The organism is Geomonas sp. Red32 (assembly GCF_023652955.1).
Classification (GTDB): Bacteria; Desulfobacterota; Desulfuromonadia; order Geobacterales; family Geobacteraceae; genus Geomonas.
On record NZ_JAKLOY010000001.1, the window covers coordinates 1,202,678 to 1,260,348 of the forward strand.

The following is a 57,671-nucleotide window of genomic DNA, read 5'->3' on the forward strand; positions in this document are numbered from 1 at the left end:
TTCCCGGTACCCCTTCATCAATGCCTCCAGCTGGGCCATCCTTCGTGGCCGCTCTCCCGAAAGCATCATCCAGAGATCCTGCACCGCCGGCGCCATGCGGGCGTCGTCGAAGTCCACGAAGTGGGGATTGTCGTCCCGCCAGAGGATGTTCCCGGCGTGGCAGTCGCCATGGGTCCGCAGGTAGCGGATCTCCCCGGCTGCGGCGAAGGCCGCCTCGATGGCGGAGAGGAGCTGGGCGGTGACCGCGAGATAGCTTTCCCGGTATTCGGCGGGGATGAAGCGTTCCGAGATGAGCGCGACGCTCTGGTGCCCGAAGCTGTCGCTGTCGAGCCGGGGACGTTCCTCGAAGGGGCGGACGGCACCTACGTTGTGCATGCGGGCGAGCAGGCGTCCGAGGATAAGCAGGTTGTCGAGGTTGTCGAATTCGGGGGCGTGTCCTCCCTGCCGGGGGTAGAGGGCGAACCGGAAGCCATGGAAATGAAAGACGCTCTCCCCCTTCCCGTTGCGGACCGGCGCCACCACCGGGAGCTCGTGCTCGACCAGTTCGGCGCAGAGGTCGTGCTCCTCGGCGATCTGCCGGTCGCTCCACCGCCCGGGGCGGTAGAACTTGGCGATCAGCGGCGATCCCTCCTCGATTCCCACCTGGTAAACGCGGTTTTCGTAACTGTTCAGGGCCAGGGTGCGGCAGTCGCTTCGAAGGCCCTGGCTTTCGACGGCGTCGATGATGAAGTCGGGGGTGAGGGTGTGAAAAGGGTGCTGGCTGTGGGACATAGCGCTCTCCTGGTTCCGGGATGGCGCATCATACCATCAATGGCTCCGGGAACAAAGGAGAAGCAGGGATGATGTCTCCCGGTCAGGGGATGGGCGATGCGCCCCCGTGGAGAGGAAGGACCCCCGCGTTTCGTAACGCCGCGAGGACGTTTTCCGCCTCCTCTTCCGGCGGCTCGTGGGAGGTCCGCACCACGATGGTCGCGTGGCGCCGGTAGAGGGGAAGCCGCTCCCGGTGCAGAGCCTCGATCCCCCCCTCCGGCATCCCCACGATCCCGCGAGGGGCTTCTCCATCGACGTGGCGCCGGATGACGTCGGCGGGGGCGTCGAGAAAGACCAGGGTGGCGAGGGAGGCGAGGTGTTCCATGGCGGCCTCGGAGTAGACCACGCTCCCCCCGGTGGCGATCACGGTGGGACGGGGGGGAGCCAGTTCGAGCACGGCCCGTTCCTCGACCCGCCTGAACTCCACCGCTCCCAGCCCGTTCACGAGTTCCTGCAACGGCTTGCCGTGGGCTGCCTCGATGAGCTTGTCGGTGTCGACGAAATCCCACCCCAAACGGGAGGCGACGATCCTCCCCACGATGCTCTTCCCGGAACCGGGCATGCCGATCAAGGTCAGGTTGGGACGGGGGGGGAACACCGGGGCCGGTGCGCCCGGGGGATGACGGTGGTCGCGGTGGGGCATGATTGGATCTCCGGGATAACCTTTCCCATTAAGAATGCAACGGGAGGGGGAAGGACGCAAGTGGACTCCACCTCAAAGGGAAGCGCGGAGCTCCTTCAGGAGTTCGTGTTGACGCTGGTTGATGTACACCGACAGCAGGTGCTCGGAGTGCTGAGTGTGGCCGAAGCCCAGCACGAGCTTGTAGGGAGGGGTCTCCCCGGCGATGCGTATCACCGTGGACGGGATCTCGACGTCGAGGGTTTCGTTGGTGAGGGGGGCCAAAAGATGGAGCTGCAGCTCGGCTGGGTCTCCCGGCGTCAGCGGCGGGCGGGTAAGGGTTAAGAGGCAGCACCCCTCCAGGGAAATATCGTGGGCCAGCCCGTGGATCTTGCAGCCGGCAGCCGTGGCGACCATGTTGACCGGCCGCTTGAAACGGACCCGGACGGCGCTGCGGCGGTTGACGTAGAGCTCGCAGTAGCTGAAGTTGTGCAGCCGGACGGTGCAGCGGCGGATGTCGATGCTCTCCAGCTGGGCGAGGACCGGGGTTTCGACCAGGGGGGACTGGATGTACGCCTCGCTGCAGTGGGAGATGGCCGCCAGCTGGAGCTCGCAGGTCTCCAGCTCGATGTGGTTCCCCTTGACCTCCCACAGCGAGGCCGGGTGGGAGATCGGCATCTCCTTGTAGATATTGGTCAGCACGATGCGGGGATCGCCGTCTCCCGCCATGAGACAGGCGAAGCGGTCGATAAACGCCTGCTGCTCGTCGGCGTTGGGGGGCGCGGGAAGGGTACGGTTCTGATCGCTGTCCATGGCGGTCGTCCATTGGCTGCGAAAGGCAGTGAAACGATGACTGCCCGATGGGCAAAACGGGCTCCAGGCGGCGTGGCGCGGGAATCGGCGTGCGTCAGCAACGGAAAAGCATTAGCAAAGATTAATCTAGAAAGGGCTGTCGTGCAACCGCTCAGTACCAGGGGTACCCCTGGGCCCGGCGGCGGACGAAGTGTTCGACGAGAAAGAAGGGGCGGATGAAGATCACCTTCTTGCGGCGGAGGTCGAAAAGATCGATGGCGAAGTGATAGAGGCAGCCGGCCAGAAGGTAGAGGACAGGGGGATACCAGAGGGCGAGGAGGGCGAGCAGGATGAAGAAGTCGATGGTGTGGAAGAGGCAAAGCCCCACGTAGGGGATCCGGGTCTGGATAGGCTGCAGATCCCTGAAGTAGGCGAACATCCCGGAGACGCTCAGGGAGCGCCTGCGCTGCACGTATAAAAGGTAGTGGTCGACGTCGATCAGCACCGAGCCTACCGCGAAGAGGGCGAGCTCGTGGCCGGTGAGAAGGGGAGCGAGAGGCACCGCCGCCACCGCGGTCAGCGCCAGATGCTGGGTGAGCGTCATCCCCTTCTCCTACAGAAGCGTTGCCTTCAGGAGGGATTGCAGCTCGCGGTTGTCGCCGGACTCGTTTTTGACGATGGCCTTGCGCTCCTTGCGGCTCAGGAAGGCCGAGATGTGCTCGTTGGCAAGCTCCGAGCTCCCGGCGATCGAGGTGGAGAGGATGCAGAGGATCTGGACCGGGAGACCATTGCGGTAGCCGTCCACCAGCTTGCCGATCTCGGCCCGGCGCTGGTCGTAGCTCCAGCTCTCGTACAGTTCGTCGCCGAGGTTGTTGAGCTTGCTGCCTATGCTGCTTAGTTTGTCGAGCATGATCCCTCCGTGTTCGATGGTGCGGCGCCGGGGAGCGGCCGGTAGCAGGCCGCGGCCTGGGCGTTACTTCTTGTGTTCGTGGCGGAAGATGTGTTCCCGGCAGTAGCCGTACTGGCCGTTACATTGCGGGCAGTAGCGGAAATCCATGTCGGGATGCGTCCGGTCGGTGATCCCGCAGACCGTGCAGCGGTGATGATAGTCGCGCTCGCGGCGGGGAAGGGCGGCCTTGCTGAGGAAACTCCTCCGGCGGTAGCCGGTGGAGTTGACGATATCCCTGGCGAAGAAAATGAGGTAATTGCCGGTGGCAGCCAGCACCGAGACCCTGGCGGCCCAGCCGCCGAAAAGGAGGAGGTAGCCGTACCCGGCCCAGGTCAGTATGGCCAGCCACTTGATCCTGACCGGCAGCACGAAGAAGAGGAGGATCTGGTAATCCGGGAAAAGGGTGGCGAAGGCCAGAAACACCGACCCGGCCAAAAAGGTGTTCCCGACCGGCAGGTGGGGCACCAGGAACGAGGCCGCGATGGTGATCAGGCAGCCGAGGAGGAGGAATGCGTTGTAGCGGAAGGCTCCCCAGTGGGCCTCGAGGGCGGAGCCGAGCAGGTAGAAGAAGTACCACGCGAAGAGGGCGAAGAGCAGGCTCTGGCGGGGCGGGTCGAACGGGAGGGCGGCGATCCGCCACCACTCTCCCGCCATCAGCCGGTCGGCGGAGAGCAGGGTGGCGGAAGGGTCGAGCTTGCCGGTCATGTACATCACGTAGAAAAGCGACTGACCGGCGATCAGGTAGATCGTGAGGTTCGGTATTGCGAAGCGCCCGAGCTTGCGCTCCAGTGAATCGAGTACTCTCATCTATTGTCCATGGTTATCGCCGAAGCGGCACGCTTTGGCTGGGTGCCGGCCGCGGCAGGGGGATTCTTGGGGGGAGAGGTGGCCTCCGCTTTCGCGGGTACGGGGGCGTCCGCCGGAAGCGACTTGAGGATGGCGGCACACTCCTCGTCGGAAATGAGCTTGATGGCGTTCAGCTCCTTGATGTCTTCCCTTCTCGCGTACTGCATGGCGAAGGCGAAGTCCTCGGTATCCCAGGTCCTCGGATCGGGATAGGCCATCCGCACCATGGTCTGGGCCGAGTTCGGATTCTTGGTCAGGTATTCCTTCCACTCGTCCCTCTGCGCCACCGACATGTAGTTGAACCAGATGTGGTGGGCGAGCTCATGCACCAGCAGGTCGCGCAGTTCCCGGTCGTTGTACTCACGGTAGAGGTTGCGGTAGATCTGCTTGGTGTCGGGGCGGTAGGCGCCGAGGTGGTATTTCACCTCGCTCGGCATCATGACCTCCTCGAAGGAAGAGCCGCCGAGCCTGAGCGTGAAGCGGTCCTTGTCGAAATGCTCGAACAGGGTCATGAGGGTGGTGTCGGTGCGGGAAAGTTCCTTCGGCTTGTTCCCCAGCCCCCAGCATACCGGGATGTAGGTGGTGTTGCAGCCGGCCAGGATGCCGGCCAATAGGAGTAGAAGCAGCGCCTTGATAGCCAGTCGGCTGCCGATGAATCGCATACATACGGACAGATAGGCCATGTCGGGTTTCCTCCCACTGATCACCGCCCTTGGCTGACGGGGCGGGAAGTGTTCACGATGCTCCCGGAGTCCTGATCAGGACCCTCCAGGAGATCCACCACAGAAAAGACAATGGGGAGATGCCAAGTAAAAATAACAGGATATACTTACCGGCTGAAAAAGCATCGGCCAATTTAGCACACTCCCCACCTGTCGTGCAACAAACTGTAAACGTAACGGCACTTTTACCTGTAAAAAACCTTTCTCATGAGCGGATTGAGATTGATTATTTCCTGCCGCTCCCCTAGAATGCGCCGGAACAGCAAAGGGTATCAATGACTTCCATCTTACTCATCACCGACATCGAACGTGTACAGCGGGTATTCCAGTCCCTGGAAAAGGACGGAGTCCTGCAACTGCGAACCTCCGCCACTCTCTCCCTTTCCGCCGAGGAAATCGGGGACCCGGCTCCGCAACTCATCTTCGCCCAAAGCCGGATTTCCGGCTTCTCCAGCGATATCGCACTGCGCCATCTCAAGAAGATCCTCCCCCCCAGGGCCAAGGTGGTCATCCTCGCCGTCGATCAGGACGACGTGGAGCTGGCCCAGAAACAGGCCAAGCGGTACCTCGACCTGGCCGATGACGACCAGGCGCTGGCGGAGGGGATCAAAGGAATCGTCTCGGGTAAACGTTCCAAGCCGCCGGCAAAGGACGCCGGCAAAGGTGAGGGGACCCCGGCGAAGAGAAACGCGAAGGCGAAGGATGAGCCTGCCGCTGCAGTAGGCAGGGGGGCTGGCGAGGAAGGTGGCCTCGCGAGCGAAGCGGCCGGCGAAGAGCTGACGGCAGCGCCTTTTTCCACCGTACCGGCGCCTCCGGTGGCCGAGGAGCCTGGGGCCGTACGTCCCGAGGCGCAGCCACCGGTGCCGCAACTGGTGCCGCAGCAGGTTTCCGCACTGCAACCTCCCGCGGCGGCTCCCGCCCATGCGAAGGTCCCGCCCCCCGCGGCGGCTCCCTACATTCCGACCCGGGAGTGGTTTACCGCTGACACCGCCGCCAAGACCGGGGAGGTGAGCGCCGCCGAGGAGAAGAGTGCCCCCGCCGAGGAGGCCCCGGCTGGCGAGGAGGAGACCTTCGCCGAAATGATGCGCCGCGCATCGTCCCGCCAGGGCGCGGAGGGTGAGAGCGGACAGGTAGAGAGCAGGCAGGTAGAGAGCAGGCAAGCATCGGCGGCAACACCGTCGCGGCCGGGGGAGGAAGCGGAGAGCCCCGCCCGCCCCATTTACGTCGACGAATATCTCCAGAGTCTGGACGCGCAGGAGAAGGCTTCCTCGAAGAAGAAACGGGCGGCATGGAGTATCCCGCTGGCGGTCGCCCTTATCTTCATCCCGCTGGTCCTTTACATCGTGGGACCGTTCGGACCCCGTTCCGCTTCGGTGAAGAAGCCCGCTGCCGGAGTCGCCCCGGCCGCGCCGGGAACCAAGCCTGCGCCGTCCGGAGCGAAACCGGGTCAGCCCGCATCTCCCGCGGCGGCATCCAACGCGCTCCCCGCTCCGCCGGTTTCCGGGGGCGCCGCTCCCGCACCTGCCGCTCCCAAGGCTGGCGCCGCTCAGGCACCCAAGTCGGCCACCGCTCCTGCCGGGACGCTTCCCGCCGGATCGGCTAAGCCTGCCGCTCCGGTGGTGCCCCCTGCCGCGCCGCCCGCAGCAAAGGCACCGCCTGCAGTCAAGGCACCGCCTGCACCGCAGGGAGCCGTATCCAAGCCCGCGAAAGTCCAGCCGGCCCCCGCCGCTCAACATCCGGCGGCGCCCCAGCAGGTAGCGCGTCCGGCGGCCACGGCCAAGGTCAAAGGGGTCACCTCCCTCCCCCCCTTCCTCGCGGGAGTAACCATCGACCCCGCCTACAGCAAGAGCCACCCCGGGTGGCAGCGGCTGATAGGAACCAGGGCGGAGTACAAGCTGTACAAAGAGGGGAGCCTCTATAAGGCCCTCCAGGTGCTCGCGCCGAGCGGCCAAACCATCTCGGACCAGATTTACCAGCGGGCGCTGCTCGAGTTCGGCGGCATCGACCACTACCAGGTGAAGTCGACCGAGACCAAGGGGGGCTTCCTCGTCGAGCACGGAGTCGGGCCGGGCGGTCTTGGGCTCACCATCTATCGAAAAAAGAGTGATCACGCCCTCAAGGGGCTGGTGGTTTTTTACCCCTGAGGCGGGTCCGGTCCTGGCAAGGAGTCATAGTACGTGATGAAACATCGAAATGAAGCACCGGCATCGGAAAAGAGGCAGCTGTTGAACGGGGTGAAACAGGGGGCCGTCCTCCTCCCCGCCCTCTTCTGCCTGCTGGGACCATCGCTGGCGCTGGCTGAAAAGGCACCTTACGACATCGACATCAAGGAGCTGGAGCGGGAAAAAGCGCCGGCGCCGAAGGTGGAGAAGAAGAAACCCGTCCGCCATAAGAAGGAAGGAAAGGCGAAAGAGCAGACCGCCGAGCGCGGTGAGACCTCCGAGAACCGTGAGCCGTCCGAGCATCCCGGTTATTGCCGCTACACCATCCGGCGGGGGGATTACATCTTCAAGATCCTGATGGGGCACGTCGGGATGTCCAACGAGCAGGCCGAGCGGCTGATCCCCGAAATCGTCAGGATCAACCATGTCGCCAACATTCACGACCTGAAGGTGGGGAGCGAGCTGCTGATCCCGTGCGGGAAGCAGGAGGCGGCGCGGCTGGCGGCCAAGACCCCGGCTGGGAAGGAAGAGAGCCAGCCGAAGGCCCCCTCTTCCGGAGAGCGGGCATCGACAGCGGCTGCCGGACAGGCGCCAGTCCAGCCTCCGGCCGCCGCCAAGCAGGAAGCAGGCGAGAAGAGCAGGCCGTCAGGGAAGGAAACTGCTGCTCCCCGGCAGGCTCATCCGGCAGCCGTTGCCCCGGCAGCTCCCACTCATCCGACCTCTGCGGCCCCGTCTCATGCTCCGGCGGCCCCGGCTCGCCACGCTGCTCCGGCAGCCCCGGCTAGCCACGCTGCTCCGGCAGTTCCGGCAGTTCCGGCAGTTCCGGCTCCGGCTCCGGCTCCGGCTCCGGCTCCGGCTCCGGCTCCGGCTGCTCCAGTTCCCGCTGTTCAAGCCCCCGCCGCTCCAGCCCCCGCCCCTTCGGCGGTGCAGGCGCCGCCCAAGCCGCAGGTGATTACCGGGCCGGTCTGGTACTGTTCGGTCGCGGATCACGATGCCGGGCGCACCATCGACTCGGTACTCAACGCACTTTCCATCAAGTGGGCGAAAAACAAGATCATCGATTCGGGAAGCGCCTATTCTCCCCCTTTCAGCATCATGGTGGACCGCTACTTCGAGTTCAAGGGGGGGCGTTACATCGTGAACCTGGGGACGCCGGACGCCTACACCGAGACGCTCACGAGGCTGCTGAAGGCAGCGGGGTACCACGTGCTGAGGGTCGATGCCAGGGGGGATTTCAGGGGGGATTTCAGGGGAATCGTAAGGGATCTGCTGCAGATGCTCGGCATCGCGCCGGACTTCGGAGTGCATCCGCTGGAGGGAGGGGGGGCGCCGGCCGGTTTCCTCGTCCAGTCTGAGGATGCGGCCGGAAGGAAGGTCCTGATCGGCGACCAGCCGGCGGCTGCCAAGCAGCAGTGGGTACTCCCGCCGGGATGCAGCCAGCGCTGATGGTGATGGAGGGATCCGGCTAGGGCATCACGCCGGCGTTTTGGAGTTGGGGCAATTCGGCCTCGGGCGACGATTCGTTGTTCTTCAGGCCGCTGGAGAGTTCCGGCGGCGCAGCGGCAGCCGGAGGGGGAAGAGCGTGCTTGAGGGATGATTCGTTCATCGTCGGGGGCTCCTGGAGCACCTCTTTCGGCACCGGGACGTACGGTTTCCCCTTGGCGACGAACTCGCGCTTCTTCCCTTGGGCCGCCGCCTCCACCCAGCCGTCCACCTTCTCCTTGACCAGCGCCTCGACGTTCTCCTTGAGCGGACCGTAGGCCGCCTCCTGCTCAACCGGTTTCACCTTCTGCAACTGGGCGAAAACCTTCCTGGCGTAGACGTCCCGTTTCTGGGGGGTCTGGCTGTTGTAGCAGCCGATAGCCTTCCAGTTGTAGCCGTATTTGCTGATGCACATCGCGAGGATCCAGGCGCCGGTCTTGGTGTTGAAGCAGGCGTCGCCGAGGTTGTTCCAGCGCTTCTTGCCGAGCACCGAGGCCCAGCTGGAGTTGATCTGCATCAGACCGAAGTCGAAGGTGCCGTTGGCGTTGCGATTGACGGCGGTGGGATTGAAGTTGGACTCCACCTTGGCAATGGCGCGCAGGATCTGGGGATTGATACCGTACTCGGCGCCCGCTTCGTCGAAGCAGAAGCAGTAGCCCTGGGTGGTGATCCCTACGGTGAGCAGGGTGGCGAGTATGGCGGTTCGAATGGCCGGCATTATATTTCCTCTCTCGAAGCCTCCGCGGCGGTTGCCGGGCTGCGGCGGACAGAATTCGGTCTATCATACCTATTTCGGGTGCCGCTGTCACCCCCGCAAAATCGCATAGTTCCAAAAAGGGCAGGAGATTGCCATGAAAATGAACCTCGACCAGCTGGAAATCAGGGTGCTCGGCAGCCTCATCGAGAAGGAGCTCTCTACCCCGGAGAACTACCCGTTGAGCCTGAATGCGCTGGTGGCGGCCTGCAACCAGAAGTCCAACCGGGAGCCGGCCATGTCGCTCACCGAGGCGGAGGTGTTGGCTGCTCTGGAGCGGCTCGGGGCCCGGGGGCTCGCGCGGCTGACCACGGTTGGGGGGCGGGTCCCCCGCTACTGCCACTCGGTAACGGACAAGCTGGGCCTGGCCGAAGGGCCCCGCGCGCTGTTGGCGGAGCTGATGCTGAGGGGCCCGCAGACCCCGGGCGAGTTGAGAAGCCGCTGCGACCGGATGGCATCCTTTGCCGACGTGGCCGCCATGGAGAGCGCCATGGGCGCGCTCTTGCAAGCCGGTCCGCCGCTGGTGGTCAGGCTTCCGCGGCAGCCGGGGCGCAAGGAACCGCGCTACGCACAGCTCTTTGCCGGAATGCCGGAGATCGCCGAGGAGAGCGAGACGGACGACCAGGGCTGGCAAAGCGAAGAGGGAACCGCTGACCTTGAAGGGGGCGCCCCGGCCCGGGCCGCGAGAAGTGGAGGCGGCGGAGCAGCCGCCGCGCGGTTGGCCGCGTTGGAGTCGGAGGTGGGCGAGCTGCGGGGGGAGGTAGCGGGCCTGCGGCGGGAGATCGAGGAACTGATCGACTCCCTGTCGTAGCGGAAGTTAAAACGGCTGGAAAATAGAGGGGACTAGCTCCGTAAGGTGCCAGTCCCCTTTCTGTTTCCCGTCCCCGTCCCCAGTAGCGGGCGTAGGCTAGTTGGTGAACATCATCTTCCGTTCGAGGTCCATCGAGTGGGAGAGGCGCTTGGCCTCCTCGATGGTGATCAGGTCCTGTTCGTGGAGCTGGATCAGGTGCTGGTCGAGGGTCTGCATCTGGTACTGACTCCGGCTGTTCTCCATGTGGGCCTCGATCTCGTCCAGCCTTCCCTCCCTGATGCAGCTCTGGATGGTGGAGGTGCCGCGCATGATCTCAAGCACGGGGAGGATGAACTCGCCGGTCTTGTTCATGATCAGGCGGATCGAGATGGTGGCGACCAGGATGTCGGCCAGCCGGTGGCGGACGATCTCCTGCGCTTCGGGGGGGAAGTGGCCGATGATGCGGTTGATGGTCGAGACCGCCCCCTGGGTGTGCAGCGTGGAAAGGACCAGATGCCCGGTCTCGGCGGCCATCAGGCAGGCCTCGATGGTGGCCCGGTCCCGCATCTCGCCGACCATGATCAGGTCCGGGTCCATGCGGAGCGCGGCCTTGAGAGCCGAGCTGAAGCTGTCGGTGTCGATGCCGACCTCGCGCTGGATGATGCAGCTCTTTTGCGAGGTGAAGAGGAACTCGATCGGGTCCTCGATGGTGATGCAGTTGTAGGAGAAGGTCTCGTTGATGTGGCGGAGCATCGAGGCGAGGGTGGTGGACTTGCCGTTGCCGGTGGGTCCGGTGACCAGCACGAGCCCGTTGGGGGCCTTGACCACTTCGCCCAGCACCGGCGGGAGGCGGAGCTCGTCGAAGTTCCCGATATTGGCGGGGATCACCCTCATGATGATGCCGAAGCAGCCGCGCTGGCGGAAGATGCTGACCCTGAAGCGGGCGCCGCTGGGGAGCGAGAAGGAGGTGTCGAATTCCTTCTGGTCTTGCTCCCACTTACGGTTGTTGTGGGCCAGGATCTGGTGGGCGATGAACTCGGTATCTTCGGCCAGAAGGGCCGGGAGCTTGGAGCGGATGATCTGTCCCTTGCCCCGGAAGAAGGGAGGGTTGTCGACCTCGAAGTGGACGTCGGAGACCTTCTTGTTGAAGGCGATTTCCAGGATCTGCACGAAAACCTTGGCGTCGATGGCCATGAACTACCCTCCTCTGGTGCTACCGCTTCCATCTACATTGCAAATGACTGGGGGATCCTTCCCATCGTGGAGGGTGGAGCCACCGCTATTTCTGTGCGCAGCGCTTGCGGTACAGGGCGTTGTCGATCACCACTCCCGCGTGCTGGGCGAGTACTTCCAGAAGCTCCAGCTGGGGCTCGCCCCCCGCGCGGTCGCCGAAGTCGGCGTAGATGAGGGCGATGACCCGGCCGAAACTTTTCACCGGCAGGAGCAGGGCCTTCATGCTGGCTGGCAGCCCGATCGCGCCGCGGATGGTCTCCCTAAGCGAAGCGTCGGCGTCCCCGTAGTAGCACTGGCCTTCCAGGGTCTGCTGCAAAAGGGAGTGGGGAGCGACTGGCAGCCTCAGGCGGAGCGGGGTGACCTCGCCGGGCGCCGTGACGCCGATACCACGCTCGGCAACGAGCTCCGAGCGCACAGCCACGAAGGTCACGGCGCGGGAGAAGAATCCCCCCACCGATTTCAACAGGGTAAAGGTCACCTCGGAAGGCTCGCGCAGATCGGCGAAGGAGGAGAAGAGCTCCTTGACCCGCGGCAGGCTTCCCTGGGTTCCCTCCTTGAGCGCCGGTGCCCCCTTCCTGAGCACGGCATCGAGGGCGCGCGAGCACTCGATGGTGTCGGAGATGAAGGTTTCTCTCCGCTCGGCACGGCTCGCCTTGGGGACCACCGCCTCGGCGCCGGACTGAAGGGCGTGGGCGCTCAGCTCGAGATCCCACGGGGCGCACAGCACCAGGACCCTCAGCGCGGCGAATTTCCCTACCTTCTCCTGGACGAGTGCCACGGTTTCCCTGGCGGCCGCCGGTCTTCCGGCTGCCTCGGCCCCGTCGACGACCAGCACGGGACGGCGCCCCTTCGAGTGGAGCTGGTCGATAATGGCGTCGAGCCCGGCGGCGTCGCGGGTGGCGCAGACGAACCCGGCACCGCTGACCGCGGAAACGCACTCGCGGACCACGGGGTCGGCGGAGAAGAGCACCACCGCCGCCTCGGCGGGGAGCGGTTCGGGGCGGTCGGCCAGGCTTTCCAGATAACGGAAGAGCTGTTGTTGCTCTTCGGCGGCGATGCCGGTCAATACCCCCTGCAGCCGCTTCTTCGGGGTTTCCTCCTCCACCTCGTCCAGTGCCGAGAAGGCCTTGGGGATCTTCCTCTCCAGGCCGTCCAGCTCGTCCAGCCCGAGGTCGGCGGCCGACAGTTCGGCATCGGCGGGTTCGGCGGCCATCGCCAGTCCCGGGCCGAGCGGGCGGAAGAGGGAGCCGTCCTCGAGGGTGCCGTCGCGCTTGCGCTCGTCGTAGATCCTCAGTGCGTCCATCAGCACGCTCTGGGTGTTGAGATGGATGTCCTTCTTGAGCTGCTCGGGGAAGTAGCGGTATTCGTCGCTGGCGATGGTCTTCTCGACGTCGAGCGAGAAGGTCCCCCTGATCCAGGTGAGCACCTCCACGATCGTCATCTCGATCAGCACTTCCAGCCCGTGGTAGGCCTGGTCGGGGTGGATTCTCCCCCCCTCGATCAGGGTCTGGATGATCGGCTTGCGGCCGGAGCCGGCCTTTTGCTGCTCGTGGAGCGCGCTCTCCAGCTCTTCCGCGGTGATGACCCCCATGTCCATCAGGATCTGGCCGATGCGGACGCTGTTGTTCACGTGGTTGGCGCTGACGATGTAGCCGTCCTTGAAGACCAGCTGGCTCTCCCCTTTGAGGCTCCTCAGGGTCAGGGTGCCGGACTTGGCGGTGGCGTGCAGAAGCTGGATGACGTCCGCGATCGGGAAATGTTGTAAATCGCCGTCAAAAGACATACGGAAACCTTCCGGTTATCGGTGGTGGAAAAGCGGCAGATGCGGAATCGGAGCCGGATTCTAGCATGAGACTTTGTTTAAGTAAACGGAGAAATCTCGGAAATCCTCAAGCCAAAACGGGGCGTTACGTGACGGTGCCCGGCGGTGGCGTTCGGGGAAGGGGGGCGGGAGCGGGCGCCCCGGAGGAGACCCGCTCCCGCCCGGCTAGAACTGGATGTTGAGGGTGGTCTGCACCCTGGCCTCTTTCGGGTAGTTTTTCTCCTTGAATTTCGCGGTTTCCAGGCCGTAGGCGCCGTCGATGTCGAAGTAGAACCACTTGATCCCGAGCGAAAGACCGGCGGTGGCGACCGGGCCCACGTCGTTGTTGGCGAGGTTCTTGTACATACCGCCCCTGAGCTTCAGCCAGGTGAAGGGATGGAGCTCGAGGCCGCCGCCCAGGTTGCGGCTGGTGTAGTCGGCGCTCGGCAGGACGGTGTCGTTCTTGGTGAGGTCGAGGTCGGCGGCGATGGTCAGCCAGGAGAGAGGATCAAGCGAGATACCGGCCCTCACCTGCGGTTTGAGGACGACGCCCGAGTTGTCCACCGGGTTTCCGTTGGCGTCGGTGGCGACGAGGTTGCCGTGCTGGTCCTTTAGGGGCGGTGCCGAGAACTTCGGAGAGGTGAGGTTCTTGCCGACCAGGCCGAAGTTGAACCAGTCGCTGTATTTATAGAACATCCCGAGGTCGAAGGTGACTGCGGTGCTCTCGGTGTAGTTCTTGGTGAGGTTGCTGGTGATGTTGCCGGAGCTGACGCTGCTCCCCTGGTTGACGAGCAAAAGCTCGGAGGAGTAGACCCGCCCCACGATCGGCTTCACCGAGGCGCCGATGCCGAGTTTGCCGTAGCCCCCCAGGTCGATAGGGTGCCCGTAGGCGATCGGGAACTCCACGTAGGCGAGGTTCCTCAGGACAACCGCGGTGCGGTTGTTGTCAATTGAGCCACCGGAGCCGGTAAAAGCGTTGAGAAGGTCGGTGATGCCAGCTGCTGCGTTGTTTGGGGGGGTGGGGGAGATGGTCGATCCCGATTGGGTATTGCCATAAAGAGTCTTGTCAGCAGTGGCCAGGAAATCTTGAGCCCCAGTTGCGCTGAAGCCGGCCGCTTCCAGTTGTGACAAGAGGTTGCTACGCTGCGTCGCATCGGTGAAAAACTGGTAGCTGTACGCTCCGTTTTGGGAGGCGCCGGCGGTGGCGGTGGTAATCTGGCTAATGGACGCCGGCGTCGTGACTCCGTTAACGGTGGTTGCTGGCAGGACGTTCTTTAGGTCGATGTCAGGACGAGCAAACCCCTCCATGTTGCCGAAGGCACCGAAAGCAAAATGTTTGATCTGCATCGCAAACTCGGTGTTAGCCTCAAGCGACACGGTACCCTTCTTGTCCTCGATATCCTTGAAAACCGCCAGCATGGCAATCACATCACCCAGTGCCTCTGGATGTGCGTTTATGTCTTTGAACTTATCGAAGGTCGAGAGGCCGTTGGCGCCCTTCTCGGTGAACTTCTCGATCTTGTCCACGTTGTCGGCCAGCCCTTTCGAAACCCTCAAGCCCGCGCTTACCTCGACCGGCATGCTGAAGGAGGTCTCGTTGAAGGCGAGCCCGGCCGGGTTCCAGTAGGCGGCCAGGGCGTTGGTGGTGCGGGCCACGCCGGCGCCGCCGATGCCGAGGTTTCCGATCGGCTGGAAGGTCGCCGCCTGGGCGGTTCCCGCCAGGGACAGTGCGCACAGTGCCAAGGGTATTGCGAGTTTTCTCATCGGTTACAGTCCTCCCTCATGTTAATGAAACGGCGCCGTTCCTGGCGCGGGATCTTAGCCTACAAGCTGCCGGTATACAATGGAAAAGTGGCGGTTTTTACGGCGCCGGAGTAGGGAAATCAATGATCCGGTGGCGGCCGCCATCTTCATGGGTAAACATTGTCCCTTGAATTCATTGGTCATTCTGGGATAATCTTGCTCTTCGGACGCTTTTACCGATTGTTTAGCCCTACATGTCCGATTTGTCGTAATTTTGGCCCCGGCCCCGCCGCCCGGCCTTTTGCGCATTAGACGGACAGACGTCACGGAGACCCCCGCCAATGGAGATTTACAAAGCCCCGTCCCGCAGGATCAAGAAGACTCGCTCGTACGGGAAGCTTCTCGGGACCATCCTGGGAAGCTGTTGCATCATCGGGATGCTCGCCTTCATCGGCTATCTTTTCTATCTATTCAACGCCCTCCCCAAGGTCGACCGGCTGGCCGATTACCGCCCCCCCATCCTTTCCCAGGTCTTCGGGGCCGACGGAAGCCTGGTCGGCGAGTTCTACCTCGAACGGCGGACTGTGGTCCCGGTGGACAAGGTCCCCCGGCGTCTGATCCAGGCCTTCGTCTCGGCCGAGGATTCCAACTTCTACCAGCACAAGGGGATCGACTACCTCGGCATCCTCAGGGCCGTGTTCAAGAACATCATCTCCCTCCGGAAGAAGGAGGGTGCCTCGACCATCACCCAGCAGGTCGCCAAGTCGATGCTCCTCACCCCGGAGAAGAAGTTCTCCAGAAAGCTCAAGGAGGCCATCCTCGCCAAAAGAATGGAGGAGCGGCTCTCCAAGGACGAGATCCTCTACATCTACCTGAACCAGATCTACCTCGGGGCGGGCGCCTACGGGGTGGAGCTCGCGGCGGAGACCTACTTCGGCAAGGAGGTCGACAAGCTGAACCTGGCCGAGATGGCCATGCTCGCCGGGCTCCCCAAGGCCCCCAACGCCTACTCCCCGATCAAGCACTTCGACAAGGCCAAGGAGCGCCAGTCCTACGTCCTGGAGCGGATGGTCAAGGAGGGGTACATCACCCGGGCGGAGGCCGATTACGCCAAGGCGGCCCCGATCGTCATCCATGCGCTCAAGAAGGTGAACGCGGAGCAGTCGGCCTACTTCCTCGAGCAGGTGCGGCAGCAGCTCGAGGAGAAGTACGGGGAGGAGCGCCTCTACAAGGACGGCCTGCGTATCTACACGACCATGAACGCCGAGATGCAGAAGGGGGCCTACGACAGCGTGGTTAACGGGCTGAAGGCACTCGACAAGCGGCAGGGGTTCCGGGGGGCGGCGCGCTACCTCGGGGAGCAGGAGGTCGATCCCTTCTGCAAGAAGGTCGAGGACGGGATCGACTACGTGACGCTCAAGCAGGGCTCCACCTACCAGGGGGTGGTGATCGGGATCGATCCGGCCAAGCAGGAGCTCAAGGTGCGGGTCGGCGACCGCACCGGCACGCTCATCAGGAAGAACATGGAGTGGGCCGGCAAGGTCGAGCTGGTCAGCGCCTGGGGGAAACCGCAGGCCAAGAGGGCGATCGGGCTCGGCGCGGTGCTCGAGCTGCAGGTCAAGGAGCCGGACCAGAATAAGAGCGGGGCGGTCTTCGCCCTCGACCAGGTCCCCGAGACCCAGGCGGCCCTGGTGGCCATGGACCCGATGACCGGCGCGGTGCGGGCCATGGTGGGCGGGTACGACTTCAAGAAGAGCCAGTTCAACCGCGCCATGCAGGCCAGGAGGAACCCCGGTTCCGCCTTCAAGCCGGTCATCTACGCGGCGGCCCTCGACAAAGGGCTCACCCCGGCCACCGTCATCGACGACTCCCAGGTCGAGTACGACAGCGGCGGGGACAAGGCTTGGAAGCCGAAGAACTACGACAACGTCTACCGCGGACCGGTCACCATGCGGGAGGCGCTCACCAACTCCATCAACGTGGTGAGCGTGAAGATCCTCGAACAGATCGGGGTCTCCTCCGCCATCGAGTACGCGAAGAAGCTCGGGATCACCTCGCCGTTGGCGGCCAACCTGACCCTGGCCCTCGGCTCCTCGAGCGTGACGCCGCTCGAATTGACCAGCGCCTACGCGGTCTTCGCCTCGGGAGGCTACCGGACCACCCCGTATTTCATCACCAAGGTGCTCGATCGCGACGGCCGGGTGCTCGAGGAGATCCCCGAGCCGAAGGTCCAGGCGCCTGCCTTCGCCAACCTCTCCACCCCGCAGGCCGACGGGACCGCCGCCGCGGGGGACAATCAGGGAGAAGAAGGAAAGGGCGAGCAGCCGGCCCCCGCTCCGGCGGTGGTGGCGGCTCCGGCCACCGGTCCCTCCGCGGTGCCGGTCGTCTCGCCGGAGATCGCCTACCTGATGACCAACCTGATGGAGAGCGTCGTCAGCAGCGGCACCGGCGGACGGGCGCGTGCCCTCGGCCGCCCGGTGGCGGGCAAGACCGGTACCACCAACGACATGAAGGACGCCTGGTTCGTCGGCTACGTCCCCCAGCTGGTGGCGGGGGTCTGGGTCGGCTACGACCAGGAGAGGAGCCTCGGCTCCGGAGGCTCGGGCGGGCAGGCAGCGGCCCCGATCTGGACCGAGTTCATGCAAAGGGCCCTGGCCGGGGTGCCGGTCAAGAGCTTCGCCGCTCCCGGTAACGTCACCTTTGCGCTCATCAACCCCCATACCGGCAAATTGGCCCGCGAAGGGAGCGGGGATGCGATCCAGGAATGTTTCATTAGCGGCAGTGAGCCGACGAGCTACGATCAGGATCCTGCGCCCGAACCGGCGCCTAAACAGTAAGTTGTTGAAATCAGTCTATGTTTTCCGACGGCACTGGCCGGATGCGGCAGTCCGGCGGCCGTGACGCGGAGCATAGCCGGTGAGGGTTTGGCGGAGACCAGATCGAGCTAGATCCGCTCCTGTCCTGGAGGAAATGCCGGTAAATCTGAATAAAACCCTTGCAAATTGCGTTTTTATGATTATAGTGGCATTTAATTTAATACAGCCAAGGGGGGTTCACATGACTAAGGCAGAACTGGTTGAGGCAGTTGCTAAGTCCGCAAACATCTCGAAGGGAGCAGCCGAAAAAGCGGTCGGCGCTTTCATCACCAGCGTGAGCGGCGCTCTCAAGAAAGGGGAAAGGGTAACCCTGGTCGGCTTCGGCAGCTTCGAAGTCTCCGACCGCCAGGCACGCACCGGTCGCAACCCGCAGACCGGCAAGGAGATCAAGATCTCCGCCGCCAAGGTTCCCAAGTTCCGTCCGGGCAAGGCTCTCAAAGACGCCATCGCCAAGTAATTCAGCTCAGGCTGCTGAGCGCCCTCCGTTCGGCTGCCTGACCGTACCGCACCGGAACCCCGCCTACCGGGATGGTCCTCCGCAAGGAGCGCTCTCCACGGTCTGGCGGGGTTTTCTTTTGAGCGCTGGCAGAGCGCCGGCGGCTTTTTTTTTGAGCGGGGCGGGCGCCGCGGAAGCGCTCCCATGGCCTCGCTGCGTCCCGGGAGAAGGCGCAAAAGCGCGGAGTAGAAAAGAAAAGCTTGCTTTCGCCGTGATCCTGTAGTAAACGTGGTCGGCTGACTGACTCAGTTTCATCCGGAGCCTCGAGCTCCTCCCATCGATCCAACCCCTCGCATTACCGGTCAATCCCCTCGACAATGCGGCAGCAGCAAATGGTTGGCGACGATGCACGATCTGCCGGTCATCACCTGTTGTCGTCACTAAGCTGCGGCCTTTGCCGCGGCCACTCTCTCACGTCCTCTATCTGCCACTTCCCTGGCAAAATTCGATCCCCGCGGTCTGGCAGCGGCTGGCGCCCTGTTGTCGTGGGAAAAAGGAAACGCATGTCTTTCGAATCGTTGAACCTCTCCGCCCCGATCCTCAAAGCCATTTCCGCCTGCGGTTACACCGCGCCGACCCCGATTCAGGCCCAGTCCATACCGCTGGCCCTCGAGGGGAAAGACCTCATCGGTTCTGCCCAGACCGGCACCGGCAAGACCGCCTCCTTCGTACTCCCGGCGCTTGAGCGCCTGCTGACCCCCTCCGAACTCCGCGGCAAGGGGCCGCGCGTCCTGGTGCTGACCCCGACCCGCGAGCTCGCCACCCAGGTCTCCGACGCCGTCCGCTCCTACGGCAAGTTCATGCGGGTGAGAAGCGGCTCCATCCTCGGGGGGATGCCGTACCGCTTCCAGATGGATCTCCTCTCCCGCCCGGTCGATTTCATCGTCGGCACCCCGGGGCGTATCATCGATCACCTCGAGCGCCGCACCCTGAACCTCTCCCGTCTGGAGCTCCTGGTCCTCGACGAGGCCGACCGCATGCTCGACATGGGGTTCTCGGAGGACGTGGACCGCATCGCCGCCGCCTGCCCGGAAGGGCGCCAGACCATGCTCTTCACCGCCACCATGGATGATCCCATGGCCAAGCTGGCCGCCCGCCTGCTGACCGATCCGGTCCGGGTGGCCGTGGAAGGGAAGGAGGTCGCCGAGCTCCAGATCGAGCAGCGCCTGCACGTGGCCGACGACATGAGGCACAAGAACCGCCTGCTGCAGCACCTGATTTCCGACGCGAGCGTCAGCAAGGCCATCATCTTCTCCGCCACCAAGAGGGACGCCGACCAGCTGGCCGCCGACCTCTACGCCCAGGGGCACGCCGCGGCGGCCCTGCACGGCGACATGTCGCAGGGGGCCCGCAACCGGACCATCGTCAACATGCGGCGCGGCAAGGTGCGGCTGCTGGTGGCCACCGACGTGGCGGCCCGCGGGCTCGACGTGAGCGGGATCACCCACGTCATCAACTACGACCTCCCGAAGTTTGCCGAGGATTACGTACACCGGATCGGCAGGACCGGGCGCGCCGGGGCCTCCGGGGTTGCCATCTCGTTCTGCTCGCTGAACGAGGTCGCCTACCTCGACCGTATCGAGCGCTACACCGGCAAGGCCCTCCCCCAGCACGTGATTCCCGGACTCGAGCCGACCCGGCAGCTCCGCAGGGCCAACGCCGGCCCCGGCGGCAAGAAGGGGCGTCCCTCCTTCGACCCGCGCCGCAAGTCCACGGGCCCCAAGGCGCGCTTCGGAGCCCCCGGCGGGAAGCCTGGCCGCCGCGACCAGGACGTGGTGGTCGAGTACCGCCGTGGCGGCCGCCGCGATAGTGGCAAACAGGGGTAGCATCGCTTCCCCCGCCAGCCGTAGAGCCGTATCCCGCCCGCCGGGGTACGGCTTTTTTTGCGCGGCGAAAGGCCCGGAGAGCCGGGCCGGGGAAGGGGGGGCAAAGGGGAAGAAGGGTTGCGTTGCCCTCCTCTTTTTGATAAGGTGCCGTGAATCAAAGGGTGCCCGCCGGAATATCCGGGGTGCCGACGTGCCGCGCAGGGCGCGAGCGCAAATTGACCGACAGGGGGTGCCCGATGGCTGGAGCCGTTGAACTTGGAAAGGATCTGTACTGGATCGGGGTGAAGGATCCCGGCCTGACCGTTTTCGATGATCTCTTCCCGACCGAGCACGGTACCACCTACAACTCGTACCTCGTCCGGGGTGCCACCCATACCGCCATCATCGACACCGTCAAGGCCAAGCGCTGCGAGGAGTTCCTGGAGAACATCCGCTCCCTCGTCGACCCGGCCGAGGTGGACTACATCGTAGTCAACCACTCCGAGCCCGACCATTCCGGCTCGCTCGCCTTCCTGCTCAAGCACTGCACCAAGGCGTGCGTGATCTCCAGCCAGGCGGCCAACACCTTCCTCAACAACCAGATTCACCAGCCGTTTTCGTCCCGGGTGGTCAAGGACGGCGAGACGGTCGACCTCGGCGGCCGCACGCTGAAATTCATCTCCGCCCCCTTCCTCCACTGGCCGGACACCATGTTCACCCTGCTCGAGGAGGACGGCGTCCTCTTCCCGTGCGATGCCTTCGGCGCCCATTTCGCCGCCGACGGGATCTTCGACGACGAGGTTCCCGACTTCCAGGCCGATACCCGCTTCTACTTCGACTGCCTCATGCGCCCCTTCAAGGATCGGGTGCTGGCCGCGGTGGCCAAGCTGGACGGGATCGACCTCAAGCTGGTCTGCCCGAGCCACGGCCCGATCTCGCGGAGCAACCCGCGCAGGATGGTCGATCTCTACCGGAAATGGTCCGAGCCCAAGGCCGGCGGGAAACGGGTCTCCATCCTGTACATCTCCCCGCACGGCAACACCGAGAAGATGGCCGAGGCGGTGGCCCGCGGGGCGAACCTCCCCGGCATCCACGTCACCCTCTGCCACATCAACCACGCCTCGGTGGCCGACATCCGCGACCTGATGGAGGAATCCGACGCCCTCATCTTCGGGACCCCGACCATCAACCGCGACATCCCGAAACCGATGTGGGACGTCCTCGCCTACCTCTCCACCGTGAGCCTCAAGGGGAACATCGGCGGGATCTTCGGAAGCTACGGCTGGAGCGGCGAGGCCTGCCGCTTCGTCGAGGAGCGCCTCAAGGGGCTCGGCTTCAAGCTTCCGGTCCCCTTCATCCGCTCCCCCTTCCTGCCCAAGGAGGAGATCATCGCCCAGTGCGAGGCGATGGGTCGCACCATCGCCGAAGAGGTCCTCAAGAAATAACGCCTATCCCGCCGGCCCCGCCGGTGGCCCGCTTTCCCCCCTCCCCGCCCGGGGAGGGGTTCCCTTCCTCCCTCGATCCCGTTGCCAACCCGTACGAGTATCTCCATGCCGACGCCGTCACCCCAGATCGTCGAGGTCGCCATCCCGCTGCCGCTGGAAGGAAGTTTCCATTACCTCCTTCCCGAGCGTCTGCAGGACCAAGCCACCCCCGGCAAGCGGGTGCTGGTCCCCTTCGGACGGCGCAAGCTGACCGGCTATCTCCTTGGCGTCGCCTCCGCCGCGGCCGACGGCATCGGCGAGCTGAAGGAGGTGCTGGAAGTCCTCGACGAGGAGCCCCTTTTCACCGCGCCCGAGTTGGAGTTCTACCGCTGGATCGCCTCCTATTACCTTCACCCGCTTGGTGAAGTGATCAAGATGGCGCTTCCGGCCGGGATCAACCTGGTGAGCCGCTACCGCTGCGAGAAGGGGGAGGACGGCACCCCCATCATGCGTGAGTACCTGAGCGGCGGGAAGAACGTGCGGACCGAGCGGTTCTACCGGGTACTCCCCGGCTCCGCCGAGCGGCCGCGCGGCAAGGGGGGGGAGATCCTCGACTTCCTCGCCGAGCAGGGGGAGAGCCCGGCGGGAGCCCTCAGGGAGCGGTTCGGGGCCTGCTCCCCGCAGCTGAACCGCCTCGTGGAGCTCGGGGCCGCCGCCTGCGACGAGCGCGAGGTCTACCGCGATCCCTTCCGCGCCGCGAGCTTCGGGCACGACCAGCCGCTGCCGCTCAACCCGGGGCAGCGGGAGGCGTACGACAGAATCGCCGCCGCCCTCGCCGGTGGCTCCTTCTCCCCCTTTCTCCTCCACGGGGTGACCGGCAGCGGCAAGACCGAGGTCTACCTCCAGTCGATCGCCGCCGCCCTGTCGGCCGGGAAAACCGCCTTGGTGCTGGTCCCGGAGATCGCCCTCACCCCGCAGCTGGTCGGGCGCTTCAAGAGGCGCTTCGAGGTGGGGATCGCCGTCTTGCACTCCGGGCTCTCCGACGGGGAGCGCTTCGACGAGTGGCGCCGGATCCGCCGCGGCGAGGCCTGCATCGTGATCGGCGCCCGCTCGGCCCTCTTCGCCCCCCTGGAGCGGCTGGGGATCGTGGTGGTGGACGAGGAGCACGAGGGTTCCTACAAGCAGTCGGAGGGGGTGCGCTACAACGCCCGCGACCTGTCGCTCGTGCGGGGGAAGCTCGCCCAGGCCGTGGTGGTGCTCGGCTCCGCCACCCCGCTCATCACGAGCTACCATGCCGCGATGAACGGACGGCTCGGCTACCTTCACCTCCCGAGCCGGGTGCGCGAGCTCCCGATGCCGGAGACGGTGATGCTCGACGCCCGCGGCCAGAAGGGGTTAACCTTCCTCCCCCCCTTGGTCGACGCCATCCGGGAGAACCTGGAGCAGAAGGGGCAGACGCTCCTCTTCTTGAACCGGCGCGGCTTCGCCACCTATCTTGTCTGCCACGACTGCGGCCAGGTCCTTCGCTGCCCCAACTGCGAAGTGACCCTCACCTACCACCGCGGAAAGGGGCGCCATGTCTGCCACTACTGCGACTACTCGCTGGCCGCTCCCACCCTCTGCCCGACCTGCGGCGGGGGGGAGATCACCCTCCTCGGGAGGGGGACCGAACGGGTCGAGGAGGAAGTGCAGGAGCTCTTCCCCGAGGCGCGGGTATCGCGCATGGACCGGGACACCACCAAGGGGAGAGGCGGCCACGCCCGCGTCCTGAAGGCGCTCGAAGACGGCTCGGTCGATATCCTGATCGGGACCCAGATGATCGCCAAGGGGCACGACTTTCCGGGGGTGACCCTGGTGGGAGTGGTCTCCGCCGACGCTTCCCTGAACCTCCCCGATTTCCGGAGCAGCGAGCGCACCTTTCAGCTGGTGACCCAGGTGATGGGAAGGGCCGGAAGGGGGGACCGCCCCGGCCGGGTGATGGTCCAGACCCTGGCCCCCGAGCACTACGCGCTCACCTGCGCGGTGGCCCACGACTTCGAAGGATTCTACCGGGAGGAGATCGCCTTCCGCGAAGAAGTAGGGTACCCCCCCTTCGCCCACCTGGTGGCGATGACCATCTCGTCCATCTCCAACCCCCAGGCGGAGAAAGCCGCCGAGGAAGCGGCCCGGCAGTTGCGTGGCCTGAAGACGGAGATGCGGATGAGGGTGGAAGTGCTCGGCCCCGTCACGGCGCCGCTCGGCAAGGTGCGGGGGCGGTTCCGCTGGCAGATCCTTCTCAAAGGGCGGGAGCGCTCCGAGCTGCACCGGCTGTTGGCGAGGTTCCGCGCCGGCTACACCCACCCCTCCACCGTCCGGGTAGTCATCGACGTCGATCCGGTGGAAATGCTGTAGCCACTCCCTCTCGCCAGCAAATCCCTCTCCGAGATAGTCCATCACCTAACCACAAACAAAAAAAGGGGCCCCCGTTCGGGAGCCCCTTTTTTATTGCAGCCGGTTCCCCGTTGTTACTGGGGAGGTGCCAGGAAGGCGTAGATCATGAACATCAGCAGGGTGATGCCGGTGAAGAGCGCCGTGAAGCCGAAGGCCTTCAGGCAGAAGTCGTAGACGACCCCGCTGGTCTTCTCGGCCTTGAACTCCTCGGTGATCCCGTCCTTCTCGTAGCGGGCCCACTGATCGCCACGCTCCTCGATGAACTCATGCTTCGGCATCTGACCGTTGAAGATGACGAAGTCCATCGGGAACTTCTCGGGACGCCCGTGGGTGTTGAAGAAGTGAACCGTGAAGATGAAGCCGGTAGCCAGGAGCGCCTCGTCGGAGTGGATGATGGTCGCTACGTTGAAGGCCCAGCCCGGGAGGAAGCTGCCGAAGAACTCGGGGAACCAGAGCATCAGGCCGGAGCCGCCGATGGCGAACATACCCCAGAAGACCGCGATGAAGTCGAATTTCTCCCAGTAGGTCCACCGCTCAAAGGTCGGCTTGGGACCCTTGAAGAAGAACCAGCGGACCATGCCGGCCACGTCGCTGATGTCGCGGAGGTTCGGCATCAGGGAGTCGGGTCCGAAGAACCTCTGGATGACGTTACCCTTGAGGTCCTTCCTGATGAAGAGGAAGTGGATGGAAAGACCGAGCGCCATGGCGAAGTAGACGAAGGTGATGCCGGCGCAGCAGCGGTGGATGAAGCCCGCGTTGGGGGCGCCGCCGTAAAGACCCATGAGGACCTTGGCCCACGGCTGGTCGCTGAACTTGAGCGGAAGACCGGTCAGCGAGAGGCCGAGGAAGCTGACGATCACCAGGAGGTGCATGAAGATGTGGCGTGCCTTGAAGCGGCGGTACACCTTGTGGCCGTCGACGATCTCGTGGTGGCCGACCATGGCGTGGGAGGCGCACTCGGCACCGAGGCTCGGAACTGCCTGGAGGTGGCCGACGGAGTGCAGCGAGTAACCGGCCTCGAGGGCGGCAGCCTTCTCACGGTTCTCCACGAAGCCGCGGATCATCCAGAGGAGGGTGTGGAGCCAGAAGACCGCGAAGGTGGAGACCAGCAGGCCGGTCATGGCGATGAAGGTGTAGAAGAGGATCGGGTAACGCTCGCGGTCGTTGTGCTCGCCGTGGGCGTAGAACTTGGTGAAGAGCACCGAGTCGCGCTTGTGGCAGTGGCCGCAGGTCTTCACGAGGTTAGCGGAGTTGACCGAGGAGTTCGGGTCCTTGACCGGGAGGATGGCGTGGGCGGTGTGGCAGTCGGCGCAGCCGGCGACCATCTCCGGGTAGCCCAGGCGGTAGTTTTTCCCGTGGTAGGAGGCGAGGTAGCTTTCCACCGCCACCTTGGAGATGTGGTTACGCTCGACGAGTTTCTCGTCGCCGTGGCAGCGGAGGCAGACCTTGGTGTGGAATTCGCGGTTGCTCTTGGAGCTCGGATCGCCGAGCGCCTTGATGTCGTGGAGGTTATGGCAGTCGTTGCAGGCGGCCGAATCCTGGTTGCCGGCCAAGACACCTTTGCCGTGGACCGACTGGGTGAAGCCGCGCTCGTCCTTGTGGCACTTCACGCAGATGGCGAGCACCCGGCGCTTGTCCTTGTTCCAGGAAGTGTGGGAGTGGATATCGGTGTGGCAGTTGGCGCACATGATACCTTTTTCGGTGTGGATGCTGCCGGCGTGCTCGAGGGCTTCCTTCTTGTGGCAGCGGACGCATTGTACCTTGCCGACCTTCACCTCGCCCTTCATGTGTTTGGCGAGCTCGACGATCTCGATATGGCAGCTCGTGCAGCCGTTTTTGCCGTGCACCGAGAGGGCCATCTGCGCCGCGTTGATCTTGTCGCCATGGCAACCGAGGCAGGTGGCCGGGTCGATGGCGAGCCCTTGCTGGGCGCCGGCTGGTCGAGCGAGTAGGACAAGCAGCAGTAACGGAACTAAGCGGGTGAAGATTTGTACCATTGTAATCTCCTCATAAAAAAGAAACATCGTTTTGCTAGACTGCATGCGTCAAATGGCACGTTAGGCGGCGTCTAATGTAATATGCAATAAACGATAAATCAACATAAAAAGCGTAGATTAATAAGGTTGATACAACTTTACCCGCCGCGAATTGGCGGAAAAAAGAGGAAAAAGTGCAGTGATTTGGCGAGGGTTGTCGACATTGTATACATTACCATTAGACAATTGTCCAGATAATTAATTAACAAAAACCAAGTTAATTGGCCGACGGTCGGCTAACTGTGGGGAAATTCTAGGTAGGAGGAATTTTATTAATCTTTTACCACCGCATCTCATTAGGCAAAATGCGGCTATTTGCCACTCATGGAGCATTGTCGGCATCCTGGTCGCCAACTTTACGGGAAAAATTTCAAGGGGATAGACCGTGACCAGCGAGAGCGGGCGCTCAATGGCCGCAGAGCCGCTGCAGAAGCGCCCCGACGGGGATATGGAGGTGCCCGGAGAGGACGGCCGGAGTCGGCCGAAGAGGCGTCCGGATAGGTGCGGCGGACTGACTTTTTGCGTGGAGCACTAGGGGAGCGATCAGGCGGGGGTGGCGATACCTTCGGAGAGGGCGAATTCCAGGAAGGAGAGAAGGTCTTCGCGCGGGATGGAGAGCTCGCGTCCGAGCTCCCCGGCGGGGCGCTTGCCGTCCAGTGCGGCGAGGAGCCGGTAGTACGCCTCGGAGACCGATTCGGTGCAGACCTCCCCCTGTCCGGGGTAGATGATCGCCCAGGAGGGGGAAGGGCGAAAGCAGGAGGCGAAGGCGGAAAGCTCCATCTCCCCCGCCTCGAGGATGTCGAGGATCTCGTAATTGAAGGTGGCCAGGAAGGCGGACGGCGCCAGAGCCAGCGGGCGCCGCAGCGGATCGATCCCCTTGAGCTGCCGGCTGGTAAGGGGAAGGGGAGGCTCGGCCATGAGCGCCTGGGCGTAACGGTGGTGGTAGTCGACCAGGTCGAGGGCGAGCGGGAGGAGACGGGCCTTGCGGCCGCCGTACATCTCGCCAAGGAACTGGCGTTGCAGTTCCCAGATCGCTTCCTCGGGGATCTCCTCCTCCCGGACGTTCCCCCGCTTCTTCAGGAACGCCCCGAAGGCGGCCAGGAAGGCGGAAGGGGTCAGGCGCAGGGGGGCTACCACCGGGTTGAACCAGGCGACCGCCTTCCCGCGGCTGTAGAAGACGTCGCAGGCGGTGGCGAGCAGCGCGGCCTCGGCCAGCTCGTCCGCGGAGAAATCCGGCGTGGAGGTAACGGTGTAGGGCGGATCGGGAAGGTGGGCGAGCTTTACCTGGTCGGCCTTCCGGTACAGCCGGGTGCCGGGGAGCACCGCGAGCGGGAAGATGTCGAGGTGGTTCGGATAGAGCGCGAGGGCGAAGTCGAGCGACTGGCGAAAGAGCGGCAGCGAGTCTCCCGGGAGCCCGTAGATGAGGTCGAAGCCGAAGATGGCGCCGGTTTCGTTGAGGAGCATGACCCGGTTGCGGAAATCGTCGGGGTCGAATCCCCTTCCCACCGCCCGCATCACGGCCGGATGGGAGCTCTGGAGCCCAATCTGCAGCGAACAGGTGATGGAGGCGAAGAGCTCGGCCATTTCCTCGTCGATGAATTCGCTCCGCACCTCGAAATGGAAATGCACCCCCGGGGCGATCTTCCGGATCAGCCGGAGGATCTCTTTGGCGCGCTCCGGGATCTTGTTGAAGGTGGAATCGAGCACGAAGACCTGGGGAACCTTCAGGCGGGCGAAGAGCTTGAGCTCCTCCCGGATCCGCTCCAGGGCAAAGCGCCGGACCCCGCCCCCTCCCTTGTGGTCGAAACAGAAGGCGCAGGCGAAATCGCAGCCCCGCGAGAGCTGCCAGAGGACACCTCCGGTGGCGGCGGGATCGAGGAGTCCGCCCAGGTACGGGGAGGGTATCGCCTCGAGGTCGAAGGGCGGGGAGGGCGGTGCGCTCCCCTCGCCGGGGAGAAGGAGCCCGGGGACGTCCCGCAGCGCCCCTCCCGACGCGAGCCGCCGGACGGCTTCACGGAAGGGCCCCTCCCCCTCTCCCATGATCAGGAAGTCGAAGGGGGCGGGCGCCGATAGCGGGGACGGATTGGCGGTGACCTCGGGCCCGCCGGCGCAGATGGTGAGGTCCGGCTTGAGCCTTTTCAAGGCGCGGGCAACCTCGACCGTCTCTTCCCTGCTCCATACATAGACGGAGAAGGCGACCAGGTCGGGACCGGTGGAGAGGATCTCCCGGGCCCCTTCCTCGGCGGAGGTCTCCAGGTAGAGGTCGCAGAGCCCGCTCGACACCCGTCCCGCGAGACCGGCGTCGGCATCCAGCACGGACTTTAAGAACGCGCAGGCGAGCGGCACCGCCTGGGGGGAGCGCCGGGGATGAATGGTAACCAGGGTGATCTTCATCGTTTGGATAACTTCTGGCGGGCCTTGACGCGCGGCTTGCCCTCCTCGATGACCACGACGAGGTCGACCTCTTTCGCGCCGTACTTGCTGAGGATGGCGGGTTTCTGCTTTTCGATGGCCTTGAAGAGCGCCTCGCGGGTGACGTTATTGACCGGCAGGTTGCAGGCGCGGCGGGCGGTGAGGTACTGCTGGTAGACCCTTTCCATCTCTTCGCCGTTGGAGACGGGAGCCTGCCGGGCAGGTTTCTTCTCCTGGTTAAGGGTCATCCGGAAGCGCTCGCGCTCGTATTTCCCCTCCTCGATCAGGCGGTTGATCCGGGTCCATTTCTGGCGGTGGACGTTGAGGGCGGCCACGGCGGAGTCGTAGCGGAAACGGTCGCGGGTGTTGGTGATGCTCACGTTCTGGTAGCGGCGGACCTGGCGTTCGACCTCGTCGAGCAGGCGCACCGGTTCCCTCTTCTCGATACCGAAAAAGTACTGCTCGTACTTTATGATCAGCTCGCGGAGGTCCTGCTCCAGTCGCGCGATGTCTTCAGTGGTGCCCATTCCGCCTCCCTGGCGAACTATAACGGTAACTTGGGCCCATGTAAATCGCAAAAAATAAGGAAATCGCGCCCGGTTGCGGGGGGGCAAAGACTTGACTGACGTTGGCAATGTTGCTAGAAGTAGAAACTTATCATTTACTAACTTGTATACAGAAATGGAATTCCTTCGCCGGCCGGCGAAGGTGAGGAGAACTCATGGCGAAGCTTTCCGCTGTCGTACTGGCCGCCGGGATGGGGACCAGAATGAAGTCCGCCCTGGTAAAGGTGATGCATCCGCTCGCGGGTGCTCCGATGATCGCGTGGCCGGTGGCCGCCGCCTTCGAGGCGGGGGTCGATGCCGCCGTGCTGGTGGTAGGGCACCAGCAGGAAAAGGTCCGCGGCTATTTCGCGCAAGGGGAAAAGGAAGTCTCCTTTGCCGTCCAGGCCGAGCAGCTCGGTACCGGCCACGCGGTGCGCTGCGCAATGCCGCACCTTTCCGCCGGGACCGATACCGTGCTGATCCTCTGCGGCGACACCCCGCTTCTGACCGCCGCCACGCTGGGCGCCATGGTCAAGGTGCACGAGGCGAGCGGCGCCACCCTGACCGTGATGACTGCCCGCTTCGCCAACCCTTTCGGCTACGGACGGGTCCTCAAGGGCGATGACGGAAGCGTCACCGCCATCGTCGAGGAGAAGGACGCGAGCGACGAGGAGCGCAGGATCCAGGAGGTGAACGCCGGGGTCTACTGCGTGGACCGCGCCTTCCTGGCCGAGGCGGTGGAGAAGCTCGACGCCAACAACGCCCAGGCCGAATACTACCTGACCGACGTGATCAAGCAGGCCGTCGGCCAGGGGCGCAAGTGCCTCTCCTACACGGTGGCCGATCCCGCCGAGATCTCCGGCGTCAACGACCGGGTGCAGCTCGCCGAATCGGCGCGCATCCTGAGGGGAAGGATCAACCGGGAGCTGATGGTTTCCGGGGTGACCATGATCGACCCGGCCGCCGTCTATATCGACCGCGGCGTCACGATCGGCCGCGACACGGTGATCCACCCCGGCGTCACCATCACCGGCCAGACGGTGATCGGCGAGGGGTGCGAGATCGGGCAGGGTGCGGTAATCAGCGCCAGCCGCATCGGCGACGGGAGCGTCATCAAGGCGGGGAGCGTCATCGAGGAGGGGCATCTCCACGAGGAGGTGCAGATCGGCCCCATGGCGCACCTAAGGCCCGGCTGCGAGCTGATGGCCAAGGTCAAGATCGGCAACTTCGTGGAGACCAAGAAGATCGTGATGGGGAAAGGGTCCAAGGCCTCCCATCTCACCTACCTGGGGGACGCCACCATAGGGACCGGGGTCAACATCGGCTGCGGCACCATCACCTGCAACTACGACGGCGTGAAGAAACATCACACAACCATCGAGGACGATGTCTTCGTGGGAAGCGACGTACAGTTGGTGGCGCCGGTCAAGGTGGGAAGGAACTCTCTGATCGCGGCGGGAACCACGGTAACAATCGATGTCCCCCCCGATTCTCTGGCTATCTCGCGTACTCCCCAAGTCAACAAGGAGGGGTGGAAGCTGAGAAAGGGAAAAGGTTAGAACTTTTTTTCCTGGAAACTTGCCACAATTTCCCCAACCCTGCTATACTCATGTACTCCGAGATTAGACGAAATAGAGAAATGGGAACAGGGTTGGGATCTCCACTCCCTCCTCACGTAGCCTTTTCACTGTCAGAATCATCATTTTAATTCGCCGCGGCTATCGACGCCGGACCCGGGGTTCTCAGAACTGCCGGGCCGGCGGCGTTGGCCAGAAGGGGTGTCACATGTGCGGTATCGTGGGATACACGGGGGGCAGGGATGCCACCTCCATCATCATCGAAGGACTGAGAAAGCTCGAGTACCGCGGGTACGACTCCGCCGGGATCTGCACCATAACCGAGGGGAAGGCGAGCATCAAGCGCAGCGAAGGAAAGCTCATCAACCTGGAGCGCCTTCTGGCCGCCGATCCGATTGACGGCACGGTCGGCATCGGGCACACCCGCTGGGCCACCCACGGGCGCCCCTCCGAGATCAACGCCCATCCCCACCAGGCCGGGAGCGTAGTGGTGGTCCACAACGGGATCATCGAGAACTACCTCCAGCTCCGCGACCAACTGAAGGCGGAGGGGGCCACCTTCAAGAGCGAGACCGACACCGAGGTCATCTCGCACCTGATCGAGTCCAAAAGGAAGAAGACCGGCAACTTCGAGACCGCCGTGCGCGAGGCGCTGGCCGTTTTGGAGGGAGCCTATGCGGTCTGCATCCTGTGCGAAGACGAGCCGGGGGTGCTGATCGCCGCCAAGCTCGGCGCGCCGATGGTGGTCGGCCTGGGCGAGGGTGAATACTTCGTCGCCTCCGACATCCCGGCCATCCTCTCCCATACCCGCTCCATGATCTTTTTAGAGGACGGCGAAGTGGCGGTCTTCAAAAACGGCGGCGTGAAGTTCTCCACCATCGCCGGAGAAGCCCTCGAAAAGACCCCGCGCCACATCGACTGGTCCCCGCACATGGCCGAGAAGGGTGGCTACCGCCACTTCATGCTCAAGGAGATCTTCGAGCAGCCCCGCGCGGTCAGGGACACCATCGCCGGCAGGCTGCGCGAGGTCGAGGGCGACGTCTACCTCGAAAACCTGGAGATGACCGACGCCGACCTGCAGAAGATCGACCGGATCTGCATCATCGCCTGCGGCACCTCCTGGCACGCGGCGCTGGTCGGCAAGTTCCTGATCGAAGAGCACTGCCGGGTGCCGGTGGACGTGGACATCGCCTCCGAGTTCCGCTACCGCAACCCGGTCGTGAACGACAAGACCCTGGTCATGCTGATCTCCCAGTCCGGGGAGACCGCCGACACCCTGGCCGCCATGCGCGAGTCCCGGCGCCGCGGCGGCAAGGCGGTGGCCATCTGCAACGTGGTCGATTCCTCCATCGCCCGCGAGGCCGACGGCGTCATCTACACCCACGCAGGACCCGAGATCGGGGTCGCCTCCACCAAGGCCTTCGTGACCCAGCTGATCGCGCTCTACCTCTTCACCATCCGGCTCGGGCGCGCCCGCGGGGCGATGAGCTGCGAAGAGGGGAGAAAGCTTATCTCCTCCATCGTGCGGGTCCCGGCCCTCATGGAAGAGACCCTGAAGTTGAACGAACAGGTGGAGAAGGTGGCAAGAAACTACATGGCCGCCCGCGACTTCCTCTACCTGGGGCGCGGAATGAACTATCCGATCGCGCTGGAAGGGGCCTTGAAGCTCAAGGAAATCTCCTACATCCACGCCGAGGGGTACGCAGCCGGCGAGATGAAGCACGGCCCGATTGCCCTCATCGACGAGAACATGCCGGTGGTGGTGCTGGTACCGAAGGGGGCCAACTACGACAAGGTCTTCTCCAACATGGAAGAGGTCAACGCCCGCGGCGGCCGCGTGATCGCCGTCTGCTCGGCCGGCGACGAGAAAGTGAAGTCCAAGGTCGAAGTGGCGCTGGAGATCCCCGAGGACGGCGAGGACGTGGTGCCGATCATCGTCTCCATCCCGATGCAGCTCTTGGCCTATCACGTGGCGGTCCTCAAGGGAACCGACGTCGATCAGCCGAGAAACCTCGCCAAGAGCGTTACCGTCGAATAGACCTCCCCGCCGATCCGGTTCCCCTTTCACCTACGTTCCCTCCCCTTCAGGGGGAGGGACGGGGTGAGGTTGGGGTGACTGCCAAAAAAATTTCTGCCGCCTTCCCCCCCCGTTTCATGAGATATCCGTTTAACCATCCCCAGTCGTTTCGTAGCATTGGGAGTGCTTAATGCGCAAATCCCTGCTTCCTCATTATACTCTCCCCGTCCAACGCCACCTCACCCATCGCCCTCCCTCTTGCCTTCGAAACCTCCTTCTGTAAACTCGTTCGGAGAAGTACCAATTCGAGGAAAGGAGGCCCCGTATGCCGAAGAAGAATCAGCAACGGCCGAAGAGACCATTGACAACCTGGCTGGCCGGGGAGCAGATACCCGGTTTGCTGGCCCAAACAAGCGCCATCCTGGGGCGCGTCGCCGCTCACGACTGCTATCGGCCGGGACAGAATCCGTCGGCAGTGGACGCCATCCTTACATCGATGGCTAAGGGACACGCGACACTCAACCAGGCCTATCTCGCGGTTTTGGGCGGGGACACCTCCCAGACCGCTCTGAGGGACGAAACCAAGGCGAAGCTGGTGATGGATGTCTACCACTTCGGTAACTGGGTCGAAATCCTTGGGCGGGACAATCCCGATGCGATGCTCAATACCGGCTACGCGCCCGCCACCTGGGTGGCGAGGAACATGGTGCCGCCGCTTTTGCGTGTCACGGCCACGGGGCTCAGACCTTCGCACGGAAGTCACCTGAGGAGCATGAGAATCAAGTTTGCCGGGGCCAAAGGGGTGAGGTCCTGGGAGCTCTGGTGGACTGCGTCGGATCCCTCCGTCGAGGGGAACTGGGGTTTCCTGAAGAGCGGATCGACCACCAAATTCGAGTTCGACGGGCTCGAGCCGGGGAGGCTGTACTATTTCCGGATCAGGGGGGTGAACTCGCGCGGGCCCGGGCCTTGGTCCGCGGTGGTGAGCCTCCGGGCGATCTGAAGTAGCATTCCGGGGGCCAGGCATCCCGCCTGGCCCCGTTCCCTCTCCCCTTTCTTGAATCTTCCTCCTTCAGCGCAAACCTCGGCCGCAACTCTTCTGGGCCCGTTGCGCCAATCCCAATCCCTTCATAACGGCGAGTTGTCCTTCCCTTATCTTGTGAGCTGGTTGACTTAGGTCCCCCTGCATCAAGCGCTGGCCGGTGGGAATAAGCAAAAACCCGCCGCACCAAGCTTATTTCCGTGGAACCAAGCTTATTTCCGGTGAAGGTAAGTTCGTTTCCAGCGTTTCAAGTCACAATCCTCCCCGTCGAAGGATTCCTTCTCCGGCTGTCAACTCCGGACGCCTCGTTTTCAACAAAAAACGTTCATTTTTTGTTCCAGCGTCGAGAGTTTAAACTCCCACCGGTGGATTTAAGCTTGAGTCGGCGGATTCTTGCTTGAATCCGCCGAATTTTGCTTGAGCCCTGCGGCCCAAGCTTGGGACGGTGGCAACGATGGATGAGCCTGTGGCGAAGCGGGTTATCGGGTAATGATTAGAATGCCTCGAAGTCGTCGTCGGGCGCATCGGGTGCGGGGACAAGGTCGCTTCCCACAGTGGCTTTCCGGGAGGCGCCGCCCCGCCCGGAGGCGGCCTTGGTCAACGCTACGTGCTTGGCGGCGGTTTTGACGGGTGCTGGGCGGCGAAGCTCGTGGCCGGCGCCGAGGTTGAAGAAGGCGATGGAGCCTTGGAGCTGCTCGGCCTGGCCGTTCAGCTGTTCGGCGGTGGAGGCCATCTCCTCGCTGGCGGAGGCGTTTTGCTGGGTGACGTGGTCGAGCTGCTGGAGCGCCTTGTTGATCTGGTCTGCCCCGCTCTCCTGTTCGTGACAGGAGGCGCAGATCTCCTGGACCAGTTCGGCGGTGCGCTGGATGTCCGGTACCATCTCGTCGAGCATCCTCCCGGCCCTTTCGGCAATCTCGACGCTGTTGAAGGAGAGCTCGGAGATCTGCACCGCGGCCCCCTGGCTCCGCTCGGCGAGCTTTCTCACCTCGGAGGCGACCACGGCGAATCCCTTGCCGTGTTCTCCGGCCCGGGCGGCCTCGATGGCGGCGTTCAGGGCCAACAGGTTGGTCTGGCGGGCGATCTCCTCGATGATCACGATCTTGCCGGTGATCTCCTTCATCGCCTCGACCGTCTGGGTGACGGCCTTCCCGCTTTCCTTGGCGTGAGTGGCGCACTGCACGGCGATCCGCTCGGTCTGGGTGGCGTTTTCGGCGGTCTGGGTGATGCTCGACGACATCTCCTCCATGCTGCTCGTGACCTGCTCCGCCGCCGAGGCCTGCTCGCTCGCCCCCTGGCTCAGTTCCTCGGCTCCGGCCGAAAGTTGCTGGCTTCCGGAGGCGACGCCGTGGGAGGCACCGGTCACTCCTTCCACCACCTCGCGTAGCCTTTCCACCATATCGTTGAGGGCATGGGCAAGCTGCCCTACTTCGTCACGGGAGTTGGCTTCCATCTTCTGGGTGAGGTCTCCGGCGGACACCGCCTGGGCGAAGGCGACTCCGTAGCGAAGCGGGAGGGCGATCATACGGGCGATGAAAAGCCCGAAGAGCACCGCGAGGATGGTCCCCGCGGCGACGGCGGCCACCATCCGTTGCGATGCGCTGGATGCCACGGCACTGTTGTCGTCGGCGGTCGTTTTGGCCTGTTTGAGTTTGGCGGCTACCAGGCGGTCGATGACCTCCTGGTAGTGGACGGCGGATTTCTTCCCGTCGCCGGTGAGGATGGTGCGGGCTTCGGCGTCGCGGTCGAGGTCGGCGAGCTCGATGACCTTCTCGATGTAACGGCCGTACTCCACCCGGACCTGCTTGTAGTCGTCGAGGAGCCGCCTGCCTTCCTCGCCGGTAAGGGTCTTTTCCACGGCCTTGACCTTCCCGGTGATCTCGGACCGCAGCGCCTGGATGGTGGCCTTGATGCGGGCCTTTTCGGCGGGATCGTTGGTCTCGACGAGGTCGCGCAGGTTGATCCGCACCCGCTGGAAATTGACTGCCATGGTCCCCATGTCGCCAAGCGGGACGGTGACGGTCTCGTACAGCCTGGCGTCGGCCGCTTGGATCTGCCGGATCTTCGTGATCCCGATCCAGCCGATGACGGCGGCGATGACGGCCAGGGTGAGAAAACTGATAACCAGTCTGCTGCCGATCCGCATGTCTTTGAACCACTGCATTTAGTACCCTCCGTGCCTGCGCCAATACTCATAAAAAATAATCTGGATTGCGAAAATGTGCCGCCAGCCTTTGGAGTTGCCTGGGAAGGCGGACTATTATCAATTGATCGACAGGTTGTGGGAGTTCTTAAGAGAATTCTGCCTGGGAAGGGACCCAAAGGGACTCAAGGGACCCAAGGGAAAAGGACCCAAGGGACAACAGGGACCTCAGGGACTTAAGGAAGGGACAACGGCAAAGGTGCTGCTATCATTTTCTTCAATGGCAATATGTGTCCCTGCTGTCCCTGCTGTCCCTGTGGTCCCTGGTTTCGAAGGAGGCTCTTATGGCTGGCTTTATTCCGCCACACGGCGGGTACCACTCTTTGCTCTCCTACCAAAAGGCGGTCATCGTGTACGACGCTACAGTCTACTTCTGCAACCGCTTCATTGACCGCCGCAGCCGCACTCACGACCAAATGGTCCAGGCCGCCCGCTCGGGTAAACAGAATATCGTCGAGGGCTCCCTAGCCTCTGCAACCTCCAAGGAAACCGAAATCAAACTCACCAACGTCGCTCGCGCTAGCCTCGAAGAACTCCTCGAGGATTACCGCGACTTCCTCCGCTCTCACGGCGCTGCCGAATGGGACCGCAACCACCAACAGGTCCTCCGCCTTCGCAAACTGGTCCGCCTCCCCGACGCTAATTACGATACCTTCCGCTCCGGCATCGAACACTCCGACTCTGCCTTCTCCGCCAACACCATAATCGGCATCGTCAAGGTCACTAACTTCCTCCTCGATCACCAATTGACCCAACTGGAGGAGGCTTTCCTGCGGGAGGGGGGATTGCGCGAAAAAATGACCCACGCCCGCCTCGAAGCCCGCAACTCCCAGCGCCACCAGAAATGATCCCCTCTCCGCATCTACCCTCGCCGCTTTAAAGGGAGAGCCGAAGCCCGGGGTAGGGTTGGGGAGGGTACCTTCGCCTTCCCTGCGAGGGCTTCCACGTGCATTCCCTTTTGACCTGAACCCGGCGAGGTGCTATAAGTAGGGGCGCTGTTCCCTGCGCTCATGGGCGCCTCAAGGATTGCCTCATCATGAAACTGCTTCACAACCTGAACCCTCCCCAGAAGGAGGCGGTGCTCCACGGGGAAGGGCCGCTCCTCATCCTCGCCGGCGCCGGCTCCGGCAAGACCCGCGTCATCGTCCACCGCATCGCCTACCTCATCCACGAACGCGGCATCCCCCCCTGGCAGATCCTCGCGGTCACCTTCACCAACAAGGCGGCCGGCGAGATGCGGGAGAGGATCCTCGACATGGTTGGCTCGGCGGAGGTTCCGTTCATCTCCACCTTCCATTCCAGCTGCGCCCGCTTCTTGCGCCACGATATCCACCACCTGGGCTACGCATCCAACTTCGCCATCTACGACGACAAGGACTGCGAGCGCCTTCTCAAGGAGGTGGCCGGTGAGCTCCTCTTGGACGAGAAACGCTACCCGGTGAAGGCGCTCTCGGCGGCCATCGACGAGTTCAAGAACTCGGGATGCCTCCCCGGCGACGCCCCGACCGGCACCCCCTACCAGGCCACCATCGCCCGGGTCTACGCCAATTACCAGGATCGCCTCAAGCGCTGCAACGCGGTGGACTTCGGCGATCTGCTTCTCCTCACCGTCCGCCTCTTCGAGGAGCATCCGGACGTCCTCTCCCGCTACCAGCAGCGCTACCAGTGGATCATGGTGGACGAGTACCAGGACACCAACGCGGTCCAGTACCGGCTGGTCCGCCAGCTCGCCGGGGAGCGGAGAAACCTCTGCGTGGTCGGGGACGACGACCAGTCGATCTACGGCTGGCGAGGCGCCGATATCCGCAACATCCTGGAGTTCGAGAAGGATTTTCCCGGCGTCAAGGTGGTGAAGCTCGAGCAGAATTACCGCTCCTCCCGCAACATCCTCGACTCGGCCTGGAACGTGGTGGAGAAAAACCGCGGCAGAAAGCCCAAGCGCCTTTGGACCGACAACCCGGAAGGGGAGCAGATCCACTACCGGACGCTCCCCAACGAGTGGGAGGAGGCCCGCCTGCTCTGCCGGGAGACGGCCCGCTTCCTGGAGGAGGGGGGGACTCTCTCGGACGTGGCGGTCTTCTACCGCACCAACGCCCAGTCCCGCGTCATCGAGGACGCCATGGTGGCGGCCAGCATCCCCTACCACATGGTGGGCGGGGTCCGTTTCTACGCCCGCCTCGAGATCAAGGACATCCTCGCCTACCTGAAGGTGCTCGACAACCCGGCCGACGAGGTGTCCCTGAAAAGGATCATCAACACCCCGCCCCGCGGCATCGGCGCCGCTACCGTCCAGCGCATCTCGGAGTACGCCTCCCAGCGTGAGGTCTCCTTCTATGCCGCCATGATGGAGGCCGCCACCGGGACGCTCCTCTCCGGCGCGGCCCGCAACAAGGTGACCGCCTTCGCGGTGGAATTGAAGGGGTACCGGGAGCTGACGGAGAAGCTCCCGCTCGACGAGCTGACCGCCGCCATCATCCAGGACACCGGCTACCTGGCGCGCCTGAAGTCGCAGCGAACCGACGAGGCCCGGGAGCGGATCGAGAACCTCCAGGAGCTCGTCACCGCCATGCAGGTCTTCGAGGCGGGGCCCGGCGAGAAGGGGCTCGCCCCCTTCCTCGAGCAGGTGGCGCTGGTCTCCGACCTCGAGGAGGTGGGGGAGGGGAAGAAGTCCTCGGTCACCATGATGACGCTCCACTCCGCGAAGGGGCTCGAGTTCCCGCTGGTCTTCATGATCGGCATGGAGGAGCGCCTCTTCCCGCACCTGCGTTCGCTGGAGGATCCTTCCCAGATGGAGGAGGAGCGGAGGCTTTGCTACGTCGGGATGACCCGGGCCAAGAAGCGCCTCTTCCTCACCAACGTGAGGAGGCGCCACATCTTCGGGCAGGAGCAGATGAACCCGCCGGCCCGCTTCCTGCGCGACATCCCGGCGGAGCTTCTCGACCAGGCCGACGAACTCCAGCAGTACCAGCAACAGCGCTCCTTCGGCTACCAGGAGCCGGCCTACAGCTATGACGGCGACCGCGGCACCTCCTTCCGGGAGCCCGCCTCCTCGCGCGGCGGCTCTTTCCGCGAGCCGGAAGCCCCCCGCGGCGCTTTCCAGCACCCCCAGCAGGCTCCGCCCCCCCCCTCCCACAACCTCGCCTCGCTCTTCGAGGAGGAGATGGAGCCGGAGGCGGACAACGAGGTCCGCATGGTCCCCGAGCATCACGAGGACGGCGTCTTCATCGGGATGCGGGTGCGCCACGCCCAGTTCGGACGGGGGACCATCCGCAAGATCGAGGGGGAGGGGGACAACCAGAAGGTGATCGTCTGGTTCAACTCGATCGGCCCCAAGAAGCTCCTGGTCCGCTTCGCCGGGCTGGAGAGGGATTGACGGCGGGTAGCCCGCCGGGAGGAGAAGATAGATGGATAAACCGGTGATTGCGGTGACCATGGGGGACCCGAGCGGGATCGGCCCCGAGATCATCGCCGCTGCCCTGGCCGACCCCGCGGTAGCCTCCCTGGCCCGACCGCTGGTGCTCGGCGACCGCCAGGCCATGGAGCGCGGGATCGAGGCGGCCGGGGTCTCCCTCGTCATCGAGAGCCTGGACGGCACCCTTCCCCCCGCCGCCCCCGCCCCGGGCGTCCTCTACCTTAGGGAGCTCTCCCACTTAGCCGCTGCCGACATGGTCTACGGCCGTCCCACCCCCGCGGGGGGCGACGCCTGTTTCCGCTACATCTGCGAGGCCGCCCGTCTCTGCCTGGAGGGGGAAGCCGCCGCCATGGCCACCGCCCCCATCAACAAGGAATCGATGAATTCCGCCGGGCACCACTACCCGGGGCACACCGAGCTCTTGGCGGAACTGACCGGCACCGAGGAGTTCGTCATGATGCTGGCGGGCGACCGGCTGCGGGTCACCCTGGTCACCATCCACGAGGCGCTCGCCAAGGTCCCCGGGCTGGTCACCTACGAGAAGGTCCTCTCCACCATCCGCATCACCCACCAATCCCTCTCCCGCTGGTTCGCGCCCAACCCGAAGCTCGCCGTGCTGGCGCTGAACCCGCACTGCGGCGAGGGGGGGATGTTCGGCGGCGAGGAGAGCCGGATCATCGCCCCCGCCATCGAAGCCGCCCGCCAGGAAGGGATCGACGCGGAGGGGCCGCTCTCCGCCGACACCCTTTTCCATTTCGCCGCTTCCGGAGGCTACGACGCCGTGGTCTGCATGTACCACGACCAGGGGCTCATCCCCCTGAAGCTCCTCCATTTCGACGACGGGGTCAACGTCACCCTCGGGCTTCCCATCATCCGGACCTCGGTCGATCACGGCACCGCCTATAATCTTGCGGGAACCGGCAAGGCCTCGGCCGCGAGCATGAAGGCGGCCTTCGTCATGGCGGCCGGGATGGCCGGACAGGGAGCGCCCGGCCGCGGGGGCGAGGAGGCCTCCAACCGATGAAAAAATACTTCTGGTGGGGCGTTGCCGCCGTCGCCCTCTACATCGTCTACGTCGGCGTCTCCCTCTTCTTCCTCCCTCCCGTCGAGACCCTCAAGGACCGGAAGACCAACGTCACCATCCAGGTCAAGGACTGGCACGGCGATTACCACCCTCTCGTGGTCGGCCCCAAGAACCGTTACTGGACCCCTTCGCCGTCGATCCCCCCCGAGATGAAATGGGCGGTCATCGTGGCCGAGGACTCCAATTTCTACAAGCACGAAGGGGTCGATCTGAAGGCCTTGAAGAACGCCATCAAGTACGACCTCGAGAAGAAGAGCTTCGCCCGCGGCGCCTCCACCATCACCCAGCAGGTAGCCAAGAACCTCTTCCTCTCCCGGGAGAAGACCATCACCCGTAAGGTGAAGGAGATCTATCTCGCCCGCCGGATGGAGCAGGAGCTCACCAAGGGGAGGATCATCGAGCTCTACCTGAACGTGATCGAGCTGGGCCCCATGGTCTACGGCATAGGCCACGGCTCGCACTACTACTTCGGGAAGTCCCCCTCCGCGCTGACCCCGCGCGAGTGCGCCTTCCTGGCCGCCATGCTCCCGGGGCCCCGGGTGGCCTACAACCCGTACAAGAACCTCGGCAAGGTCCTGAAGCGGTCGAACATGATCCTGAGGCTTTTGGCCGAGAAGGGGGTCCTCTCCCAAGGGGAGTACCAGGCGGCCCTCAACGAGATTCCCAACCTCGGCCGCATGCAGAAGAAGGTCGACGAGAGCATCAAGCAGGTGGAGGTCATGAAGAACATCTCCAGCGCCCGGCTCCCCGAAGCGGCCGAACCGAAGCCCGAAGGGGGCGGGACGGCCGGGGAGGAACCCAAGGAGGGTGTCCAGGATAAAGGGGCTCCGCCCCAGCCCCCGGCCCCCGAGCAGCAAGCGCCTCCGGCTGCCCCCGGCGACGCCACGGAGGGGGCGAAACCGTGACACTCCCTCATTACTCCCTCCCCGCCTCCCTTCCGCTCCCCCTCCCCGCCCCGGGGAGGGGAGGCACGATCTCTCCCGTTCTCTCCCGATCTCTCCCTAATTGGTTCCGTAGCGCTCAAGTTCACATTAATTTTGCCGATGTGTGCAGTGGAAGCGTATCCTGCAACAATCGGAGCCCTAGATGCAAAGAGCGATAACAGGGACTGTGGTGGTAGTGGACGACGACCCGCTCGTCCTGGAGAGCGTGGCGATGCTTTTGACCGCCAGCGGCTTCGAGGTGAACCCTTTCTCTGACGCCCGTGAGGCCTTGAGCCTCATCGAGCACTCCCCTCCCCACGCGGTGGTCACCGATGTGAACATGCCGGGGATGGGGGGGATCGAGCTCCTGGAGCGGATCCACGAGCTGGACCGTGACATCCCGGTGATCCTGATGACCGCCTACGCCGAGCTCAACATGGCGGTCAACGCGATCAAGAAGGGGGCCTTCGACTTCATCATCAAGCCGTTCAAGCCCCCCTACCTGATCCACTCGGTGGAGAAGGGGATCAACTACCAGCGGCTTTTGCTGGTGGAGAAGAACTACAAGATGGAGCTCGAGCGCACGGTGGCCCAGCGGACCCGCGAGCTGGCCGACGCCCTGGTGCAGATGCGCAACATGAGCATGGAGACCATCGAGCGGCTGACGGCGGCGGCCGAGCTCCGCGACGAGGACACCGGCCGCCACATCTTCCGGATCGGCCTGTACGCGCGGCTTTTGGCCGAGAAGATGCGGCTTCCCTGGAAATTCGTGGACACCATCGCCATGGCGGCCACCATGCACGACGTCGGCAAGATCGGGATCCCCGACTCCATCCTCCTCAAAAGGGGACCGCTCACCGCCGACGAGTTCACCATCATGAAGAGCCACAGCCAGATCGGCGAGAAGATCCTCTCCGGCTCGACCTACAAGGTCCTCCAGATGGCGGCCTCCATCGCGCTCAACCACCACGAGCGCTGGGACGGCACCGGCTATCCCAACGGCCGCAGCGGGGAGGATATCCCGATGGAGGGGCGGATCGTGATGCTGGTGGACCAGTACGACGCCCTGAGGAGCAAGCGGGTCTACAAGCCCGCGCTCGACCACGAGACCACGGTGCGGATCATCACCGAGGGGGACGGGCGCACCATGCCCGGACACTTCGATCCCGCCGTCTTGGAGGCGTTCCGCGTCCACGCCGGCGGTCTGGAAGAGATCTACCGGACCAACTGCGACCAGTAGCACCGTAGCACTTGGAGTAGCAATCCTTGCCTTCTTTCAGCCTCAAAATCAAGTTGACCCTGGCGGTCGTGCTCTTCGGCGCGGTGGTTTCCACCGTGTCCGGAGTGGGGCTCATCCTCTTTACCCGCGAGTTCAAGAAGAGCGTGGCGGAGCAGCAGTTTTCCCTGGTCTCCACCATGGCGGGCGAGCTGGACGACAAGATCCTGGCGGCCCAGCGCGAACTTTCCGCGGTGGCCCGCAGCATCCCGCCGGCGGCGATCAACGATCCTCAGGCTATGCAGCGCTTTCTGGACGGCCGTCTGGACGCCCAGCAGACGTTCGCCGACGGGGTCGGTTTCTTCTCCGCCAAGGGGATCCTGACCGCCTCGTCGCCGGGGCAGACCCCGCTGCTCGGGATGGATTTCTCCTCCAGCGATTTCTTCCGGCAGACGGTGGCCAGCGGGAAGGAGGGGATCTCCGAACCGTTCCGCTCGCAGGCGGGCGCCGGGCACCCGGTGGTCGTTTTCACCGCGCCGGTCTTCGCCGCCGGCGGCAAGGTGGCCGGCGTGGTGGGGGGGAGACTCGATCTTCTGGAGGAAAACTTCCTGGGGCGGCTCTCCCGGCTCAAGGTGGGGAAGAGCGGCAACTTCTTCCTGTTCAACAGCCAGAGGCAGCTGATCGTGCAGAGGGACCGCGAGCGCCAGGCGCGCGGCGAGATGCTGGCCCGTAACAACGAGCTCCTCCCGCGCGCCATCGCCGGGTTCGAGGGGAGCGGCGAGGCGGTGAGCCACACCGGGGTGCCGGTCCTCTTCACCTTCAAGAAGCTCGCCACCACCGGATGGATTCTCGGTACCCGGGTTCCCCTGGCCGAGGCGTACGCCCCCGTGGAGCGGGCACGCTCGCTGGTGCTCTGGAGCCTCGGGGTGGCCCTTCCCGCCTCGCTCATGCTGGTCTGGTTCTTCCTCCACCGGCTGACCGCCCCGCTGGTCCTTTTGGCCCGGCGGGTGGCGGAGAGCGGCGGTAGCGAGACCGGTTTTCAACCGGTGGTGGTACGGACCCGGGACGAGATCGGGATGCTGGCCGGGGTCTTCAACGAGGTGATGACCGAGCTCGCCGAACGGCGGCGCCTTCTGGAGCGGGAGAAGGGGTTCGCGGAAGGGCTCGTCCACCATACCGCCGTCCCCAGTTTCGTGATCGACGGCCGACACCGGGTCATCATCTGGAACCGCGCCTGCGAGGAGCTGACCGGGATGCCGGCGGCCGAGGTGATCGGCGGGAGCGACCCCTGGAAGGTCTTCTATCCCACCCCCCGCCCGGTGCTGGCCGACGTGGTGGTGGACGGAACGCTGAACGAGATGGCGGATCTCTATGAGTACTACGCGGACTCGCCGCTGATACACGAGGGGCTCCACGCGGAGGGGTGGTTCAAGCTCCGCGGACGCTCCCGCTACCTCACCTTCGATGCCGCCCCCATCCGGGACGCGGAAGGCTGCATCGTGGCGGCCATCCAGACCCTGCAGGACGTGACCCTGCGGGCGACCAACGAGGAACAGCTGAGGGGGATGGTGACGGCCATCGGGGAGAGCGAGGAGCGCTTCAGGAGGCTCGTGGAGCTTTCTCTGGACGGGATCGCCATCCTGGTGGGGCGCCGCTTCGAATTCATCAACGCGGCCGGGGCGGAGATGCTCGGGTTCGTGTCGCCCGACGAGCTGACGGGAAGGGAGATGCGGGAGTTCATCCAGCGGGATTCGGCCGAGCTTTTCCAGGAGCAGCTGGGATATACCGAGGAGAGCGGCGCCAACGCGCCGTGGATCGAGGAGCGGCTGTTACGGAAGGACGGGACGGCGGTGGAGGTGGAGATCGGGGTGAGCCCCTTCGTCTACCAGGGGAGCCACGCCCTGCAGGTGATCTTCAGGGACATCACGGAAAGGAAACTGGCCAAGGCCCGCCTGGAGACCCTGGCCCACTACGACTCGCTCACCTCGCTCCCCAACCGGGTGCTCTTCTTCGACCGGCTAAGCCACGCGGTGACCGAGGCCAAGCGCTTCCAGCACCCGATGGCGCTCATGTACCTGGACCTCGACCGTTTCAAGGAGATCAACGACACCCTGGGGCATGCCGCGGGGGACCAGGTGCTGGTGGAGACCGGGCGCCGCCTGAAGGAGTGCGTGCGCGGCTGCGACATGGTGGCCCGCATGGGGGGGGACGAGTTCACCGTCATCCTCGGGAAGCTGGCCGACGAGCTCGATGCCGCGGTGGTCGCCGAGCGGATCATCCACTCCCTCTCGGTCCCCTTCAACGTCGAGGGGACCCTGGCCACCATCGGGGTGAGCATCGGGATCTGCATCTACCCGACCTACGGCGGCGACCTGGACCAGATGACCCGCAAGGCCGACCTGGCCCTCTACCAGTCCAAAGAGCAGGGGCGAAACCGCTACTGCTTCTACAGCGACGAGATGGAGCAGGACAAGGTGGCTATGCAACCATGAGGCTCTTCGCCTCCTCCTCGTCGAGAGGCCCCTCCACGGTGAGCTCCCGCTCGGCGCCGTCGCAGTTGACCGCGATGCGGGCCGCGGTCCCCGGCTCGATCTTCGCGTAGCGGAGCAGCAGCCGTCCGGTGAGCACCAAAAGCTCCTCCGAACTCTCCCCCATCACGGCCGCCAGCGGGCTCATGCCGTCCAGCCAGTGCAGGGTCGCCTCCCCGGCCTGTACCGAGCGCTCCAGCATCTCGTTCTCCCCCTCGTTTCTCCCCAGGATGACCTTGGTCCGGTCGCCTATCCTGAAGTGCCTCCCCAGCTTGAGAAGACGGAAGTCCCGCATGTTGAGCCCGTCCGTGTGGTCGAAGACGTCCCGGATCTTGGGGACGAAGGAGAGCTCGGTCAACAGGCACCCCCCCGCCGGGCAGGGGTAGTTCTTGACGTCCAGCTCCTCGGCGAGATCCATCTGTTCCTTGCGGGAGCGCCCCTGGATGGAGAGGAGCTTCTCGCGGTCCACCCAACCCTCCTGCTCCGGGATGGTGGGGGAGAAGTGCTTGGCGGAGAGGGGGCGGAGCAAAAGCCCTTCGAGGCCGCTCTCCCGCTCGATGACCCGCAGGGTGTCGCGGCGCTGGCTCATGGGGCGCTGGCCGAGCACCTCGCCGGTGAAGACGAAGTCGGCACCGATCTCCTCCATGTACTCCTTGGCCTTCTTCAAAAGGAAAATCCGGCAGTCGATGCAGGGGTTTAGCCCCTTGCCGTAGCCGTGCTTGGGATTTCTCACGATCTCGAGGTAGTCGGCCCCCTTGTGCATCACCTTGATGGGGATCTTGAACTCCTCGGCGACCCGGACCGCCTCCGACTTGCAGCCGGCGTTCTTGCCGGTGCAGGTGCAGAAGGGGGAGGTGAAGTTGAGTGCTTCGACGGCGATACCCTGCTCGAGAAGGACCTTGACCGCCAGGGTGGAGTCGAGTCCCCCCGACAGAAGGCCGATTGCTTTGCGCTGCATGTTGCGTTCTCCTTGAATGGTTCCCCGAAGCATCGCGCCGCTTTAACCGCTGCGGGCGGCGTTCTGCACCGTCCGGCGGCAAGCCGGTGGCGCCTCGGACGGGAGGCGGCGGATCCGTTGGTGAAAATGGACCCGGCCGCTGTCCCATGAGAGGAGGGGTGATAAGCTTGATAGGCTAACATGAAGGGAGAAGGAAAGTAAAGGTTGTCGGCATGAGGTTTTTCGGGTAAATTCCCCTGGTGCCGTCGTCCCTAATTTTCCGGAGGTGCAGCCATGAACGGGCTTGTCAAGGAAGGATCCATTGGCGCGGTCCTCTTCAAATCGCAGATCATCACCGAGCAGGAGCTACGGGCCGCCCTCGAGGCGCAGAAGGTCTCGGGCTGCCGGATCGGTGAGGCGCTCGTGCGGCTGGGGGTGGTGACCCAGGAGGACATTGACTGGGCGCTCGCCAACCAGCTGAACATCCCGTACGTGCGGCTTAAGAAGGAGAACGTGGACGCCGACGCGGTGGCCCGGGTTCCCGGGGCGCTCGCCCGCCGCTACCAGATCTTCCCGGTCTTCCTGTCGGGGAGCGAGCTTTCGGTGGCCATGGCGGATCCCCTCAACAAGGAGGCGATCGACGAGCTCGGCCGGGTGACCGGCTGCCAGGTGACCATCTCGGTCGGCCTCATCCGCGAGATCAGGGAGATGCAGGATCTCTTCTATCCCGACCAGGAGGTCCCCGCCCTGGGCTTTCGTTCGGAACTCTTCCCCCCCAAGGCGATGGAGGCGATCAACGCCGACCTGACCGGGGGGACCCTGCTGAACCACCTCCTCTTGATGGTAGTCAAGCAGAAGCTCACCACCCTCGCGCTGCAGCCGCTGGGCGACGAGGTCTCCGTGGTGGGGCGCGGCGGCGGCCGCACCGCCGAGCTCGGGAGGCTCGATGCCGCCCGCTATGCCGACCTCGTGGCGCGCATCCGCAAGCTTGCCAAGGCGGCGCCTGCCCAGGAGATCTCCTCCACCGGCGTCCTCACCTTCGTCTACCAGGGGAGAAAGATCCCCTTCCAGGCCCTTTTGCTGCACGGGATAGGGGGGGAGTACGTCACCCTCAAGCTGAAGATCGCCCCGCCGGCCCTTTCCTGCTTCGCCGACCTGCGGGTGAGCGACGCGAAGACCCAGCAGCTCCGGGAGCTCGCCGCCGAGCGGGAGGGGCTCGTCCTCTTCGCCGGCCGGGACCCCGAGGAGCGCTCGCGGCTTATGGACCTCTTCCTGGACGAGATCGACAGCTCGCGCCGGATGGTGCTGGTGCTGGGCGAGCGGCTGGGGCGCGGCAACCGCCACTTCCCGCGCATCCCCCTGCAGCGGGACGGGGTCGACCAGAGCGCCTCGGTGATCGCTGCGGCGCTGGATCACGATCCCGACGTCCTCTTCGTCGACGACATCACCGCTCCCGAGGCCTTCCTTTCTGCGAGCAAGGCGGTCATGCGCGGCAAGCTCGTGGTGGCGGGGATCTCCTTCGGAGACAAGGGGTCGCTCCTCAAGCAGCTCCTCTACCTTAGGCAGAAGAACTACCTGATCCCCACCCACCTCAAGGGGACCGTCTCCTGCAAGTCCGTGCTGACGCTCTGCCCCAACTGCCGCGAGCGCTACCTCCCGGCTCCCGAGGAGCTCGCGGCCCTGCGGCTGCCGCCGTCCGGGCGGGAATACTTCCGTCCGCGGGGGTGCCCGGAGTGCGACCACACCGGCTACGGCGGGAGGCGCTATCTCCTCGACGTGATCCGCTTCGACAAGGCCTTCGTCGAGGCCTTCGAGATGATCGGCAAGAGCTCGGAGATCATTCAATACATGAAAGACAACGGTTACCGCGGCATCACCGAAGAAGGTGGCGATCTCCTGGAGAGGGGCGAAATCTCCCCGGGCGAATACGTGGCTTCCATACTACTGTGACGGAGAGCAGACATGGCAAGGATTGACGCACTGTTCAAACTGATGAGCGACAAAGGGGCATCGGACCTGCACCTTTCCACCGGGTCGCCCCCCATCTTCAGGTTGCGCGGCGAGATGGAGCGGCAGAACTTCAAGCCGCTCAGCCACGACGAGTTGAAATCGATCCTCTTCGAGATCCTGACCGAGAAGCAGCGGCAGACCTTCGAGGAGAAGCACGATCTCGACTTCGCCTACTCCGTTCCCGGCCTGGCCCGTTTCCGCGGAAACCTGATGATGCAGCACCGCGGGATCGCGGCCGTGTTCAGGATCATCCCGAGCAAGATCCTCTCCGCGGACGAGCTGAACCTTCCCGAGGGGGTGAGAAGGCTCACCACCCTGAAGAAGGGGCTCGTGCTGGTGACCGGGCCGACCGGCTCCGGCAAGTCGACCACGCTGGCCGCCATGATCGACCTGATCAACTCCACCCGGCAGGACCACATCCTGACCCTGGAAGATCCGCTCGAGTTCATCCACGAGAACAAGAAGTCGCTCTTCAACCAGCGCCAGATCGGCGAGCACTCCGACAGCTTCGCCTCGGCCCTGAGGGCGGCGTTGCGCGAGGACCCGGACGTCATCCTGGTCGGCGAGATGCGCGACCTGGAGACCATTCACCTGGCGATGAGCGCCGCCGAGACCGGCCACCTGGTGTTCGGGACGCTCCACACCTCCTCGGCCGCCAAGACCGTGGACCGCATCGTCGACGTCTTCCCGAAGGACTCCCAGGAGCAGGTGCGGGCCATCCTTTCCGAATCGCTCAAGGGGGTCATCTGCCAGCAGCTTCTGAAGACCGCCGACGGGAAGGGGAGGGTCGCCGGGCTGGAGATCATGATCGGGACCCCGGCCATCGGTAACCTGATCAGGGAAGGAAAGACCTTCCAGATCCCCTCCATCATGCAGACCGCCCGGAAGGACGGGATGCAGCTCATGGACCAGCACGTCCTCGACCTCCTGAAGACCAAGCGGGTCGCCCCCGAGGAGGCCTACCGCTGCTGTGTCGACAAGAAGCAGTTCGAACAGTACCTCACCGCCACGCCCGCGAGCTGAAGCACCTTCAAGCACCCTCACCCGGCCTGCGGCCATCCTCTCCCGCAGCAGGACGGGGATCTCCCCGGGCCCCTTTCCCGCTTCGCCGGGATGGGGCGGGGGTGAGGGAGCCCCGCGGCGGGCGGGTCTGAAAGGATCCTGCATGAAGTTCCCCATCTCCCCCCGGGCGCTACGCGTCCACCCGCCCCCCATCTCCGAGGTGAAGGGGTGGCTTTCCGAGGCCCGCTCCGGGCTCCCCCTCATCGATCTCTGCCAGGCCATCCCCGATTATCCGCCGCCGCCGGAGATGAACAGCTACCTCGCCTCCCTCACCTCCGATCCGGACATCTCCCGCTACTCGCCCGACGAAGGTCTCCCCGAGGTGCGCGAGGCGATCTGCACCGCCTACCGCGGCCTCTACGGGGCGTCGCTCGGGCCGGACGAGATCTGCCTCACCATCGGCGCGAGCGAGGCGTTCTGGCTCGCCATGGTGACCCTCTGCCAGTCGGGGGACGAGGTGATCGTCCAGCTCCCGGCCTACTTCGACCATCCCATGGCGCTGGAGATGCTGGGGATCCGCTGCGTCTACGCCCCCTTCAACGAGGAGAACGGGGGAATACCGGACCTGGCCACCATTTCCCGGCTGATCGGGGAGAAGACCCGGGCGATCCTGCTGGTGTCGCCGAGCAACCCGACCGGGGCGGTGATCCCGCCGGCCTTGGTGCGGGAGTTCTACCAGCTGGCCGCGTCGCGCGGCATTGCGCTGGTGCTCGACGAGACCTACAACAGTTTCATCACCGGTGGGGTGAGACCCCACCACCTCTTCGAGGATGCCTCCTGGGGGGACCATTTCATCCACATCGCCTCGTTCGGGAAGACCTTCGCCCTGACCGGCTACCGGGCCGGGATGCTGGCCGCCTCGCGGGAGTTCATCGGCCACGCGCTGAAGACTCAGGACACCATGGCGGTCTGCCAGCCGCGCATCACGCAGCATGCCGTCAAGTTCGGGCTGGAGCGGCTTTCAGGCTGGGTGGCGGCCAACCGGATGATGATGGAGCGGCGGCACCAGGTATTCCGCTCAGAGTTCCTGAAGGAGGGGAACCCTTTCCGGCTGGTGGCCAGCGGGCCGTTCTTCGGGTGGGTCAGGCATCCCTTCGAGGGGAGCACCGGGAGAGAGGTGGCAAGGAGAATGGTGACTGAGGCGGGGGTGCTGCTGCTGCCGGGCGAGGTGTTCGGCCCGGGGATGGAGAGCTATCTGCGGCTGGCCTTCGGGAACATCAAGGAGGAGGCTATACCGGAGGCGGTGGAAAGGTTCAGGAACTTCCCCGTAGGCCCCGGCGGCGCCACCGGCGCCCACACAGGCCTCGGCGCGTAAGGCCCCGAAGGCCCCGGTGGACCCGGTGGACCCGGTGGACTGGGTGGACTGGGTGGACTGGGTGGACTGGGTGAAGCCGGAGGTGACGTTCCCCCCTTTGCGAAGGGGGGACAGGGGGGATTTGCTTTTGACTCTCTCCCCACAAAAGCTGCCTTACTCCAAAAATGCCAAAAGCTCCCGGTTCACCTCTTCGGCGTGGGTCCAGTTGAGGCCGTGGGGGGCGCCGGCCACCACCATCAGGCGGCTTCCCTTCACCGCCTCGTGGGTCCGGCTCCCGGTGGAGACGAAGGGGAGGATGCGGTCGTTGTCGCCGTGGATGATCAGGGTCGGGATGTCGATCCGGATCAGATCGTCCCGGAAATCGGTCAGCCACGCCTGCACGCAGTCCAGGGGCGCTTTCGGTGACGCCGAGGCGGCCACGTTCCACGACAGCCGCACCACTTCCTCGCTCACCTTTCTCCCCCCAAAGACGTGCAGGTTATAGAAGTTGGAGAGGAAACTCGTGAGGAAGGCGGGGCGGTCCACCTGGATCGCCTGCTTGATCCTCTCGAATACGCTTCCTTCGACTCCCCCCGGATTGTCCGGGCTCTTCAACAGAAACGGCGTCACCGAGGCCATGAAGACGGCCCGCTTGACCCGCTCCTTCCCGTAACGCCCCAGGTACCGTGCCACCTCCCCCCCACCCATGGAGAACCCGACCAGGGTCACCTCCCGCAGGTCCAGTTTGGTCAAGAGCTTGTGCAGGTCGTCGGCCAGGGTCAGGTAGTCGTAACCGGACGCCGGACGGCTGGACATCCCGAACCCCCTCCGGTCATAGGCGATCACCCGGTGCCCCGCCTTCAAAAGTGCCGTCACCTGTTTCTCCCAAAAGACGCTGCTGAGTGGCCAGCCGTGGATCAGCACCACCGGCCTCCCCACTCCGTGATCCTCATAGTACAGGTCGATGTTGCAGGAGTTTTCCTTCCCAACCGTGATGTAGTTCATGGCGAACCTCCCTCTCCAGCCGATCGGCAGTCCCCGCCGAAGTGGAAACGAGATATGTTTGAGCACTTTAATGTGATACAACAATTTGCTGCCAAGTCAATGGAAGGGCTAGGGGGGGAGAAGGAGAAGGTCAGGGACGAGGGTATACGGGGGGGCAACCGGCTAGATGGGAGACGGAACGAAGGTGGGGCTTTTGCGCCGGGCTAGCGGCGCAGGAGGTGGTCGCTGGCGCAGGGGGCACGGTGGCGGCGCTCGCCGGACGACAGGGTGCAGGGTTCCGGCTCGCGCAAGGCGGTGCCGGGGACGCGGGGGGAGAGTTCGCTGATCGGGGCCACCGGGTGCCAATAGCGGTGGCTGGTGTCTCCCTGCGGTTCGTGGCGGTCCTGAACCGGACGCATATCGCTTGCTCTGTTCATCGGCACTCCGTGGCGGCGAACGCTGCGGCTAGATCCCGTGGTCGGGGTAGATCTTCTTGATCTGCTGGAGGGAGTCGAGATTCTCCAGGAAGAGCTCGACGAGCCCCGGGTCGAACTGCTTACCGGCTTCCTCGGCGATGGTGCTGACCACCTCGCTCTCCCCCCAGGATTCCTTGTAGCTTCTGCGGCTGGAAAGGGCGTCGTAGACGTCGGCGATGGCGACGATCCGCCCCAGCAGCGGGATCTCCTCTCCCTGCTTGCCGCGCGGCCGTCCGCTCTCGTCGGCGAAGCCCGGGAGGGGCTCCCCGCTTTCGGGATTGACGTGTCCCGGATATCCCCGGCCGTCCCAGCGTTCGTGGTGGTTCAACGCCACCATGGCCGCAGATTCGTCGAACTGGGAGTAGACGTCCGAGAAGAGCTCGGCGCCGAAGACGGTATGCTGCTTCATGGCGTCGAACTCCTCCGGGGTGAGCTTGCCGGGTTTCTTCAGGATGACGTCGGAGATGGCCACCTTCCCCACGTCGTGCAGCATGGCCGCCATCCTCAGGACGTCGCGGTTCTTGTCGATCTCTTGCTGGGGGACCCCGGCCCTTTGGGCCCAGGCGTCGTAGAGGACCACGGCGTAGGAGGCGACGCGGTTGACATGGGGGCCGGTCTCGTGGGGATCGCGCATCTTGGCCATCTTGTTCATCCTGAGGATGAGCTCGCGGGTGATCTTCGCCCGTTCGATGGCGTTGGCGGCATTGTTGGCGAAGTAGTCGACGATCTCCCCCTCGGCCTGGAAGGGGACCACCCGCCCGTCACCGTCGAGCGCGTTGATCAGCTGAAGCACCCCGATGACGTCGTTGCGGAAGTTCTTCAGGGGAACGGTCAGCATGGAATGGGTCCGGTAGCCGGTCAGGTCGTCGTAGCTGCGGTCGAAGGAATAGGGGGAACCGGCCGGCATGCTGTCCACGTCGGGAATGTTGACCGCGGTACCCTGGGCGGAGACATACCCCGCGATCGAGTGGTTGTTGACGGGGATGGTGAAGGTGGAGTACGGGAGCTTCTTCCCGGGGGGGAGCTGACCCTGGAGGGTGTCGTTTTGGGCGTGGCTGAACTTCAGGCCGTCGGATTCTTTGATGTAGATGGAACCGGCGTCGCAGTTGGTGAGGGCGCGGGCCTCGCTCAGGATCTTCTCCAAAAGGAGATCGATGTCCTTGATCTGGGAGATTTCCAGCCCCAGCTTGACTACCTTTTCGAGAATCGCTACCGGTCGTTCCATGCTCGTCGCTCTGTCCTTCGGTATGCCGATGATGCCATGGGGAGTGCGGTTCTTTCCCTTACACGTGCCTGCCGATCACCCGCGCGATCTCGCCCAGCGCCTGCAACTCGCCCGGCGAAAAGTTCTTGAGCCCGTCGTCGTTGGTCCCCTTGCGGGAGACCTGGAGTACCCCCCTCACCTGGTCGTCCCGCAGTATGGGGACGCTCATGATCCTCTGGATGGGGAGCCCCTTCTCTTTCCCGTAAGCCTCGAAGACGAAGAGGTGGGGGGTGGAGGCGAAGCTGTTGTTGATCATCGCGCGCTTTTCACGGGCGGTATTGGCAACGAGGGAGCGGGTGGCGGAGATGGGAATGGAACCGGAGTTGCGGAGTTCGTGGGGCCAGGCGAAGTTGAGGCAATCCTGGTCGGGGTCGTAGAGAAAAAAGGCTACTTCGCTTTTATCGACGCCGAAGACGCGGCAGAGGGCGTCGGCCGCTGCTGCAATCTTCTGATCAACATCCTGGCGGGAGGCAAGTAGCGCCTCCAGCTTCTCACAGATTTCTACGAGCTGCATGGGACACCCCTGTGGGAGAGGCACGTTTCGTCAGTGCCGCCGTACCCGGGAGAGTAACTCTCAGTTTGTCAAAAAACACCGTTTGGTGCCACCAAGTATCTTCATAAACAACAATAGTGTCAAGAAAGATTAACTGAGTGATTTCCAACCCCGTTCCACTGTTGCTACTACAGTAATCATGCCTGCTGACTCTGTCTCCCCCGTTCCACAACCAGTCAATCGACCTGCTCATTAAAGGACCGGCCCGTCCGGCCGATAAGCCTTCCTGTCGCCCATCCCGAACCTGGCCAGGTACCGGTCGCGGGCTGAAGACCGCTCAGACTTTGTCTCGGTGCTGTTCATTATTCGCACAGAACGGGGCGGGCTATGAAATGAAGAGGTAGCGTAAACGGTATGTTGGAGGTGGTACGGAAGCTGCTAGACAGCTCGTCACCGCGGCGAGGCTTGGCCTCGTTAACCTGTAACCGGTGGCTCCCCCGAGAGGCGAGCGGCAAGGAGGAAGGATGAAGACAATCACGAGGACGGCAATGGCAGTTGTGGCAGTGGCAGCGCTTTTGTGTGCAGGGTGTGGAGGGAGCGGCTCGTCTGCGGCCCCGGGCGCCGGCAACAACAGTCCCAGCGGCACCATCCAGGGAAGCGCCAAGTAACCCAATCACCGGAAAGCGAGGTCACCATGAAATTCGTCAGAACATTTGCCGCCACCGCCGCCCTCATCGCCGCCTCTGCCGCCACCAGCTTCGCGCTTACCGCGAACACCAACTACACCATCACCTCAGCCAAGCTCAACAGCAACGGCACCGTCTCCCCCATAGAGACCGTCCCGGCGGCCACCGACGCCAACGGCCTTTTGACCTTCTCCCTTACCACGGTACCGACCAACGCCCAGGCCAATTTCCTGGTCTTCACCATCGCGGACCAAAACGGCAACGTGGTGCGCAAGGGGATCGTCCCGGCGCCCCCGACCGGTGACGTCAACCAGCTGGGGATCAACGACCTGGCAACCGCCCAGGCGACCACCTTCCTGAAGGCGGCCGAGCTGGCGGGGAGCGACGACCCGATCCTGGCCGGCTACCTGCTGGTGCTCCTCCGCTACCCGAGCATCCAGGACTCCGACGTGGTGAAGCTCGGCAACCTCGGCAAGGCGGCCATCCTCGGTAACGGCGGCTTCGAGGGATACCTCCAGTCGAACGGGATCAGCTCGTCGCAACTGTCGGCCTTGAAGGCGTGCCTGATCTACAACTCCGACAGCAGCAAGAACACGCTGCGCGATATCACCAAGCAGTACTACACCGCGGTCAACAGCGCCGACGTCACCACGGAGACCACCCAAACCCAGAAGGCCGGTGGCCTGATGGCCGACGTCTTCATGGACGCCGCCGCCTGCGCCGGGATCGATCTCGACTACATCACCAGCGCCCACGACGCGGCGGGCGACGCCGCCAGTGCCACGGGCCTCATGTCCGGCCCCGCCGGCATCTCCGCCAACCTCATGTCCTCCCTCGACCAGTCGATGAGCGCCTTCAACCGCAAGATCGGCATGGTCAAGATGGTCACCAACTACACCAACGCGCTGAGCACGCTGCAGGCCTCCGGAGGCCAGGTCGACACCTTCATCGGCGCGGCCCAGGCCATGGCCACCACCAGCAACACGGTGGAGACCCAGTACGGCGACTTCTTCAAGGATCCCGCCGGTTACCTCGCCGCCCACCCGGGCGCCACCGCCGACTCGGTGCAAAACGCCATCAACACTATCTATTCGAACGCCTGGACCACGTTCCAGGGGTCCATCGCCGCATCCGACGCAGAGATCGCCACCCTCAAAGCCGCCATCATTGCCGCTTTCCCGGGAATCCAGCTCCCCCCCGATTTCGGGATCAACTACGACGGGAGCCAGAATCCTCCCAACTGGCCGGTGCAGCAGGTGGTTATGGTCAACTGGATGGTGAATCTGATCAAGCAGGGGGGGAGCATCGGCTATACCCGCGACACCTTGCCGATACCTAACAACATGCAGGCCTGGATGGGGAGCTGCTCGATCCCCCAGGACTGGAACATGATGACCTGCCAGCAGGCCGGCGGCACCTGGACTCCGGGGCGTAACACCTTCGCTACCCCGTCGGCGGCCTTCAACGCCTACCTCGGGATCCAGCAGGATGTGAACATCGCCTGGATGACCAGGAGCTCCATCTGGGACAACGGCAACCAGCCGACTTCGGCCCAGAGGATCCAGGCCTCCACCGATTTCGTCAATAACCTTGGCAACATCCAGAGCAAGATCGTGGCCATGAAGGCGGGGAACGTCCCGGCCTCGGACGCCGAGAAGAAGGCGATTATTCTCCTGATGCTGCAGCCCCAGACCGACTAGCTTTAAACCGGCCGGGCGGCGCGAGAGATCCCGCCGCCCGGCCCGACGCTGGCGATGCCCCGGCATAGCCGCCATAGCCCGATGGAGTGCCGATGAAAGCCTCCCCCATCATAAGCTCGTTTCTTTTGCACCTCGCGGTCATCTCGCTGGTGGTACTTTGTGCCGCCCCGGCCCGGCGCCCCCTTTCCGCCGTGCCACCCGTCTACCTCGATCTGTCACCGGCGGCTCCCCGCCTGGAAAGCGAGCAGAACCGGCAGGCTCCGCCGGCAGAGAACGTGTCACCGGTCCCGTCTAAGGCTGGCGGGAAGGAGGTGCAGCGGGCGACTCCTCAGCCAAAGCCGGGGACTGTAGCCGAGCGCTTGCAGCTCTTTCCCGAACCGTCCGCCCAACCGTCCACACCGGCGTCCACTCAGGCGTCCGCCCAACCGGTTGCCCAGGCGGCACCGGAGTTGAGCCAGGCCTTTGCCAGGGCAGCGTACCAGCAGCAGGGAATGTTCCGGAGCCGGAGCTATTCAGAAGTCGTCTCCCTGGCGGTTAGGAAGATTGTTGAGGGGAGAATCCCCTTCGATACCCGCCGGGAACTGGATGGGGTGCAGGCCGAGGTGGTGGCCGACTATCCGGCTGAGGCCCCCGCGGTCGAGGTGACGAGCGGCAATGCCATCCTCCTGAATGCCCTGCGTGACCCGGCGGCCTGGAGGGAACTCCCTTCTCCGGGCCAGTACCGGTTGCAGTACCGCCAGGTCGCCTTCCTGGTCCGTATCGATCGCGGCACCGTCCACGTTGGGCTAACTCCCCGCTGATTTACCTCCACCTTCTCTCACCCGCATTCTTCTCACCCCACATTCTCCTCACCCGTCAGCCTTCAAGACAGTCCCCCGCTGCTGGTGTACTATTTACTCGTACAGTTGCCGGTCATCTTTGGCTTAACCGTCTGAAAAGAGGGAGATCTGTCATGGAAAGAGTCAGTTGTGCTCAAGTGGTAGCATTACAGAAAGTGGGGGCGGTCCTTCTCGATGTCATGACGCCGGAGGACTATGCCTGCTGCCATATATCCGGTGCCAATAACGCTTGTGTCTATGAGGTTGTCTTCATGGAGCGGGTGAAGGAGTCGGTGCCGGACCGGACCTCGGCGGTGGTCGTCTACGACGCAAGCGGGAGCACTCGGGCAGGGGCGCTGGCGGTGGAGCGGCTCAGGCAGTCGGGGTACGAGATGGTCTACCTCCTGGAAGGGGGGCTCGCAGCCTGGTTCGGCGCGGGGCTTCCGGTCACGGGGATGCGGAGCGATGGGCGAAGCGAGCCTGCGCTGGCCGACGGGCGCTACCGGATCGACAGCGAGAGGAGCTCCCTGGAGTGGATCGGCCGCAACTTCAACAACCGGCACCACGGCCGGATCCCGATACTGGAGGGGATCCTGGCGGTACGGGGCCAGGGGGTGGCCGAAGGCCGGGTGGTGGCGGATATGACCGGCATCACCAACCTCGATCTGCAGGACCCGGCCTGGCATGACCTGCTGATTGCCCACCTGAAGTCCGATGACTTCTTCGCGGTCGACCGTTTCCCAACCGCCGAATTCAGGCTTACCACCTGGAAGCCGGGGCGAGCCTCGTCGGTGGAGGTCTTGGACGGTGCGGCGATAGGGGAGCTCACCATCCGGGACGTGACCCGGCGGATCGAGTTCCCCGCCTCGCTCGCGCCGCAGCCGGACGGAACGGTTAAGGCCCATGCCCTGCTGGAGATCGACCGGACCCTCTGGAATGCCGGCTACGGTTCGGCGAAGTGGTACGAGCGCCTGGGCATGCACCTGGTCCACGATCTCATCACTATCGAGCTCTTCCTGTGTGCGGTGAGGGAGTAGCGTGCGTTTGTAAGGCAAACGTGACATGGCGCTGCGCCCGCTTTGTGCTACAACGTTCCCGGTGGCGGCAGCATTCTTTCGTGGGGAGGGAACAATGATTTCATCGGGAACGAGAAGGGTTCTTGCCGTGGCCGCGGCGGGCGCCCTGCTGGGGGCGGGGGCATCGGTCTCCTTTGCCGCCGGCCGC

Annotated in this window: 45 protein-coding genes (2 of these 45 running past the window's edge); 25 read left to right on the forward strand and 20 right to left on the reverse strand. The window is 64.2% G+C overall.

Going from position 1 to position 57,671, the window contains the following annotated elements:
- The 7 genes from L4X63_RS05255 to L4X63_RS05285 form a co-directional block, all read right to left on the reverse strand.
- Positions 1 to 771: the 5' portion of a serine/threonine protein kinase gene (locus L4X63_RS05255; RefSeq protein WP_250677533.1), read on the reverse strand. 216 nt of this gene lie to the left of the window's left edge; the window shows 771 of its 987 coding nt (coding positions 1–771); it begins with the start codon at positions 769 to 771; the stop codon falls past the left edge of the window.
- Positions 772 to 853: 82 nt separating this feature from the next.
- Positions 854 to 1,453: a shikimate kinase gene (locus L4X63_RS05260; protein ID WP_250677534.1), complete on the reverse strand. Its 600-nt coding sequence runs from the start codon at positions 1,451 to 1,453 to the stop codon at positions 854 to 856.
- 72 nt (positions 1,454 to 1,525) lie between these two features.
- Complete coding sequence (locus tag L4X63_RS05265; RefSeq protein ID WP_250677535.1) at positions 1,526 to 2,242, reverse strand: PilZ domain-containing protein; 717 nt, start codon at positions 2,240 to 2,242, stop codon at positions 1,526 to 1,528.
- Between the two features lie 151 nt (positions 2,243 to 2,393).
- On the reverse strand, positions 2,394 to 2,825 hold the full coding sequence (locus tag L4X63_RS05270; protein ID WP_250677536.1) for a hypothetical protein: 432 nt from the start codon (positions 2,823 to 2,825) through the stop codon (positions 2,394 to 2,396).
- A gap of 9 nt (positions 2,826 to 2,834) precedes the next feature.
- A complete protein-coding gene (locus L4X63_RS05275; RefSeq protein WP_250677537.1) occupies positions 2,835 to 3,131 on the reverse strand; it encodes a hypothetical protein in 297 nt (98 codons plus the stop codon).
- A gap of 63 nt (positions 3,132 to 3,194) precedes the next feature.
- The gene (locus tag L4X63_RS05280; RefSeq protein WP_250677538.1) at positions 3,195 to 3,977 is read right to left on the reverse strand and encodes a hypothetical protein; all 783 of its coding nucleotides are present in this window, start codon (positions 3,975 to 3,977) and stop codon (positions 3,195 to 3,197) included.
- Positions 3,974 to 4,678, reverse strand: a complete 705-nt coding sequence (locus L4X63_RS05285) for a hypothetical protein (protein ID WP_250677539.1) — start codon at positions 4,676 to 4,678, stop codon at positions 3,974 to 3,976. The genes L4X63_RS05280 and L4X63_RS05285 overlap by 4 nt, the downstream gene beginning before the upstream one ends.
- 335 nt (positions 4,679 to 5,013) lie before the next feature.
- Here L4X63_RS05285 and L4X63_RS05290 point away from each other — a divergent pair, with 335 nt between their 5' ends.
- Positions 5,014 to 6,882, forward strand: coding sequence for a hypothetical protein (locus tag L4X63_RS05290; protein WP_250677894.1), 1,869 nt, complete (start codon positions 5,014 to 5,016; stop codon positions 6,880 to 6,882).
- 36 nt (positions 6,883 to 6,918) lie between these two features.
- Positions 6,919 to 8,346, forward strand: coding sequence for a LysM peptidoglycan-binding domain-containing protein (locus L4X63_RS05295; RefSeq protein WP_250677540.1), 1,428 nt, complete (start codon positions 6,919 to 6,921; stop codon positions 8,344 to 8,346).
- Between the two features lie 19 nt (positions 8,347 to 8,365).
- Here L4X63_RS05295 and L4X63_RS05300 read toward each other — a convergent pair whose 3' ends face one another.
- Complete coding sequence (locus tag L4X63_RS05300; protein ID WP_250677541.1) at positions 8,366 to 9,100, reverse strand: lytic transglycosylase domain-containing protein; 735 nt, start codon at positions 9,098 to 9,100, stop codon at positions 8,366 to 8,368.
- Between the two features lie 133 nt (positions 9,101 to 9,233).
- Here L4X63_RS05300 and L4X63_RS05305 point away from each other — a divergent pair, with 133 nt between their 5' ends.
- Complete coding sequence (locus tag L4X63_RS05305; RefSeq protein WP_250677542.1) at positions 9,234 to 9,947, forward strand: YceH family protein; 714 nt, start codon at positions 9,234 to 9,236, stop codon at positions 9,945 to 9,947.
- Positions 9,948 to 10,043: 96 nt separating this feature from the next.
- Here L4X63_RS05305 and L4X63_RS05310 read toward each other — a convergent pair whose 3' ends face one another.
- The 3 genes from L4X63_RS05310 to traF form a co-directional block, all read right to left on the reverse strand.
- Positions 10,044 to 11,114, reverse strand: coding sequence for a type IV pilus twitching motility protein PilT (locus L4X63_RS05310; RefSeq protein ID WP_250677884.1), 1,071 nt, complete (start codon positions 11,112 to 11,114; stop codon positions 10,044 to 10,046).
- A 91-nt stretch (positions 11,115 to 11,205) separates the two neighbouring features.
- The gene (locus L4X63_RS05315) at positions 11,206 to 12,942 is read right to left on the reverse strand and encodes a DUF4388 domain-containing protein (RefSeq protein WP_250677543.1); all 1,737 of its coding nucleotides are present in this window, start codon (positions 12,940 to 12,942) and stop codon (positions 11,206 to 11,208) included.
- A gap of 204 nt (positions 12,943 to 13,146) precedes the next feature.
- Complete coding sequence (gene traF / locus L4X63_RS05320) at positions 13,147 to 14,724, reverse strand: conjugal transfer protein TraF (protein ID WP_250677544.1); 1,578 nt, start codon at positions 14,722 to 14,724, stop codon at positions 13,147 to 13,149.
- A gap of 320 nt (positions 14,725 to 15,044) precedes the next feature.
- On the opposite strand from traF, the gene L4X63_RS05325 reads away from it, so the two are divergent.
- From L4X63_RS05325 to priA, 5 genes are all read left to right on the forward strand, one after another.
- Positions 15,045 to 17,540, forward strand: a complete 2,496-nt coding sequence (locus L4X63_RS05325; RefSeq protein WP_250677545.1) for a penicillin-binding protein 1A — start codon at positions 15,045 to 15,047, stop codon at positions 17,538 to 17,540.
- A gap of 220 nt (positions 17,541 to 17,760) precedes the next feature.
- Complete coding sequence (gene hbs, locus L4X63_RS05330) at positions 17,761 to 18,036, forward strand: non-specific DNA-binding protein Hbs (RefSeq protein ID WP_250677546.1); 276 nt, start codon at positions 17,761 to 17,763, stop codon at positions 18,034 to 18,036.
- 542 nt (positions 18,037 to 18,578) lie between these two features.
- On the forward strand, positions 18,579 to 19,901 hold the full coding sequence (locus L4X63_RS05335; RefSeq protein ID WP_250677547.1) for a DEAD/DEAH box helicase: 1,323 nt from the start codon (positions 18,579 to 18,581) through the stop codon (positions 19,899 to 19,901).
- Between the two features lie 236 nt (positions 19,902 to 20,137).
- Positions 20,138 to 21,325 (forward strand): FprA family A-type flavoprotein, encoded by a 1,188-nt coding sequence (locus tag L4X63_RS05340; protein ID WP_250677548.1) that lies wholly within the window; start codon positions 20,138 to 20,140, stop codon positions 21,323 to 21,325.
- Between the two features lie 105 nt (positions 21,326 to 21,430).
- On the forward strand, positions 21,431 to 23,695 hold the full coding sequence (gene priA / locus L4X63_RS05345; RefSeq protein ID WP_250677549.1) for a replication restart helicase PriA: 2,265 nt from the start codon (positions 21,431 to 21,433) through the stop codon (positions 23,693 to 23,695).
- Positions 23,696 to 23,808: 113 nt separating this feature from the next.
- On the opposite strand, the gene L4X63_RS05350 is transcribed toward priA, so the two are convergent.
- The 3 genes from L4X63_RS05350 to L4X63_RS05360 all read right to left on the reverse strand — a co-directional run bounded on the left by L4X63_RS05350 (position 23,809) and on the right by L4X63_RS05360 (position 28,709).
- Entirely contained in the window at positions 23,809 to 25,731 is a 1,923-nt protein-coding gene (locus L4X63_RS05350) for a cytochrome c3 family protein (protein ID WP_250677550.1), read from the reverse strand.
- A gap of 582 nt (positions 25,732 to 26,313) precedes the next feature.
- Positions 26,314 to 28,164, reverse strand: coding sequence for a B12-binding domain-containing radical SAM protein (locus L4X63_RS05355; protein ID WP_250677551.1), 1,851 nt, complete (start codon positions 28,162 to 28,164; stop codon positions 26,314 to 26,316).
- Positions 28,161 to 28,709, reverse strand: a complete 549-nt coding sequence (locus L4X63_RS05360; RefSeq protein ID WP_250677552.1) for an MXAN_5187 C-terminal domain-containing protein — start codon at positions 28,707 to 28,709, stop codon at positions 28,161 to 28,163. The genes L4X63_RS05355 and L4X63_RS05360 overlap by 4 nt, the downstream gene beginning before the upstream one ends.
- 194 nt (positions 28,710 to 28,903) lie before the next feature.
- Between L4X63_RS05360 and glmU the strand changes: the two genes are divergently transcribed.
- The 3 genes from glmU to L4X63_RS05375 all read left to right on the forward strand — a co-directional run bounded on the left by glmU (position 28,904) and on the right by L4X63_RS05375 (position 33,321).
- Positions 28,904 to 30,286, forward strand: a complete 1,383-nt coding sequence (glmU, locus tag L4X63_RS05365; protein ID WP_250677553.1) for a bifunctional UDP-N-acetylglucosamine diphosphorylase/glucosamine-1-phosphate N-acetyltransferase GlmU — start codon at positions 28,904 to 28,906, stop codon at positions 30,284 to 30,286.
- Positions 30,287 to 30,512: 226 nt separating this feature from the next.
- Positions 30,513 to 32,342, forward strand: coding sequence for a glutamine--fructose-6-phosphate transaminase (isomerizing) (glmS, locus tag L4X63_RS05370; RefSeq protein ID WP_250677554.1), 1,830 nt, complete (start codon positions 30,513 to 30,515; stop codon positions 32,340 to 32,342).
- 304 nt (positions 32,343 to 32,646) lie between these two features.
- Positions 32,647 to 33,321: a fibronectin type III domain-containing protein gene (locus tag L4X63_RS05375; RefSeq protein WP_250677555.1), complete on the forward strand. Its 675-nt coding sequence runs from the start codon at positions 32,647 to 32,649 to the stop codon at positions 33,319 to 33,321.
- A 532-nt stretch (positions 33,322 to 33,853) separates the two neighbouring features.
- Here the strand turns inward: L4X63_RS05375 and L4X63_RS05380 are convergent.
- Positions 33,854 to 35,521 carry a methyl-accepting chemotaxis protein gene (locus L4X63_RS05380; protein WP_250677556.1) on the reverse strand — a complete coding sequence of 556 codons (1,668 nt, stop codon included), beginning with the start codon at positions 35,519 to 35,521 and terminating at the stop codon, positions 33,854 to 33,856.
- A gap of 323 nt (positions 35,522 to 35,844) precedes the next feature.
- Here L4X63_RS05380 and L4X63_RS05385 point away from each other — a divergent pair, with 323 nt between their 5' ends.
- From L4X63_RS05385 to L4X63_RS05410, 6 genes are all read left to right on the forward strand, one after another.
- The gene (locus L4X63_RS05385) at positions 35,845 to 36,408 is read left to right on the forward strand and encodes a four helix bundle suffix domain-containing protein (RefSeq protein WP_250677557.1); all 564 of its coding nucleotides are present in this window, start codon (positions 35,845 to 35,847) and stop codon (positions 36,406 to 36,408) included.
- Between the two features lie 188 nt (positions 36,409 to 36,596).
- Positions 36,597 to 38,933 (forward strand): ATP-dependent helicase, encoded by a 2,337-nt coding sequence (locus tag L4X63_RS05390; protein WP_250677558.1) that lies wholly within the window; start codon positions 36,597 to 36,599, stop codon positions 38,931 to 38,933.
- A gap of 31 nt (positions 38,934 to 38,964) precedes the next feature.
- Positions 38,965 to 39,996: a 4-hydroxythreonine-4-phosphate dehydrogenase PdxA gene (gene pdxA, locus L4X63_RS05395; protein WP_250677559.1), complete on the forward strand. Its 1,032-nt coding sequence runs from the start codon at positions 38,965 to 38,967 to the stop codon at positions 39,994 to 39,996.
- A complete protein-coding gene (locus L4X63_RS05400) occupies positions 39,993 to 40,961 on the forward strand; it encodes a transglycosylase domain-containing protein (protein WP_250677560.1) in 969 nt (322 codons plus the stop codon). Before pdxA ends, L4X63_RS05400 begins: the two co-directional genes overlap by 4 nt.
- Before the next feature lie 181 nt (positions 40,962 to 41,142).
- A complete protein-coding gene (locus L4X63_RS05405; RefSeq protein WP_250677561.1) occupies positions 41,143 to 42,219 on the forward strand; it encodes an HD-GYP domain-containing protein in 1,077 nt (358 codons plus the stop codon).
- Between the two features lie 26 nt (positions 42,220 to 42,245).
- Entirely contained in the window at positions 42,246 to 44,687 is a 2,442-nt protein-coding gene (locus L4X63_RS05410) for a sensor domain-containing diguanylate cyclase (protein ID WP_250677562.1), read from the forward strand.
- Here L4X63_RS05410 and L4X63_RS05415 read toward each other — a convergent pair.
- Entirely contained in the window at positions 44,674 to 45,681 is a 1,008-nt protein-coding gene (locus tag L4X63_RS05415) for a hypothetical protein (RefSeq protein WP_250677563.1), read from the reverse strand. The two genes, L4X63_RS05410 and L4X63_RS05415, sit on opposite strands and share 14 nt — an antisense overlap.
- Positions 45,682 to 45,954: 273 nt before the next feature.
- On the opposite strand from L4X63_RS05415, the gene L4X63_RS05420 reads away from it, so the two are divergent.
- From L4X63_RS05420 to L4X63_RS05430, 3 genes are all read left to right on the forward strand, one after another.
- Entirely contained in the window at positions 45,955 to 47,610 is a 1,656-nt protein-coding gene (locus L4X63_RS05420) for an ATPase, T2SS/T4P/T4SS family (protein WP_250677564.1), read from the forward strand.
- A 12-nt stretch (positions 47,611 to 47,622) separates the two neighbouring features.
- Positions 47,623 to 48,693 carry a type IV pilus twitching motility protein PilT gene (locus tag L4X63_RS05425; protein ID WP_250677565.1) on the forward strand — a complete coding sequence of 357 codons (1,071 nt, stop codon included), beginning with the start codon at positions 47,623 to 47,625 and terminating at the stop codon, positions 48,691 to 48,693.
- 142 nt (positions 48,694 to 48,835) lie between these two features.
- Positions 48,836 to 50,047 (forward strand): aminotransferase, encoded by a 1,212-nt coding sequence (locus L4X63_RS05430; RefSeq protein ID WP_250677566.1) that lies wholly within the window; start codon positions 48,836 to 48,838, stop codon positions 50,045 to 50,047.
- Positions 50,048 to 50,200: 153 nt separating this feature from the next.
- Here the strand turns inward: L4X63_RS05430 and L4X63_RS05435 are convergent, their stop codons facing one another.
- From L4X63_RS05435 to L4X63_RS05450, 4 genes are all read right to left on the reverse strand, one after another.
- A complete protein-coding gene (locus tag L4X63_RS05435) occupies positions 50,201 to 51,031 on the reverse strand; it encodes an alpha/beta fold hydrolase (RefSeq protein ID WP_250677567.1) in 831 nt (276 codons plus the stop codon).
- Between the two features lie 203 nt (positions 51,032 to 51,234).
- Positions 51,235 to 51,447 carry a hypothetical protein gene (locus tag L4X63_RS05440; protein WP_250677568.1) on the reverse strand — a complete coding sequence of 71 codons (213 nt, stop codon included), beginning with the start codon at positions 51,445 to 51,447 and terminating at the stop codon, positions 51,235 to 51,237.
- A 28-nt stretch (positions 51,448 to 51,475) separates the two neighbouring features.
- A complete protein-coding gene (locus tag L4X63_RS05445; RefSeq protein WP_250677569.1) occupies positions 51,476 to 52,711 on the reverse strand; it encodes an HD domain-containing phosphohydrolase in 1,236 nt (411 codons plus the stop codon).
- A 58-nt stretch (positions 52,712 to 52,769) separates the two neighbouring features.
- The gene (locus tag L4X63_RS05450) at positions 52,770 to 53,264 is read right to left on the reverse strand and encodes a GAF domain-containing protein (protein ID WP_250677570.1); all 495 of its coding nucleotides are present in this window, start codon (positions 53,262 to 53,264) and stop codon (positions 52,770 to 52,772) included.
- A gap of 503 nt (positions 53,265 to 53,767) precedes the next feature.
- Here L4X63_RS05450 and L4X63_RS05455 point away from each other — a divergent pair.
- The 5 genes from L4X63_RS05455 to L4X63_RS05475 form a co-directional block, all read left to right on the forward strand.
- Positions 53,768 to 53,911: a hypothetical protein gene (locus tag L4X63_RS05455; protein ID WP_250677571.1), complete on the forward strand. Its 144-nt coding sequence runs from the start codon at positions 53,768 to 53,770 to the stop codon at positions 53,909 to 53,911.
- Between the two features lie 26 nt (positions 53,912 to 53,937).
- On the forward strand, positions 53,938 to 55,629 hold the full coding sequence (locus tag L4X63_RS05460; RefSeq protein WP_250677572.1) for a hypothetical protein: 1,692 nt from the start codon (positions 53,938 to 53,940) through the stop codon (positions 55,627 to 55,629).
- 92 nt (positions 55,630 to 55,721) lie between these two features.
- Complete coding sequence (locus tag L4X63_RS05465) at positions 55,722 to 56,429, forward strand: hypothetical protein (protein ID WP_250677573.1); 708 nt, start codon at positions 55,722 to 55,724, stop codon at positions 56,427 to 56,429.
- Positions 56,430 to 56,581: 152 nt separating this feature from the next.
- Entirely contained in the window at positions 56,582 to 57,484 is a 903-nt protein-coding gene (locus L4X63_RS05470) for a YceI family protein (protein ID WP_250677574.1), read from the forward strand.
- Between the two features lie 94 nt (positions 57,485 to 57,578).
- Positions 57,579 to 57,671, forward strand: partial view of an alkaline phosphatase family protein gene (locus L4X63_RS05475; RefSeq protein ID WP_250677575.1) — the 5' end (the start) only. 1,620 nt of this gene lie beyond the right edge of the window; 93 of the gene's 1,713 nt are visible here — the first part of the coding sequence; the start codon lies at positions 57,579 to 57,581; the stop codon falls past the right edge of the window.

Excerpts from the sequence above, each read along its gene's own strand:
- L4X63_RS05400 (WP_250677560.1), top strand. The coding sequence starts at position 39,993 with ATGAAAAAATACTTCTGGTGGGGCGTTGCCGCCGTCGCCCTCTACATC.
- L4X63_RS05275 (WP_250677537.1), bottom strand. The coding sequence starts at position 3,131 with ATGCTCGACAAACTAAGCAGCATAGGCAGCAAGCTCAACAACCTCGGC.
- L4X63_RS05270 (WP_250677536.1), bottom strand. The coding sequence starts at position 2,825 with ATGACGCTCACCCAGCATCTGGCGCTGACCGCGGTGGCGGCGGTGCCT.
- L4X63_RS05265 (WP_250677535.1), bottom strand. The coding sequence starts at position 2,242 with ATGGACAGCGATCAGAACCGTACCCTTCCCGCGCCCCCCAACGCCGAC.
- L4X63_RS05375 (WP_250677555.1), top strand. The coding sequence starts at position 32,647 with ATGCCGAAGAAGAATCAGCAACGGCCGAAGAGACCATTGACAACCTGG.
- L4X63_RS05300 (WP_250677541.1), bottom strand. The coding sequence starts at position 9,100 with ATGCCGGCCATTCGAACCGCCATACTCGCCACCCTGCTCACCGTAGGG.
- L4X63_RS05435 (WP_250677567.1), bottom strand. The coding sequence starts at position 51,031 with ATGAACTACATCACGGTTGGGAAGGAAAACTCCTGCAACATCGACCTG.
- L4X63_RS05465 (WP_250677573.1), top strand. The coding sequence starts at position 55,722 with ATGAAAGCCTCCCCCATCATAAGCTCGTTTCTTTTGCACCTCGCGGTC.
- glmU (WP_250677553.1), top strand. The coding sequence starts at position 28,904 with ATGGCGAAGCTTTCCGCTGTCGTACTGGCCGCCGGGATGGGGACCAGA.
- L4X63_RS05335 (WP_250677547.1), top strand. The coding sequence starts at position 18,579 with ATGTCTTTCGAATCGTTGAACCTCTCCGCCCCGATCCTCAAAGCCATT.
- hbs (WP_250677546.1), top strand. The coding sequence starts at position 17,761 with ATGACTAAGGCAGAACTGGTTGAGGCAGTTGCTAAGTCCGCAAACATC.
- L4X63_RS05360 (WP_250677552.1), bottom strand. The coding sequence starts at position 28,709 with ATGGGCACCACTGAAGACATCGCGCGACTGGAGCAGGACCTCCGCGAG.
- L4X63_RS05415 (WP_250677563.1), bottom strand. The coding sequence starts at position 45,681 with ATGCAGCGCAAAGCAATCGGCCTTCTGTCGGGGGGACTCGACTCCACC.
- L4X63_RS05380 (WP_250677556.1), bottom strand. The coding sequence starts at position 35,521 with ATGCAGTGGTTCAAAGACATGCGGATCGGCAGCAGACTGGTTATCAGT.
- L4X63_RS05405 (WP_250677561.1), top strand. The coding sequence starts at position 41,143 with ATGCAAAGAGCGATAACAGGGACTGTGGTGGTAGTGGACGACGACCCG.
- L4X63_RS05440 (WP_250677568.1), bottom strand. The coding sequence starts at position 51,447 with ATGAACAGAGCAAGCGATATGCGTCCGGTTCAGGACCGCCACGAACCG.
- L4X63_RS05355 (WP_250677551.1), bottom strand. The coding sequence starts at position 28,164 with ATGAAGATCACCCTGGTTACCATTCATCCCCGGCGCTCCCCCCAGGCG.
- L4X63_RS05420 (WP_250677564.1), top strand. The coding sequence starts at position 45,955 with ATGAACGGGCTTGTCAAGGAAGGATCCATTGGCGCGGTCCTCTTCAAA.
- L4X63_RS05470 (WP_250677574.1), top strand. The coding sequence starts at position 56,582 with ATGGAAAGAGTCAGTTGTGCTCAAGTGGTAGCATTACAGAAAGTGGGG.
- priA (WP_250677549.1), top strand. The coding sequence starts at position 21,431 with ATGCCGACGCCGTCACCCCAGATCGTCGAGGTCGCCATCCCGCTGCCG.
- L4X63_RS05430 (WP_250677566.1), top strand. The coding sequence starts at position 48,836 with ATGAAGTTCCCCATCTCCCCCCGGGCGCTACGCGTCCACCCGCCCCCC.
- glmS (WP_250677554.1), top strand. The coding sequence starts at position 30,513 with ATGTGCGGTATCGTGGGATACACGGGGGGCAGGGATGCCACCTCCATC.
- L4X63_RS05445 (WP_250677569.1), bottom strand. The coding sequence starts at position 52,711 with ATGGAACGACCGGTAGCGATTCTCGAAAAGGTAGTCAAGCTGGGGCTG.
- L4X63_RS05350 (WP_250677550.1), bottom strand. The coding sequence starts at position 25,731 with ATGGTACAAATCTTCACCCGCTTAGTTCCGTTACTGCTGCTTGTCCTA.
- traF (WP_250677544.1), bottom strand. The coding sequence starts at position 14,724 with ATGAGAAAACTCGCAATACCCTTGGCACTGTGCGCACTGTCCCTGGCG.
- L4X63_RS05385 (WP_250677557.1), top strand. The coding sequence starts at position 35,845 with ATGGCTGGCTTTATTCCGCCACACGGCGGGTACCACTCTTTGCTCTCC.
- L4X63_RS05390 (WP_250677558.1), top strand. The coding sequence starts at position 36,597 with ATGAAACTGCTTCACAACCTGAACCCTCCCCAGAAGGAGGCGGTGCTC.
- L4X63_RS05325 (WP_250677545.1), top strand. The coding sequence starts at position 15,045 with ATGGAGATTTACAAAGCCCCGTCCCGCAGGATCAAGAAGACTCGCTCG.
- L4X63_RS05340 (WP_250677548.1), top strand. The coding sequence starts at position 20,138 with ATGGCTGGAGCCGTTGAACTTGGAAAGGATCTGTACTGGATCGGGGTG.
- L4X63_RS05280 (WP_250677538.1), bottom strand. The coding sequence starts at position 3,977 with ATGAGAGTACTCGATTCACTGGAGCGCAAGCTCGGGCGCTTCGCAATA.
- L4X63_RS05295 (WP_250677540.1), top strand. The coding sequence starts at position 6,919 with ATGAAACATCGAAATGAAGCACCGGCATCGGAAAAGAGGCAGCTGTTG.
- pdxA (WP_250677559.1), top strand. The coding sequence starts at position 38,965 with ATGGATAAACCGGTGATTGCGGTGACCATGGGGGACCCGAGCGGGATC.
- L4X63_RS05450 (WP_250677570.1), bottom strand. The coding sequence starts at position 53,264 with ATGCAGCTCGTAGAAATCTGTGAGAAGCTGGAGGCGCTACTTGCCTCC.
- L4X63_RS05290 (WP_250677894.1), top strand. The coding sequence starts at position 5,014 with ATGACTTCCATCTTACTCATCACCGACATCGAACGTGTACAGCGGGTA.
- L4X63_RS05460 (WP_250677572.1), top strand. The coding sequence starts at position 53,938 with ATGAAATTCGTCAGAACATTTGCCGCCACCGCCGCCCTCATCGCCGCC.
- L4X63_RS05305 (WP_250677542.1), top strand. The coding sequence starts at position 9,234 with ATGAAAATGAACCTCGACCAGCTGGAAATCAGGGTGCTCGGCAGCCTC.
- L4X63_RS05455 (WP_250677571.1), top strand. The coding sequence starts at position 53,768 with ATGAAGACAATCACGAGGACGGCAATGGCAGTTGTGGCAGTGGCAGCG.
- L4X63_RS05260 (WP_250677534.1), bottom strand. The coding sequence starts at position 1,453 with ATGCCCCACCGCGACCACCGTCATCCCCCGGGCGCACCGGCCCCGGTG.
- L4X63_RS05315 (WP_250677543.1), bottom strand. The coding sequence starts at position 12,942 with ATGTCTTTTGACGGCGATTTACAACATTTCCCGATCGCGGACGTCATC.
- L4X63_RS05285 (WP_250677539.1), bottom strand. The coding sequence starts at position 4,678 with ATGCGATTCATCGGCAGCCGACTGGCTATCAAGGCGCTGCTTCTACTC.
- L4X63_RS05425 (WP_250677565.1), top strand. The coding sequence starts at position 47,623 with ATGGCAAGGATTGACGCACTGTTCAAACTGATGAGCGACAAAGGGGCA.